Source organism: Paraburkholderia kirstenboschensis (genome assembly GCF_904848585.1).
Taxonomy (GTDB): domain Bacteria; phylum Pseudomonadota; class Gammaproteobacteria; order Burkholderiales; family Burkholderiaceae; genus Paraburkholderia; species Paraburkholderia kirstenboschensis.
Genome location: NZ_CAJHCR010000013.1, coordinates 172,547 through 213,474 on the forward strand (window position 1 = coordinate 172,547; position 40,928 = coordinate 213,474).

Here is a 40,928-nt window from a genome sequence, read left to right on the forward strand (position 1 = left end):
GCTTGCGTGAGGAGCCACACGACAAACGCAAGAAGCAACGGGCCCACGAAGCCAGCCGATATCTCTGCAAGCGTCTCGTCGTGGTCGCTCATGGTCTTGACGCGCAGACGCGCCGTGCGCGCGCTTCCCGACAGAGCAGATCCAAGCAGCGGCGGCTTGATTGCCGCCTTGTCGAGCTCGCGTTCCAACCGATTGGGCGCAGCCTTGAAGAACGGCGCGGCACGACCGCCTGCGCGGCAGACCTGAAACACATCGGAGAATACGTTGTCGCCAACGTGCAGGTGTTTCACTTCACTGCCTTTGGCATCTGAAAAGAGAGATCCAGTCCTCTTGGTACGATAGTTCTCGCATGAAATGAACAATTGGGCCGGGTCAACTCGCACGCCGCAACTGCTGAGCATGGTTTCCAGGTCTGATCGAGAAAAGTAGATGTCCGAGATAATTGCCGTTCTTCCCAATGCCGACAAGCGGTTGAAAGTCTCCACCATGCCGGTTATGGGACGCAGCAGGCGCTTTTCGAGCGCGACTTCGATAGCCTGCGCCGCAGACAGAAATCTGCGTGGCAAGTCCGCCGACGCCGCAATCTCCGCGTAAATGTTTTCTAGCGTCACTTCGCGCTCGATACTGGCCTTGCGTGCCCTCCACTCCGCCGATTGCCGAATCGTCATCCATTCGTCGGGCTTTACGACCGAACCAAATTTGCGTTGCAGCCGATACCCCGTCATGAGAAAGACGTCGGAGGGCCTTTGTAAAGGCCTTGTTATTAAGGTATCGAATGCATCAAAAGAGACGAGGCCGTCCCCGGTCCATATTCTCTGCGCATCCACGTCTTGCAGCGGAGGCATGCCCGCAAAAAATCGCTGAATGCCAGCGGACACGAATCGGCGGCCGATGACGCGTTCGAGAAGGAGGTCCGTCGCATTCATCGGTATCTTCCTGCTTTCAAAAAGAGGTTCGCTTTCGACGGCGCCGCGCTTGGCCGTTTGCTCTCCCGAAGCGCGGGCATGTCGCTCTGTGGGTCGGCGATTAGCCATCGACCATCATCATCTTCAACACCGCCGGTTACAGCGACTCGATCGCAGACTACGACGATCTCTGCGCCATACGACGGCTCGATCACCAATAGATTCCAGTCTCCGCAGGCTATATTTTCTTCATATCGTGTCAAAGTGGACGAGCCGAGCCGGACTTCGGTCCCATTCAGTGAATTTGCCCAGTTCACCTTTGTCGTGAGTTCACCATCTGCGAATTGATGCCAGGAGGAAAGCAATACCCTCGACACCACGTTGTGGCGGATGATGTCGGACGCCCTCAGCGCATGTATTCCTCCACAGCATATTGCTCGCACATCGGCGTCCCTCAATGCAAACGTCGTGCGTAGTTCGGACTTGAGACGATGATGTTCAACGGAAAGTAGTTCGGCCTCTTGAAAACCAAGCGCCACTTCTTTCGTCAGTAATTCATCTTTCATATTGATCCTCAAGGCGTAGAGGTGTTCACAGAGCCATGCAGCGGCCGGATTCTGTGATGAGACCGCAAACCGAGCCTTCGGCGCCCGGAGCCTTCGTGGATTTTCTTTCGCACCGTCGTGTTTACGAGGGTGGCACGCGTGCTTCGCGCTAACAGTCCGAACCCCATTTCTAACCGGCACGATTGCGAGCTAGCGGATTGCAGATATAACGAACCGCGTAGTCAGCGATAGGTGAATATGGAACCAGACAGAGACTGGACAGCATCAGTGTTCCGACCTTTTTCTTCAGGCTCCAGAATGGATTCGCCACAATTGCGTGCACATAAGCATGCGAATGTCGCAACATCCAGCGCCACCGGGTCGTCAACGGCGCCTGATAGACACTCGAGCAAAAATACGCTCTCTCAAGTGCGAAGTCGTGGAAGTCCCGTGGCAACTCCATTCCCAAGCGGTGCGATGCTATTTCTCGCAGAGTAGCCCACCGCGACGTGAATGCTTTGGGCGCCTTATCGATCTGCTCGGAATTGGCAAACGAAGCGCCTCGCGCCCCGCTATCTACCCGATACCCGCCGAGCGACTTTGGGATGCTTGATACTGGCCCAACGAGAGCCGCGCCATAAATCGCGTAGAAGTCTGCGCCATACCGGCTCTTGACCGTTTCAGGGACGGGAAAAATCTTTCGTAGCGCACTGACGCTATACGCGTTGCCAGATGCAGGAGGGGAAGGGTAGAGCCACCCGTCGAGGAGAGGCTTCAAACAGTCGCCGTCCGTTAAAGAGTGCGGTACATGTACTCCCGTACATTTGCTCGTCCTGTCGATTATATCCAGCCTGAACTGCACCTTCGCCGCGTTTTCTCTTTGGAAGCGCTGCATTACTTCAGTCACTGCACCGGGATAGAGGACATCATCGGAGTCCAGAAATAGAACATAGTCCGTCTTCAGCAGCTGCAGTGCCAGGTTGTAGGCGGAGACCTGCCCACCGTTGTCCTTGAAAATGGTCGCTATGCGTGCATCGTAGGTTTTCAAAATCGCGCGCGACCCGTCTGTCGATCCGTCGTCGATGACCATGACGTGCGTATTCGTGTAATCCTGCGCGAGCGCCGACTCGATTGCCTCTGCCAGATACTGTTCATAGTTGTAGTTGCAGATTACAACGTTCATTTCTTCCATGGTGATGTCCTGGCAAGAGCTGAAGGCGATCTTACGAACCCAATATGCGTTCAAACAAATCGGCGCCGGATGAGTGTTCTCGCAATGTTCTTAGGCGCGAGCAGCGTGGCGATGCTCCAACCGGCAATAAGGCAGCGGAAGCCGGGGCGCTCGAAGTTTCGGCGGAATGGAATGAACAACGCGTCGCGCAGCGCGCGGAACCGGCTGTCGCCAGGCAGCGGATGCTGTTCAGGTGTCAGCCGCAACGATGCAACCCGCAATTGAAGCAGATGAGGTGCGCAGAACAGGGTGCCGATCGGCGGTGGCGGCCGACCGGTCATTGTGCAGGCCTTGCAGGCGGCGTTGTGCCGCTTGAGCGCGCGTGTGATTTCGCGACCGTAGTTGCTCGTGCTTGCGCTCAGCACGCTATCGTTGCCGCCGTGCATGCGATAGAGCACCAAAGGAGCAGGAATCGTCTCGACATCGCCCATGTAGGGAGCCATGGCGATGCACGTCGAATCCGTGAATGAATCGCAATTGGCATCCAGTGGAAAGATTTTCCGGAGAAAGCTGCGTGCCCACGCGTTTCCCGATCCCGGCGGCGTGGGATACTCCGACGTCTCGTACGCCCAATAACGGATCGCCTCTGGCGAAAGTTTTGGAGGGATCTTCGGTATCACGTTTCGAATCTTCGGAATCACATCCCGTATGGGACGCCCCTGCGTGTCGACTCGCTCCATCAACACCTGTACTTTGGTGAGTCCCGTTCGCCACACAGAGGCGATCGAGCGCAGCGCCCCGGGCACCAGAACGTCGTCCGCATCGAGGAAGATGACGACGTCGCCCGAACTCCTGGCGAAGCCCACGTTGTTGGCTACCCGCTGACCACCGTTCTCCTGGAAGATGGCCGTGACCACTTCGCCAAACGAACGAATCACATCCGCAGAGTCGTCGGTAGAGCCGTCATCGACGACGATGATTTCGATATGCGGCCAATCCTGCGTCAGGGCGCTTTCAATCGCTTGCCGGAGAAAGCGGCCGTAGTTGTAGTTGGCGATGACGACCGAAAATAACAGGTCACAATGCTTCGGCGGACTTTCGCTGTATCGAACTCTCATCGACTACCTCCAGCTCACTTGGATTGATGCACCCATTTGGCGCAAAGCTGCTTAGCTACGGATTCCTCTCTAACCAGCCACCGGTCCAAACGCTAGATGAGTCGCCTCACGGAACCGGAACTCGTGCTCGCCGCCGTCGCGTACCGACTCGGTCCCAATCATCATTCACGTTATGCCCGGATGAAATGAATGCAGCCGGGCGCGTCCTAAAGTCTTGTACTAATGTCACAAATCGCTGAACGGTCGATAAATACTCCTACGAATAACGACACGAAACTGTTCCAGACGGGCCTACTCAACGGCCGAATGGGCATCGAGTAGGAGTTGTTGCGTGAACGAAATCCATTTCACGGTTCTTCGTCAAGATCGAGTCAGCCAAATGCTTTTCGTCGTTTCTACATTGGACGAGGCGGCATGTTTTCCTCTTGTTGACCGCGAACGCCTTGCGTTGAGTGGCCGGAAGCCAGTCACTTCATGAAGTGATTACTTCTCGAAGGGCGGCTCTTCGTACGAAAGCATTTACGAGCCCGAACGGCTCCGTGTCCTGGGCGCGCAAGTGATCACTTGCCTGTTCTCTGAGGCATACCGGAAACGGTGAGCCAGTGGAATGTGCGATCGCCTGATCCGTCGTGGCGGACTCTCGCGGTCTTATTAACGGATGCACCAGCTTGAGAACTGGCTCGCGAGATCTGTGCACGTATGACCGCTGCCCCTCGGAAACGGGACGGTATCGCCAGACACAAAGAAAACAAGCATCCGGCCATCCGGCGATTAAAACTTTCTCTGTTCCTTCGCATCGGGCGGTCAAGCGCGGATCGCAGCTCCAGTTGTTGCGCTCAAGTAACGAGCGACGATAACCGCGGTCCAGACATTCGAAGTGTTGAGAACTGCTTTGCACATTCGACGCGGTAACGAACAGGCGCTGCTGGCGCGCCGTTCGAACGTAATGAGGAAACACCGCGCAGACCTTCACCACCGGACGGTTCTACCTCGATAGTCGAGGAATTCGAGGCCGGGACGACCCTGCTTGGCCACTAGCACCTCGACGATCCCAGGTACGCTTTCTTCAATTGACAGTCGGCCCTCAGGTCCGCCGAGGTCCGTGCGTACCCATCCCGGCGCGATCAGCAGCATGGCGCGTTGCGTTTTGCCCTGGCGTGCGGCGAAGCTGCGCATGAACTGGTTCAGCGCCGCCTTGGTGCCACGATAGACTTCTCGCTGCCCGGACTCGTTGTCGGCGATGCTGCCTTGCCCGGACGACATGACTCCGATCAGACCATCGGCAGGAACCAGATCGGACAAGCGCTCAACAACCCGCATCGGACTGAGCGCGTTGGTGATCATCAGGTCGACGAAATCCACGGTCGAAACTTCTCCGATGGTCTGCGTCGGATCAGGGTTGGTCGTGCCAGCGTTGACGAACAGAATGTCGTACATCCGGTTCGACAGGCGAGCTCGCAGAGCATCGATCTCGTCGGGGCGGGTGATGTCCACCGTTTCGATCTCAACTCTCCGCGGATTGGCGTCGGCCAAAGCGTGCAGCAAGGTAGGGTGGCTGCCGCCGCGGACGGTGCCTATAACGTTCCACCCTTTTGTCAGGAACTCCGCGGCCATGGCGTAGCCGAGACCGCGCGAAGCGCCGATGATCAGAATGGTTTGGGTTCGAGCAAGGTTTTTTGCGTGGGACATGAGTTTTCTCTTTGCTGGGCGATGCGATGGCTTCATTCTGGAATCCACGCCCGATTTGCACCAGACGCCCGAGCCGCAAACCACGATTGCACGGAACGCCATGCCTGTCCGGCGATTTGGTATTCTGGATAAATGTCACGCGTCGACCTCAACCTACTTACGGCCCTGGACGCGCTGCTCAGCGAGCGAAGCGTCACAGCAGCGGCGCAGCGTCTGAATCTCAGCGTCTCCGCAATGAGCCGCACGCTTGCACGCCTGCGCACGGCCACCGGCGACCGGTTGCTGCTGCAGGCAGGCCGCTCGCTTGTCCTCACGCCCTATGCCGAACAGTTGCGCCAGCGCCTTGCCCCTTTGACACGTGAAGCCGAGGCGTTACTCAAGCCGCCGGAGTACCGGTTCGATGTGGCCGCTCTGGAGCACAGCTTCGTCGTGCGAGCGGGCGAAGGATTCGTCGATCTGGTCGGCGCCGCTCTGATGGACCGGATCAGTCGCGCAGCGCCCGGCGTGCAACTCCGTTTCGTGCCCAAGCCCGACTGGGATGCGCAGCCGCTGCGGGACGGGACAATCGACCTCGAGATCGGCACGGTCAGGACTTCCGCACCGGAAATGCTGACGCGCCTGCTTTTTCGTGATCGCTATGTAGGCGCATGCCGCTTCGACCACCCGCTTTTGAGCAACACCGGGTTGTCAGTCGAAAGCTGGGTCGAAGTCGGTCATGTACTTACTGCGCGTCCCGGAGAAGAATCGAATCCTGTCGATTTGGCCTTGGCAGATTGCGGCCAGAAACGGAGGGTGCCCATAGTCGTGCCGTCATTCACCAGCGCGATGCAGGTGGCTCGCCGCTCTGACCTGCTCGCAGTCATCCCGCATTCCTGCGTGGGCAACACGTTCGCGCCGGATCACGCTGCCGCAAACGGGTTGCAGTGGTTCGAACTGCCCGTGTCGACATCCGCTTTCAATGTGTCGGCGATCTGGCATCCGCGCCTTGATCACGACCCGGCTCATCGCTGGCTGCGCGCCGAGATTGTGAATGTATGCCTGGCCGCTTATCCACGGGATCCGATCAGCGGCATTTCATCGTCGAACCTGTAGCCCAAGCCTCGTGATGCGCTGGATTACCTGAAATGCGCTCCATTGACCACATGACCTGGTAAGCGGCCATCGATAGGCTGACGGGTTAGTTGGCGGCTCAGGGTCGTCTGCGGAAATCGGCTTTCAACCAGGAATTGCGGTGTTCGAGTCGACCTCGGATTTCCGCGTTCGGCCCGTTTCAGTCATTCGCGAGGACAGCGTCAACGGAGGCTGCCAGAGTCATAGCGGACGTTTGCTCACCGCCGTGCAGATGTCAAACTGGCGCGTGGCTAACGCAGTTCGCCCCGCAGCCAAACCGATACGCCTGTTCACGGTACCGTTCGTGTGATTGGGTCCGAGGCGCGTGTCGCGGGTTACAAGACTTCCGCGACATTCAATCGTGTGAAAGCGTAGGGCGCTTCATACGCATAAGCTCCGTCACCTCATGCCGATCATCCGCGGACGAAATCGGAACAGTCAGCCATTTCCCGTCGGGGTAGGCCCGGGCCTCATCGTAGAGCTTGACCAACCGCGGGCTCCAGAAATAACGCCGCACCTCAAACCTCTCTCGTTCGGCTCGCCCCAAGACCACCAGAACCGACAACAGCCGGTATGCCGGCAACAGCGTGCACAGGGCCTTGGTCTTCCTGTAGCGCAGTGACCAACCGCGTTTCTTGCCACCATATAGCCAGTCTGGCGCAAATACACCAGGATAGGAGGCCTCGATCCAGCTCCGCAGTTCGACCCAATGCTCAAACGCCTCCGGCCCCATCCAGTCGCGGATAGTGCGCTCGTCGGGCTGTGACGATTTGTCGGCGATTCTGTCACCGATCTCGGTGGACTGTTTCACGTTGCTTTCCTCTTCATCTTCATGGGTGGAATGCTTCTCGTGGTGCCTGCATTGGGAGTATCGAAAGTTCATCCAGGTCACGATTTCTGAGCCTTAGCCCACGAGGCCTGAATGGACGCCACAAGGAGAGAAAGCGATGCAGCCAGTAGAACGACGTCTTTAAGAAGGAATTGGCCAGGCAAGGCTGAGATCGCTGGAAACCCACCCGCCGTCGCTTCTGCTACCCCTGGCGTGCTCAGGAAGAAGGTCAGCGTGATGAAATAGGTCGCAGCCGACATCGCCGCACCCAACGCCGAGAAAATGGGCAGGAAGGCTCCGATAACCAGAGCTGCTGCAGTTGACAGTTCGAGTACGCCTATAACGTCGCTTGCCCCCTGAACTCCGAATAGAGAGTGCAACCAGTTCATGATCGGGCTGTTGATGATGAACGGAGCGATGCCGTTGGCTTCGTAGGCGGTGAATTTCATTGCACCGAACCAAAGAAAGACGATGACAAGCGCCCATCTGAGCAGAGCCAGACTCGAGAGCGATCCTGCGCTTTTTTCGGCGATTTGAAGACGGAACTGATCTGTGCGAATAGTCATTTTGGGTTTCCAGTTCAGATTGTTGGTCGGTCATTAGGAGCCTCCACTTTAGGCTTGCCCGATACCGGTTTCGAGACTGCACTTGCTCAATAAAATGCTCAAAAGGATCAAAAGAACGCGGGGCTGCCCGATATGCCGCAGGAGTCCTGAGGACATTTCGGCAGGAGAATATTCAAGTGAATAGTTTCCGATACTGGACGAAACCCGAGCGGTCGCCGACGCTGTCATAAAGCCGCATGCCGGTAGCGTTGGTTTGGTGTGTCAGCCAGTGCACGCGCGCCGCTCCGCGACGTTTCGCCTCCGCATAGACATGCTCGATCAGCGCGCGGCCGATGCCGCCGCCACGCACATCGGCCGCCACAAACAGGTCCTGAAGATAGCAATAGTCGTCTGTTGTCCAGGTGGATCGATGGTAGATCGAATGCACCAACCCGAAGCCGTGGCCGCCCATCATGGCAAGCGCCGCATGCATCGGCTCATTAGGGTCGAGGAAGCGCGCCCATGTCTCGAGCGTCACCGACTCGGGAATATCCACTTTGTAGAATTGCTGATAGCCTTTCCACAGAGGAAGCCAAATATCAAAGTCGTTCTTTTCAATGGCTTTGATCTCAACCGATAGCATAGATTTCTCCTGGAATTCCGATCGGGCGCATCGTTCGGGGCCGGCGTCGCGAGCCGGTTGCGTGCGTACTCCGCGCCTATTCGCCGATGGGCCTGACACCGTACTTTTGATAGTAAGTTTTCCTTATTTCGTCCTGACTTCGAGCAGGCTCGGCGAATACATGCGCCGGCGACAGCAGCGGAGTGATCGAAATGGTTTCGATCCTGACGACATGATCGACGGGGTACTCGAGGCCGTTCGTCGCGCGGACCCAGTCCGCGATCATCGAGTACTCGTCATCGCGTGGCGGCAGGATCGACGCATGGCCTTTGAATCGATAACCGCGCCTCTCAAAGATGTCGACTACGTTGATCTCGACGGCGGGATTGCGTTTCAGGTTTCGTACTGTCGCGGGCGAGGCGATATCGGCGAAGTAGAGAACGCCGCTCCTGACCGTCAAGGACGCCTTCGGCGAAAGATTCGGCGTTCCGTCCTCGTTGACTGTCGCGACGAAGGACAATATCGCCCGCTTGATGATCGCCTCGATGTCGGCGTTGATTTCGATCACGTATATCCTCGCTTGAAAAGAGTTTGAGCGGCTTTATGCATCGCTTTGCAGGACTTCCCGACGGCTTTGCTTCAGGCCGCAGTCACTGCCAACCCGCGCTGCACCGCCGGACGCGCGAGCCCACGCTCGAACCAGCGCTGGACATGCGAGAAGCGGTCGAATCCGACAAGCTCACGCGCTTCATAAAAACCGATCAGGTTGCGCACCCAGCCGAGCAGTGAGATATCGGCGATGCTGTAGTCAGCGCCCATTACCCACTCGCGGCCCGCGAGCCGTTGATCGAGGACACCCAGCAGCCGCGCCGATTCGGCGACGTAGCGGTCGCGCGGACGCTTGTCTTCATAGGCTTTGCCGGCGAATTTGTTGAAGAAGCCAACTTGGCCGAACATCGGTCCGACACCGCCCATCTGCCACATCAGCCACTGGATCGTTTCGTAGCGAGTGACGAGATCGGTGGAGAGGAGTTGCCCCGTCTTCTCGGCGAGATAGATCAAGATTGCTCCCGATTCGAACAACGCGAGCGGCCGTCCGCCGGGACCGTCCGGATCGAGGATCGCCGGAATCTTGCCATTCGGATTGAGGGCGATAAAAGCTGGATCATGGTGCTCGTTTGCCAGGATGTCGATGCGGTGCGCCTCATACGCAAGACCCGTTTCCTCCAGCATGATGCCGACCTTCACGCCGTTGGGCGTCGGTAACGAAAAGAGCTGGAGCCGATCAGGGTGCCGCGCCGGCCAGCGCGTGAAAATCGGGTGATCGAGTGTCATGCTTTTGCTCCTTGGGTAAGACAGCGGGGCCGAGCCGGGGCATGACCGGCTCTTCCGCCTCGTTTCCCAATTCCCTCACAGACGAGGGAATAAAGTTCAGATCGAGCCGGCCGGTGTAACCGGGGGAAAGTCCTTCTCGGGATCGAACACGTTATTGAAAAAATTCGTCAGCGAGTACATAGCCACCAGCGCGACAATCTCCATCACGTTTGCATCCGTGTAGCCGGCATCGCGGACGGCTTTCAGATCGGCGTCGCTGACTTGCCCGCGGGCCTCGATGACCTTGCGAGCGAACTGGACGGCGGCGTCGCGCTTCGGGTCGGCAGCATGTCCTTTGCGAGCGAGAATGATTTCATCGGCTGGCAGCTTCGCCATATGCTCGGCGGTAAAGCTGTGCACCGTCAGGCAGTAGTTGCAGCCGTTCACTTCGGAGACAGCGAGACCGATGCTGTCACGCGTCTTCACGTCGAGTGCTTTGCTCAGCGAACCGAGCAGCGTGGCCCATGCGTTGAACGCGATCGGGCTTTGCGCGAAGCTCGCCATCATATTCGGCGTGAAGCCGATATTTTTGGTGAACGCATCGAGCGTCGGCTTCGAATCGGCCGGAACCTGTTCCGGCGTTAAAGTAGTAGTCCTTGCCATAATAATCATCCTTAAGTTACGGGTTTTACAGATTGAGAACGGTCATTGGCAGACCATTCGTTGGTTTGCTTCGCACCCAGGCTATGGTCGAAGCCGGTTTGCCCTTTAACGAGCAGAAACCTTGTGCCTGTCTTTGACTTGAGGCGGCCTGGTCCTTTCGGTGTGGCCGCTGTCGCGTCGACGCGCCTATACCAGATCCAGCACCTCGGCCACGGGACGGCGCGGCTTCTGCGCCCAGTTTCCGGCTCGCTCCGCTCCTACGGACAACAGCAGGACAGGTACTTCGTCCCCGGCCAGTCCGAACTCGCGGTGCACGGCTTCGTCATCGAAGCCGATCATCGGCGTTGAGCCCAGGCCCATCGAGCGGGCCGCATATATCATGGCCGCCGCGCCGAAAGTGGCGGTGCGTACGGCCTCGTCCCGACGGCGCTGCGGATACGCCATATACAGGTTGCGCGCCGGGACTTCCCACTCCGGCACCATGCTTGCAGGCATAACGCCCGCTTCTACGAGCGGTGCCAGACGCTCCGGTATCACACTGGTTTCGACCAGTTGGCCACAGACGATGAATGTGACCGCCGCATCTTTGATCGCGGGCTGGTTCCAGGCAATCGGACTGAGCCGCGCCTTGGCTTCCGGCGTGCGTACGGCGATAAAGCGCCAGTTCTGCAAGTGGAACGATGTCGGCGCACTCGTGCCGATCCGGACCAGCTCGCGGATCTGTTCGTCGCTCAAGGGCGTGGCTGGGTCGTAGTACTTGGCCGCGCTGCGGCTCAGAATGCATTCGATGACGGGGTTAGTCACGACAATTTCGCTTTTCATAAGGATTCCTGTATGTAGACGGGTAAGTTCAGGCGTACGAGTGCTTCCGCTCCATGCGGAGCGCAAAGCACGTGTCATTCAAATTAGGAAATCAGATACCGGCTGGCCCAGGTCGAGATCATTGCAGCGGCATAGTCGGCGTCGGCTCGGCGCGTCAACAGGTGGTCGGCGTTGTCCATGGAAATGAAGCTCTTCGGATGCTTCGCAACCGCGAAAATTCGCGCGGCATTCTCGATGCCCACCGTCGCATCCAGTGGCGAATGCAACACCAGCAATGGAACGCGCAACCCGGCGATTCGCGACTCGAGGTTGTGACACGCCAGGTCGTCGACAAAACTCTTGCGCACCACGAACGGCCTGCCAGCCAGCAATACTTCCGCTTCCCCGTGCGTCTCGATGGTTTCAAGGCTTAGCGCGGCGAACTGATGCAACACATGGCGGGTATCGAATGGGGCGCCCAGCGTGGCGACCGCACGAATGCCCGACATCTGGCCCGCAGCCATCAGGACGGCTGCGCCACCGAGGCTATGGCCGACCAGAATCGATGGCGGCTTACCGTCTCGGGTCATCGCGTTGCCGGCCGCAATCAGGTCGCCCACGTCCGCGGCGAAAGTCGTGTCTGCAAAGCTTCCTCCGCTATTGCCCAATCCGGCGAAGTCGAAGCGCAACACGCCAATGCCGTGACCGGCCAGCGCACGTGCCACGCGACTGGCGGCGAGGCTGTCCTTGCCGCACGTAAAACAGTGGGCGAGTATGGCCCAGCCACGCGGCTGGCCGTCCGGCAATTCCAGTCTGCCGGCGAGCCGGTAGCCGTGCGGTCCGTCAAATTCGAAGGCTTGTGCGCTCATAAGTCGGTATCTCCCGTATCAGCGTGCGTTGCGTCGATGAGGCGTCAGGCGGTTAGGAGCCTCCACTTTAGGCCTCGTCGATGCCGCTTTCGAGACTGGATTCGCTCAATAAAGTGTCCAAAAGGATCAAGTCGGCGCGGATGATCCGTCTCTCGGTTCTCACCACGGCACGGTGCATCTCGCCTCGTCTGTTCTCTTGTCGTCGAAATCGAAGATTTACGTGCTGCGGGTATGCCAAACGCGTCGAGGGGCGCTCGCGGGAATGAGCGGTGGCGCCGCCCCTTTAGCGGCTCATTCGGGCCGCGCTCCAAAGCGAAGCGATGATTCGCGGCCGTTACTGGCCGCTGCGGGCGAGACGCCGCCATTGCCCCGGCGTCATGCCCATCCTCTCGGTGAACACACGCCGGAATGACGACACCGATTGATACCCGACCGACTCGGCCACGGCCTCGGTGGTCATCATCGGCTTCTTCAACTCGTTGGCAGCCAGGCTCATCCGTATATCGGTCAACAGGTCGATGGCCGAGCACCCGAGCGTGTCCTGAAAGTGCCGCATGAAGGTAGCGCGTGACATGCTGCATAAGTCGGCTAGCTCAGGCAGGTTCCAGGGCCGCGCCGGATCGGCGAACATGCCAGAAATGGCCGGCGCCAGTCGTGGATTGCCGGCCAGTGCCAACAGGCCTGCCGGGGCTTCTTCGGATTCGCTCGCCTCGCGCAATACCAGCGTGAAGAGCGCCGAGGAAAGGGCGTTGACGATCGCGTATCCACCGACTTTGTCGCCCATGGACTCCTCGCGCATCATGCCCACGAAACTGGCCAAGTGGTTTGGAGCAGTCCCCACATCCTTTTCGCCCCGACCTTCCATGGTCCGGACAACTACATTTGTGGGCAGGTAATTGCGAATCAGCCGATCATGAGGCGGCCCGATGAGAAATCGCCCGCACAGCATGTCCAGACGCTCGCCCTGGCCGCCATTCTCGCTGAACATCAATCCGGCGGAATCACGGCGTTCGCACGTAGGCCCGGGCGCATGTCCGCTGCCGTCGTGCAGCACGTGCGCCGACCCGTGAGGCAGCAGCACGATGTCGCCGGCTACCAGTTCCCGCGCCGTGTCTGTCTCGGGGTCCTCGATAATGGCCCGGCCCTTGAGCACGACGTGATAGGGAACCTCATGCGCACTGGACTGAGCCCAGGCCACGCGCCATGGCGCACCATACGCGCAACGGACTTCCAGCCGACCGGTGATGGTGATCATTTGCAGCAGGTGGCTCAGCCAATCGACTTGGGACATACGACTCCGTTAGGCCTCGGCATGGAAAAGAGCGTTTCAGTGGCCAGCGCTTTGCCCGCCATCGACGTGCAGGATTTCTCCAGTAATGAACGGCGCCGAATCGAGAAAGACGACGGCGTCGGCGATATCGCGTGTTTCACCCAGGCGTCCGATCGGGTTGAAAGCTCCCAGTGCTTCATGAATTTCAGGCGCGTGCATCGGCGTCGCTATGTTTCCGGGAGCGACGGCATTCACACGGATTCCCTTCGTCGCGTATTCGATCGCCAGCGACTTCGTGGCAGCGTTGATGCCGCCCTTCGTCAGCGCGGCCAGGACCGAGTAGACCCCGCCGATTGCGACCTGATCGATGCTGGCGGTGATACTCACGACATGACCACTCGAGTGCTTTTCAATCTCGCCGATCGCGAGCTGCGTGATGTAATAGAAACCCGCCATGTTCACGTTCATCACGGCGGCATAGTCTTCCGCGGTGTGCTCGGTAAAAGGCTTGCCGATGTAGACGCCGGCGTTGTTCACCAGCGTATCGATCCGGCCAAATCGCGCGACGCCCTCGGAGATGACGCGTCGCGCGGTTGCCGGGTCGCCGATGTCGCCGGCTACTGTAAGCAGGTTCGTGTCGTCCGACGGCTCGATCGAACGCGAGGTAGCGACGACGGCACAGTCGAGTTCTCGAAATGCCCGAACGATCGCGGCACCTATCCCGCGCGAGGCGCCGGTAACGACAACAACCTTTCGTGACGTGCTCATACTTTGGTACTTTCTAAAAGGATGGTTTCTCGGGAAATCCAGCTACTGCGGAAGCCAGGATCATGCGATGGCGATTGAGGGGCACTTGCGATCGGTATACACGCGGACGAAATATCGAATCGCCGCGACGTATCTGCTTACCGGACAGCACACAAACGGCATCCGCACACGCTACACAGATACTCCAGACCTGAGCCGCGCAATGACCCGAACAAGGGTCGCTCCAGCATACGCTGATCGTCGTCGACGACAGCTTTTCCACGATTGAGACGCGCAAGGACGAACGTTCCTTATAAGTTACCGGCTTGACGAATACTCAAGCGAGGCTCCGCACCAGGCTGACCATCGCGGGCTCGGTCGTTGCGACGAGCGAGCGGCGAAGTTCGTCTGCGCGAGCCTCATCGATAAACGCTGTGCCTTGCAAAGGCAGGTAATGGACTGTATTGAGACCTATGCAGCCGAGTACGGCGGTGAGATAGGGCGTGAGGAAATCCGGCTGATTGGCTCGCTCACCAGCAAACACGCCACCCGAAGCGATCGCGACGAATACGGGACGGTCCTGAAGCATTCCGACCTTACCGGCTGGTGTCGACTTCATCGTGCGGCCGACACGAAGGATCTGATCGATCCACGCCTTGAGAACGGACGGGACCGTGAAGTTGTTCATCGGCGTGCCGATGACAACGACATCGGCACGCTCCACTTCCTGAATGAGTTGCTCGGCGAGAAATACCGCGGTGGCGGAACGCCCTGCCGCGGCCAGCGACGCGGGCGTCGCGAGCGCGGTGGCATAGTCGGCGCCGGCGTGAGGTATCGGTTCACGTCCCAGATCGCGGCGGCTAATACGCGCGTCGGGGAGGATCGTGAGAAGCTTTTCGACGAGTGCCGACGATAGCTGTCGACTGTGCGACTCCCGTCGCGGACTGCAATCGATGTGCAGGATATTCATGCGAGTGTCTCCGGCAGCTTCGGAAAGGCAATAGCGGAATCGGGCACCTGTTCGGGCGTAAAGCGGCGGTCCGTGCCGCCGCGTGCGTCCCGTATATCACCGGTTCTACCAATCATTAGACGAGCGCCAGCACATCGGCCACGGGACGGCGCGGCTTCTGCGCCCAGTTTCCCGGACGCTCCGCGCCTATCGACAACAACATGACCGGCACTTCGTCCTCGGCCAGTCCGAACTCGCGGTGCACGGCTTCGGCATCGAAACCGATCATCGGCGTCGAACCCAGGTCCAGTGAGCGGGCCGCATAGATCATCGCCGAAGCGCCGAACGTGGCCGTGCGTACTGCCTCGTCGCGCCGGCGCTGAGGGTGCGCCATGTACAGGTCGCGTGCGGGGTTTTCCCATTCCGGCACCATCGCGGCAGGCATGACACCCGCTTCCACCAGCGGAGCGAGGCGCTCCGGTATGACGCTGGTATCGACCAGCTGGCCGCAGACGATGAAGGTAACCGCCGCATCTTTGATCGCGGGCTGGTTCCACGCAATCGGGCTCAGTCGCGCCTTCGCTTCGGGCGTGCGTACAGCGAGAAAACGCCAGTTTTGCAGGTGGAAGGATGTCGGCGCGGACGTGCCGATTCGCACGAGTTCGCGGATCTGGTCGTCGCTCAACGTCGCAGTAGTGTCGTAGTACTTGGCGGCGCTGCGGCTCAGGATACATTCGATGACTGCATTGGTCATGGTTAATCCTATGGGTGAATGGATAGTTCGAACTACGAATTGTTACCAGTTCGAATTGGTCGTTCGATCATGGCCTGGTATCTCCCTATTGAGCTCACGTTTCTACCTGCTATGGTGGGAATATTCTGTACCATCTATGGTACGAATAGAAGAACCAAGATTGCCCATTTTCGTGTGTACCAAGAACATGCATCCAGACCTGCAGATTCAGCTCGACCGGACAGCGAAGCTGTCCCTGGCAGAACAGATTCGTGCGAGCATTAGCAGGACCATAGAGGCCGGGCTGCTCGCACCCGGCACGCGACTGCCCTCGTGGCAGGACCTGGCGGCGCAGCTCGGCGTGGCGCGCGGTACGGTTCAAGCGGCATATGAACGGTTATGCGACGCCCAGATGATCGAAACATTCGGGGCAGGCGGCACCCGCGTCGCCCCACGGCCGCGCGTGGTGGCGACTCAAGCGCAAGCGCCGCAGCTCGGCGCCTTTATGAGGGCTTATGAGGAGATGAACGCCGGGCCGGCGATCTTCCAGCTCGGCATTCCGGCGTTTGAAGGTCTGCCGGAACAGCTTTTTGCACGCGCGCGTTCTTCCAATCTGCTGAAGACCGGATGCTTGTCATCCCTGCTGTATCCCGATCCCAGAGGCGAGTTCGAACTGCGCAGGGAGATCGCGGGCAATCTCTCCATCGCTAGAAACTTCCACTGCCACCCTGAGCAGGTGTTTATCACCTCGGGATACAGCTCCGGCTTAGGCCTGACACTGCGCGTGTTAGGTTTGGATGGTAAGAAAGTCTGGATGGAAGAACCCGGTTTCATGGTCACCCGAAAAGGGTTGGAGCTCGCTCGCCTGAATATCGTGCCGATACCGGTGGATGCGGACGGCCTTAACGTGGACTATGGCATCGAGAAAGCCGGGGACGCTGCGTTAGCCGTCTTGACGCCCGGTCAACAGGCCCCCTTGGGCTCGACCCTGTCGCTGAGGCGACGTCTTCAACTGCTTGAGTGGGCGGCCTCGAGCGATGCCTGGATCATTGAAGATGACTACCTCGGCGACCTACAACTGCAAGGCAGGCCGGCACCTGCCATGGCATCCCTCGGCGAGGGCAAGCGGGTCATCCACATCGGTTCCTTCAGCAAGACGATTAGCCCGGGTCTGCGCCTTGGATTCGTCGTGGTGCCAACCGAACTCGCCAACGCATTCGCCGAGGTAGCCGCAACGCTCGCCCCGGCACCATCGCCAGTCATTCAACTCGCCACAGCTCAATTCATGCGTGACGGCCACTATATCCGGCGCGTGCGCCGGCTCAAGCGTCTGTATTCCGCCCAGCGTGACGCGCTATGCGAGCAGTTGCGAATGCGTGACGCGGAGTGGGTCAATGCCGGCCTGGCAGTACTTCTCCGACTCCCAGACGGCGCGCCCGACGTGCGGATCGTTCGCGAAGCGATGGCCGTTGGCATGGCGCCATCGCCGCTGTCCGTGTGGTTCGCGACTCCGTCCTGGACCTTACCCGGCCTTTTGCTCGGGGTTGCCACGGCGCCTGAGCAGCACCTCGCCACGTCCTGTCAGCGACTGTTCGAGATCATTGACCGATATCGCTCGTGAGACGTGCACCTCGCGCGCCGCATGCTAGCTCGCTCGCATCAACACAGACTCTTTCTGATAGTGTCGCTTTGGGAACACCGTCTATCTCCAAGGCGGGATCCGCTATCCGGTTGAATCCGGACGTTCCGCTCCTGGCGTTGAATCCGCCATCTTCCCGAGCCGGTCGCATGAGACGGTAGTCGGCCATGAGGCAACATTCGACGTAGAGGAAGAGATCGCCGACAATCGCAACCTGCAAGTGACCACCGGCAATTCAGCAACACCATCGCCGTGCGCGGCATTAACTCATTAACTTAAACCAACCAGCCTCCACGATTCCCGGGGGCGGTTCAGTCGTTCGCATCGCCGTACAGCGGGTTTGCTTTCAATGTGCCGGACTTCAAGCGTGTCAAAGCGCTCGACCACTTGATGTAACCGTCAGCCCGACAAGACCCGCTTCAGCGTCTGACAGCAAGAGAGGCCCGAACAAGCGTTTCTTCCCGGCTTTATCCGGTGGCCCAAGCCACCAGGGTGTCGGCGAAGCCGCCGCTTGCACGCGCAGACGTACGCGCGCTTGTGGTCACCCGCGGCGCGGCGCTCCAGGCGATGCGCGCACCGCTCGCGATCAGCCTGTCAACCAGTGCGACGTCCTCTCTGCATTGAAGCGGGGGGAACCCGCCGGCGCGTCGGTACGCATCGGCGGACACACCGAGGTTCGCGCCATGCACATGGCGATGACCATCAGCATCGACGTAGGTTTTGCGGAAGTACTCGCGCACGCTGTGCGGATGCTCGCTCCAGTCATCGACCATGATCGAGCCGCAGACCGCGTCGGCCTTCTGCGCCAGTTGTGCGACCAGCCACCCCGCCGATACGTGGCTGTCGGCATCGGTGAATGCGAGCCAGCGGGCGCCTGCCGCCAGCAGCAGATTCGCGCCCGCTGCGCGCGCTAGGCCAACGTTGCGGGCTTTCACGGTCAGCGTATCGATACCGTGAGCCCTTGCGATCGCGGCAGAACCGTCCGTGCATGCGTCGAGCACGACCACGATGCGCACCGGCTCTCCGCCCAGTGCTTCGTGGCGCGACGCTTCGAGGATTGCCCCTAGGGAACGTGGCAGTAACGCCTCTTCGTTATGTGCCGGAACGACGACGCCGATCATTCGAGCCCCTCGTGTTGCGCGACCGAAAGCGGATCTCGCGACCAGACGTCGATCAACAGGTCGGCTTCTTCGTGATGCGCTACACGCCCAAGGCCGCAGCGAGCATCAAGTATCTTGTGCGCTGCCTCGGCGGAATGCCGCGCTTCGCTAAACGGGCGTCGCCAGTGACAGGCGAGCAACGTGCCGTCGGTCGTCAGCGACGCGGCGATTCGCACGGCGAGGGCTTCAAGATCGGGCGCATCGAGATAGTAAGCAAATTCGCTGATCAGGATCAGATCGAACGGCTCTACCTCGGTCGGCCAGTCAGCCGGGACGCAGCGCTGTTCGACGCGCACCTGGGCTGTCCAAGTCGCGACGGTTACAGCGCCGTTCGCCGGGCGATTAGCCAGGCGAGCGTGCGCAGCGGGAGCCAGGCGCTCACGTGTGAGCAGGACTGCGCGCTCGTGCAGATCCACAGCGAGCAGCTGATCGCAGCGGCTTGCCAGTTCGACGGTCAGTTCCCCGTTCGCGCAACCCGGCTCGAACGCATTTCGGTACCGCTCACGCGGCAACATAGCCAGTGACAGCGCGCGCTTGCGGCGCTCATACCAGCTTCCGCGCAGCTTCCACGGATCGTCGCTCTGCTTGTACAGTTCATCGAAATACGTCGCCATCGAGTTCATGCCAGCGGCCCTCCGGTTAGCGGTCAGAGCTGCCACGGCGCTCTTGCCGGAGCGGGTGCGTCGGCTGACGCGGGCGCGACGAGCAACTCGCCGAGCGCAGCCAGATCGCGCTCGGCGTGGCTCTGGCGAACAAAGACCGGCAGATCCGCCAATGCCCGAGCAAAGCGCGCATCGCGGCACAGCGGCCCCGCGCCCAGTGCGCGCGTCGCGTGAGCCATCACGGCGCCCGCCGCCTCTTCGACGGCGAGCCGTGCGCGCAACGCTTCACGCTGCGCGTTCGCCTGCGGGTTCGTGTCAATGTAGGCGGCGGTTTCGCGCAACACCGCCGCCGCCGACTGCAACGAGACATCGACGGCGCCGAGATGAGCGAGTCGATGAGCATCGGCACGCTGCGAACACGCTTCGCGCAGTACTCGGCCGATTTGGGCGGCCGCGCCGTACCAGCACGCGGCAACGCCAGCGCCGCCGTGCCAGAAGCCCGTGCGCCGCACATACGCATGGGACGCTCCTACTAGCGTCGCAGGTGTGCGGTCGAATGTGACGTCAGCGCTCGCAGTCGCCTGCATGCCGACCGCCTGCCACTTGGACGTGTCAATAGAAATGCCCGGCTGGTTCATCGCTATCGCGACCAGCACCGGCTGATCGTCGAGCCATGCGGTGAGTAACGCGTGACTCACGGATAGCGCACCGGAACACCACGCCTTAGTACCGCTGATCTCAAGCTGGCCGCTGCCGCCGCTGCCTATTCCGACGCGGCTGGCTTGCACCGGTGCGCCGGGCGGCTCGGCCGCCCACACGCCCCAGCAACTGCCCGCTGTAGGTGTGGGGCCCTGCAGTTCGGCCAGGATGGCGAGCGCATCAGTATGAGCCTCGAACAGTTTGACGAGACCGAGGTCGCATGCGGCAACTGCTGCCAGGGCGCGCCAGCGCTTCAATGTTTGCCCATGGCCTGGAAGCGGCAGTACAGGCGCTCGGTCGTAGCCACGCATGACCATCTCGCGCAGTGTGGCGCCAAGTGACGCGGGGTCGTTCGGATCGAATTCCGGATTGAAGCGCGTGGCCTCCAGAAAGTCTTCGAGCGAATTGCACGACTGTGAGCCGGTCTGTCCGCTGCGTTGCGCGTGACGCGCAGGGTACGAAGGACAAATATTATTCCGGTCGGACCCAACCCGCGTGCGCAGGCGCTCTTCGCGTACGTCGGGCGCGTGATCACGCGTATTGGGCATCATGACTCCTCGGTGATGGAATATTGCGTAAGTAACCTGTTGGAAATGTCGACAGCGTGGCATCCATTCTGTTGTCAGCAAATGCCGTGCCGCCAAACGAATAAGTTAACCTCGCGGTATGCGGAACCGCCTGCACGCGCGGTTGTATAGTTTTTTTCCGCAGCGCGCCTCGATAGGATGCAAGTCGACCTTAAGCCCAGTTCCTACGGCGCGGCGTTCTGCTCGCGATGGGCGTATTTGAGCGGACGAGCGCATTTCGCTCGTGTTCGAAAGTCGGGTTTTTGTAAGTGTGCGGATACCTGTCTGTTGCAGATACTTTGGGCCGTTATGCGCATCTGCAGGCGCCTGAACAGACGGTGGCCGAAGTTCAGGCCGCATTCAGCGCGGGTAGCAATCCCACGAGTGACTAGATCTCAACTTCGACGTTTCGAGGGCTCACGTGCAGATCAGGTTCAGCTTGGAGTTGCAACCGAGCGTCCTTAACTCAGCAATGAATGGCTGCTTCGGAGAATGAGGAGAGTCTGCTCAGGCTTGCGTATCGCCTATCGTCGGCTCGCGAATTTCAGCCTGCGCATTCCGATCGCATAAGGCAGCCCACGGGCCATGTACAGCCGTTGGCCCGCGCTTTCGTACGGACCTTTGAACGTCGGTTACGCCTCGGTACTGAACATTTAGATACGACACTATCTGCAAAGCGCTGGCCGAAGCGATGCTTACCACAGGCGTCCGTGGGCGCTTCATGGGTGACCGATGTTGGATAAGATCCAAAAATCGATGGCTCGCAGAGAGCCGGGTTCGGTTCGTTCGCAGATCGAAGTAGTTCTTACTGGTGCTTATCGACAAGCATGTTAGCCAACGGCGCGGTGTAAGGCTTCTGCCCCGAAGCTTACTCCGCGCTTCTCGCTCCGACGCGCAGACTGCTCCTTGCAGTGTGTCGGCAACGAGCCGAACATGGGCGCGCCCTTAGGCAAGCGTCCTGATCGAATTGCTGATACCACGTACGCAATCGATTACTGCGGGTGCCAACCGTGCCTCCGCTTCCGCCGGCGTCCACCGGCTCGTCGGCGCGACGACGTGAACCGCACCGACCGGTCGGCGCTCCCCGTCGAGCAAGGGCGCGGCGATCGTCATATCGCCGATGAACAGTTCCTCGCGGTTCGACGCATAGCCATTACGCCGTCCCTGCGCGAGCCGCGCCTCGATCTCTTCGAGATCCGTGATGGTGTGCTGCGTATGCGCGACGCGATCGCTGGCCTGCAGCAGCGTGCGTGACTCGTTCTCAGGTAGCGCCGCGAGATACGCCCGTCCCGACGCCGTGCAGTACATCGGAATTCGGCTGCCGATTGGCATATGAATCGGCACGAATTTCGTGCACACGAACCGCGCCACGTAGACCATGTCGACGCCATCCGGCTCGGTCAGATTGGTCGTCTCGCCCGTGACATTGGTGAGTTCGGACAGAAACGGATTGGCGACGTCGATCAGCGTGTCGGCAGCGAGATAGTTGAACCCGATCTGCATCACGCGTGGCGCCAGTTGATATCGCCTGGTACGCGGATGCTTTCTCACATAGCCGAGCTTTTCCAGCGTGTAGATCATGCGCTGCGCGGAGCTTTTGGTGATAGCCGTCGCCTCCGCAACTTCGGGAAGCGTCATTGACCTTCGCTGTGCGGTGAACGCGCGGAGCACGGCGATTCCCTTCTCCAGCGACTGATTGAACAGTGCGTCCGGCGTTTCTTCGAGCTGCGGGGGCGCTTCCGTCTCAGCGCCGACGTTCTTGCGGGTCATGGAATCACCTAATTGTTTCCGCCTGAAATCGACTCTATCATATCGCATATCGATACGCAAAGTACTCGCACCGATATTTTTGGTTCGAATACCATGTTTCACCTAACGGGCGCCGATCCTTTGATCGGCCGTCGTCAACTTGTGGAGAGACTCATGTTCCAGTTCGCCAAACGCTTCGCCGGTGTCTTTGCAACGGGTTTGCTGCTCGCCGGTGCGCCGGCCTTGTCGGTAGCCGCTACCACCTACGAGATTGGAGCGACGGCCACCGGTGTGCCGTTCACCTTTCTCGATGTGAAGAGCAATTCGATTCAGGGCCTTCTGGTGGATGCGATTACCGCGACGGGCAAGGCTGCGGGCTTCGACGTGAAAATCGAGCAGACCACGTTCTCCTCTCTGATTCCGTCATTGACCACGAAGAAGATCGACATCATTTCGGCGGCCATGCTGAAGACGCCGGCGCGCGAGCAGGTCGTCGATTTCTCCGACACTGTGTACTCCTATGGCGAAGGCCTGATCGTGCGCGCCGACAACAAAGCCCAGTACACCTCGATGGACGACCTCAAGGGCGAGGTCGTCGGCGCCCAGGTCGGCACCGCGTTCGTCGACGCGTTGAACAAGAAAGGCATCTTTAAAGAGGTCCGTACCTACGATTCAGTCGCCGACATCATGCGCGACGTCGCGCTCGGCCGCATCAAGGCGGGCTTCGGCGACCATCCGATCATTGCGTATCAGCTTCAACACAATCCGAATCCGCAATTGCGCCTCGTCAGCGGATATCAACCGTCGGTGAAAGGCCAATTGTGTTTCGTCGTGCGCAAGGGCGACACGGCCACGCTGGAGCAGTTGAATGCCGGCATCAAGAAGATCAAGGCCGACGGCACGCTGACGCAGATCGTCAAGAAGTGGCAGGTGGAATGACGCTGTCTTCAGAGTAAGGACTGCCCGCCATGTTCTTCCAGAACGCCGTCGAATTCTTGCCGATCCTGCTGAAAGGCGCGGTCGTCACGGTCGAGATCACTTTCTGCTCGTTCATTCTGAGCACCGCGCTCGGCCTGGTGCTCGCGCTGATGCGCGTGTCCGGCAACCGCATCGTGTCGAACGCCGCGGCCACTTTTATCAACGTGATTCGCGGACTGCCAATCATCGTTCAGCTGTTTTACATCTACTTCGTGCTGCCCGATCTCGGCGTCCAGTTGTCGGCGTTCCAGGCCGGCTTCATCGGACTTGGCATCGCATACTCGGTGTATCAGGCGGAGAACTTCCGCGCCGGCATCCAGGCGATCGATCACGGGCAGATCGAAGCAGCACAGTCCATCGGCATGCGCGGAGCAATGATCATGCGGCGCGTGGTGCTGCCGCAAGCGTTCAGGATCGCACTGCCGCCATACGGCAATACGCTCGTAATGATGCTCAAGGACTCGTCGCTCGCCTCGACGATCACCGTCGCGGAAATGACGCGTGCCGGGCAGCTCATCGCGTCATCGACGTTTCAGAACATGACGGTATTCACGCTGGTCGCGATCCTTTATCTGGGACTCAGCCTGCCGCTCGTCTTCGGATTGCGGCGGCTCGAACGCCGCCTCGGACAGAAGGGAAAACGATGATCAAAGTCGACTCGATTCACAAGCGATTCCACGATCAGCACGTGCTGAAGGGCGTCAGTCTGAACGTCGAACGCGGGCAGGTCGTGTGTCTGATCGGTCCATCGGGCTCGGGCAAGTCCACGCTTTTGCGCTGCATCAACGGACTGGAGCGCCATGACGCCGGCGCGATCACCGTCGAGGGCTGCGCCGTCGACGCGGGTTCGAAACAGATCCACGAACTGCGTGCGCAGGTCGGCATGGTGTTCCAGCGCTTCAATCTGTTCCCACATCGAACCGCGCTGGAAAACGTGTTTGAGGGTCCAGTGTTCGTCAAGAAGGAAGTGCGTGCACGGGCACGTGAGCGGGCGCGGCAGCTGCTCGACAAGGTCGGTCTCGCGCACCGGATGGACGCTTACCCGGCCGAAATGTCGGGCGGGCAGCAACAGCGTGTGGCGATTGCCCGCGCACTGGCCATGGAACCAAAAGCCATCCTCTTCGACGAGCCGACCTCGGCACTTGACCCGGAACTGGTCGGCGAAGTGCTCGGCGTCATGCGCCAGCTTGCCGACGACGGCATGACCATGATCGTCGTCACGCATGAAATGGGCTTTGCGCGCGAAGTGGCCGACCGTGTGTGTTTTCTTCACGACGGCACGATCCATGAGGAAGGGTCCGCCGCCGATCTGTTCGAACGTCCGCGCAATCCTCGCACACGCGAGTTTCTCGGCAAGATGCCCGCGCTTACCGAAGCACCCCGGATTTAAATACCATCATGAGCCTGGTTGAAGTTGCAAAGCCGTTGCCTCCCTCTCTCTGGGCGGCAACGGCGGAACCCGCCGTCGATACGCCGCCGCTCGATGGTTCCGTCACGGTGGACGTTGCGATAGTCGGCGCCGGTTACACGGGTTTGTCGACGGCCTTGCATCTGGCGGAGCAGGGCATACGGGTCTGTGTGATCGACGCCAACGAGCCCGGTTGGGGGGCGTCCGGCCGTAATGGCGGTCAGGTGATTCCTGGCCTGAAATATGATCCCGATGAACTCGTTCGACGCTACGGCCCACACGATGGCGATGCACTGGTGCAAATGGCGGGCGGCGCCGCAGATTCGGTTTTCGACCTGATCGAGCGCCACGGCATTCGGTGCAATGCGACGCGCGCCGGCTGGATTCAGCCCACCCATTCGAGCAAGCTGCTCGGCGTGCTCCACGCCCGGGCGCGGCAGTGGGAATCGCGCGGCGCGCCCGTTGAACTGCTCGACCGTACGCAGATAGCGAGGCGGCTCGGCACGGACGCATTCGTTGGCGGATGGGTCGATGGGCGCGCGGGCAGCGTGCATCCGTTGAGCTACGCACGCGGCCTCGCGCGTGCGGCGCAAACCGCAGGGGCGGCGATCCACAGCGGAACCCGTGCCGCGAGCGTCGAGCGTGGCCCGAAAGGATGGCGAATCCGTGCGGCGCATGGTTCGCTCATCGATTCGAAGCAGGTGCTGCTGGCAACCAACGGTTATACCGATGGCCTTTGGCCGCGCCTCGCCCAATCAGTGATCGCAGCGAATAGCTTCATCGTCGCAACGAGGCCGCTGCCCAAAGACGTTGGCGCAACGATTCTGCCCGGTGGCGAAGTGGCTTCCGATTCACGACGACTGTTGCTCTACTTTCGCAAGGATGCGGATGGGCGTCTGCTGATGGGCGGGCGCGGACCCTTTCGCGAGCCCCGCAGCGCCGCGGATTGGGTGCATCTCGAGCGTGCCGCCCAGTTGATGTTTCCACAGCTGAAAAACATCGAGTATGAATACCGATGGGCTGGTCGCATCGCCATCACACGCAATTTTTTGCCGCACGTGCACGTGCCGGCAGAAGGCATGACTATCGCGCTTGGTTACAACGGACGCGGCATTGCGATGGCGACGACGCTAGGAAAACATCTGGCCGCTCTAATCGGCGGGACGACACGCGGCTTACCGCTTCCACCCACGTCGATCGAGCCCGTTCCGTTTCACGCGTTGCAGCGGTTCTATATCAGTGCGGGAGTGGCGTGGTATGGACTGCTTGACGCGCTGTCATGAGGCTCCGATCGATAAACGGCGCGCTGACGCGCGTCGTTTAGTGACGATAGAACTGTTGGAACTGGCGGCCGATCGTCGCCTGCAGTAGTGCGCCGAGACGTAGAGTTGACCGCCTCTGGTCGTTTGCTAACTTCCGGGCTCGTCCAGGAATGCTAGTCGGCCCGCAGCATTTGCTGGGTCACGCGGACGACGGATCCGCTTAAAGCTGCGGCTCATCGATCTCCAGACACGTTCCACGGACTTCGCCTTCTGCCTAGTACGATTCGGCCACCGTGCCAGGAACGTCGGCCGAAACGCTGGGCGCGAAGTGGATGCGCTAGACCTTTCAGTTGGAAAGCTCTATAAAAAGAAAGTGCGTAATCACTCGGACATTCACCCGCCGATTCGCTCGTCACGGTCCGATCAACTACCAGTCAAATATGCATTCATCGTCCCCGGAAAGCGGTCTGGCCGGAGGACGCCACACGCCTGTTCATATGACCGCGCACGTAATGAAACAGTGTGGAGGGTGACGACCATGATGAACAACAGCAATGCGGGCAGATTGATTGCCATGCTGATAGCGGACCTTGTCTGGGTATCGTCCGCATCGGCTCAGGCGCTTCCTAAGCAAGGCAACATCGAAGCAACTTACACCGCGGCCGGCGCCGACGTGAGGAACATCAACGTCAGCGGCGACGACGCGGTCTATCTGTTTGAAGCGACGCTATTGATGGCAAGCAACAACAACTCACCCTTGATGAGGAACGTGACCGCGCGCTGCGTGGAGGCGGGTTTCAGCGCGGGTACCGCGACCGGTTACTGCGTGTATTCGGACAAGGACGGCGACAAGTTCATCGAGACTTTCACTTATCAAGGCGGCTCGACAACCGGCAAGGGAACGCTCGGCTCCGGCACCGGGAAATACAAGGGTATCGAAGGACACTTCAACTGGCAGCAGGTGCTCGCTTTGCCCTCCGACAAAGGAACGTACAACTACATTGGCAAGAAAACCGGCAGCTATCGAATCCCTTGACCGTTTCGACGGTTCACATCTTGGGCCGCGTCCGATGCAGTGATTGCACGCTTCTCGAGGCGGCTCAAGTTCTCAGCCTTGCCCGTCGCGCCGGCATCCCAATGCGGCTTCAGCGGAGGTTTGCAAACTGTACAAAATCCCTACACGTTCCAGGATGGACCGTGGCGGGACGTAAAGCCTCGTTGAACTTAGTGGGTCCCATTCAGGAATCCGGCGAGCCGTTTTTTCTACTCACGCGATACGCTGAGCACGATGACGTGATTTAAAGCAACCGGTACGCCAGTCGGGCGGCCGCTCTCGCGGTGCGCCTGTCCTGATCGAGCGTCGGGTTGTACTCCGCGATATCCGCCGCGCGCAGCTTGCCCGAAGCCCGCACGCGCAGCACCATCGCTTCGACCACCGATAGCGGTACGCCCAACGCGGCGGGCGCCGACACACCCGGCGCCGTGGCGGCCGGCAACACGTCGAGATCGATCGTCAGATAGACGTCGTCCGCCGCGTCGAGCAACTTCTGAAGCTCATTCAGGCGCTGCGGCAGTTGCGTTTCCTGCATATCGACGTCCAACACGTAGAGCACGCCGAGTCGCTCCGCATGCGCGAATAGCGAAGCGGTATTGCCGAGATCGCTGATGCCGAAGCACGCATAGTTGAATGGCACCCCTCGTTCCGCACAGTCGATCGCGATCTGATCGAACGGCGTGCCGGAATTCGCGGGACGCTTCTGGCGCAGATCGAAATGAGCGTCGAAGTTGATGATCAGCAAGTTGCGCAATGCGAATGGCGTAGCTGCGTTGTCGGCTTCACGCTGCTGATGCAGCCGCAAACCGCTATACGTACCCCACGCGACCTCATGACCGCCGCCGAACACCAACGGCCGCCCACCGCTCGCCAGCACTTCGCTAACCACGTGGGCCAGTTCCACCTGCGCGGCTTCGAGGTCGCCGTCGTCGCACACCACGTCGCCTGCGTCGGCAAGTGCCGCCATCGCCGATCTGGCCGGCAAGCCTGCCAGCGCACGGCGCAATTCCTTCGGAGCATGCGCTGCGCCAGTCCGACCTTGATTGCGGCGCACGCCTTCATCGGAGCCGAAGCCGACGATCACCGGCGCATCGCGCTGTACGTCCACAGCGTTACCGAATGGCGTCACCTGATTGAAAACACGCCGCGTGTCGCCGGGTTCGCCGTCATCGGAACGGCCCGCCCACACCTTGTCATCGAATGGGACTCTCATGCGCGCGACAACACCGCCTGCAGGAAGGCGCGTGTGCGCGGCTGTGATGGCGCAGAGAAAATCTCTGCGGGTGGCCCCGCTTCGACGATCACACCGCCGTCCATGACTACCACCACATTGGCCACTTCCTTCGCGAAGCCCATTTCGTGTGTGACGACCACCATCGTCATGCCTTCGCTCGCGAGCAGCTTCATCACTTGCAGTACTTCGCCGACCAGTTCGGGATCGAGGGCGGACGTCGGCTCGTCGAACAGCATCACCCGTGGCTGCATCGCCAGCGCGCGAGCAATCGCAACCCGTTGTTTCTGACCGCCCGACAGACTCGCCGGCATCACATGCGCCTTGTGCGCGAGCCCGACCTTCTCCAGCAACGCCATAGCAGCCGCTTCGGCCTGCGCCTTGCTGGCGCCACGCAACATGCGCGGCCCCACGGTGATGTTATGCAGCACCGACAGGTGCGGAAACAGATTGAACGACTGAAACACCATGCCGACTTCGGTGCGCAGAGCATTCAGCGAACGTTCTTTGAGCATCTCGCCGTGGTCGACTAACCGATGCCCGCAAATGTCGATCGTGCCGCCTTCTGCCTGTTCGAGTCCATTACAGCAGCGGAGAAAGGTACTCTTGCCCGACCCGCTCGGCCCGATCACCACCACGACCTGCTGCGGTTGAATATCGAAATCGATGCCGTTGAGCACGGTATGCGAGCCGAACGATTTCGTCAGGCCGCGAATGCTAACGATAGGCTCGTTGACTTTGGCCACGGTATTCATTGCACCATTCCTCCCACACGCAAGCGACGTTCGACGCGATGCAGCGCGTAATTGGTCGCCTGCGTCAATACCAGATATACCAGCGCGATAGCGAGATACACTTCGAGCGAACGATAGGACACGCTGATGATCTTCTGGCCTTCATGCATCAGATCGTCGATCGTGAGCAGCGACACCAGCGCCGAGTTCTTGATCAACGCGATGAATTCGTTGCCGAGCGGCGGGATCATCCGCACGATGGCCTGCGGCAGAATGATCGCGCGCATCGCCTGCCCCGACGACATGCCGATCGAACGCGCCGCTTCCATCTGCCCGCGATCGACCGACTGAATCGCGCCGCGCACGATCTCCGATACGTAAGCCGCCGAATACAGACCGAGCCCCAGCATGCCGCACAAAAACGCCGGCAGCAGAATGCCGAATTGCGGCAGGCCGAAGAACAGCAGGAAGAGTTGCACAAGCAACGGCGTGCCGCGGAAGAACGTCAGGTAAGCGGTGCAGAAGCCGTACACGACGCGCCGCCGCGGCGTCAGCCGGCCGATGCCGATCAACAGGCCAAGCGCGCAACTGAGCGCGAGCGACGCGGCGGTCACTTCGACCGTCACCAACGCGCCTTGCATGATGTCTGGCCAACCGGCAATCACCGGCGAGAAATCAAGTTCCATTTCGTGTCCAGCCGTTTATTGCGCACTCGCGCCGAACCACTTCTTGACGATCGCCGCATACGTGCCGTCAGCCTTGATCTTGGCGAGCGCGGTGTTGAACTCTGCCTTCAGCTGCGGCTCGTCTTTGCGCACGGCGATGCCGTAGGCTTCGGTCGTCAGCGTTTTGTCGAGTACACGGAAGCCGGTGCGCGTTTTCGCAACTTGATAGGCGGCCGGCTTACCCGTCACAGCAGCGTCGGCACGGCCGATGCCAACCAGGTCGAACATTTCCTGGTTCTTCTCGACCTCGACGCGATTGACCTGCGGGAAGTTATCGCGCAGGAAGTTCACGGACTTCGTGCCCACCTGGACTGAGACTTTTTTGCCGTTCAGATCGGTCACCGTCTTGATCGGTGAATCGCTTTTGACCAGCACGGCCAGCCCACCCGCGTAGTACGAATCGGTGAAGTCGACCACTTTCGCGCGCTCGTCCGTGATGTAGATGCCGGAGATCGCAGCGTCGAAACGATGCGCGATCAGACCTGGAATCAGCCCTTTGAAGTCAATGTCGGTCCATTGCACGCGTTTGCCCATCGCTTTCGCGAGCGCATTCATGAGGTCGACGTCGAAGCCGGTGCGCGCGCCGTTCTCGGTGAACTCCATCGGCGGGAAAGTGGCGTCGGTGGCGACGTTCAGCACATCCGGCGTTTGTGCTGACGCCGCGCCGGAGAATCCGCCAAGCGTCACGGCGAAGGTGACGCATGCGAGGGACAACAGTCGTTGCAGCTTCATGGGGTAGCTCCTTGTTGTTCTATCAAGTAATGCGGTTAATTTGAGACCCGAATTGAAGGATGAAATTGAAAAGCTTCGTCCCGTTAATCGACTTGCATATGCTCGGAAATGGCGCGGGCCGTACGTAGCGTCCCGTCGATTAATTGGCTTTCTCGTCCGATGGCGCGCGTTGATGGCGCCATCAACGTGATCGACGCGCTGCTGCCGGCGCTGCGTCCACTGTGATGAAAGATCGGGGCGCTGACTCCCCACACGCCCGGGTCGACTTCGCTGTCGCTAACGGCGTAGCCCTGGGCTCGAATATGTTGAAGTTCTGCTTCGATCGCGGCACGGCCGACGGGGTCGTTGTCAAACACGCTGTCGAGCACTTCGGCGCGCGCCCGGTCGGCCATGAATGCCAATAGGGATTTCGCCGAGGCGCCCGCCTTGAGCGGCACGGCGCGGCCTTTCTCGAACGAGCAGCGCAACGAATGCTGGCTGTCGACCATCTCAAGGCACATCACCTGATGCCTGACCGCGACCACCAGCCCAATGCTTTCCTGCGACGCGCGCGCGAGCTGCTGCATCTCATTGCGGCTCGCTTCGACGAGCAGCGAGTTCACATCGAAGCCAAGCGCGAGTTGCAAGCTGATCGGACCGGGCGCGTAGTACCCGGCGTTTTCGGCGACAAAACCCCAGCGCTTGAGCAGCGCGATCTGACGGTACAGTGTGCTTTGCGCAAGCCCGGTCACGGCTAGCAGATCTTTGACCGACATTGCCTTGCCATGACTGGCGAGCGCGGCCAGCACCAGCAACACCCGTTCGGCCCCTGTCACACCCTGTTCGACATTCACGATCACGCCACCCACGATCCATCAAGAGCGCAGAATGCCAGACCATTCTCGAATTTCAAAAATCATATTCCCGTTCAATGGGAATAAAAGGGCAGGGATTTCCCTTGGACGGGACATGGGCAGCACGGATAGTCCTGGCACTGGACTATCCGAGGCGTTGAAAAGGAAACGATATCCAGAATGGACCGGGTCATTGCCCCGAACCTTTTTCCACTCAAGTAACTATCAGACGCGCTCGAGTGCCCGGTTGTCGCGAACGGCCGAAGTAGCCGAGGATTTACGGGTGAGGCGTCGGCTGGCGCGGCACTTGTACCGTTGTTACCCGCCTTCAGCAGGTGAGGGGGCGAAAGGCAGCAGGGCGTCGCCAACGCTCCGCTCTAGTCAGCGGGAACGCTCCTGGCTATATAGGTCGACTATTTTCGCGGATTGGGGTCCTTCCTCATCCTGCGATGCGCCTGAAGCTGGCGTAGTAATCGTCGGTGTAATAGCAGTCGTCGGTGTGCCTGCGGGGTCCGCCACACACGATCCGGCGCTGCCCGCGATCCGTCGAGCCCGGGGTGCGAACCGTGTATGTGTGGTAGTAGCCGCGCGGATGCTTCGGCAGCAAAAGCGCACTGTTGCGAAACAATACGCCGTCGTCCCCAAACGGGAAGGGCCCGCCCGCTTTGATCAGTCGCAGTGTCTCGGCTGCTTCCCCTGGTAACTGTGCCTTGGTGACGGTACCCAGCGCGCCCGCCACTTGCGCGCCCGATGCGGTGAGTGGACCGCTCGCGCTCAGCCCTGGCTGAACCGGCGCCTGGCTCGCGGATGCGCCCGATGCCTCAGTGGCGTTTTGCGAACCCTCCTTGCCGCATCCGCCGAGGATCGCGCTCAAGGCGACGATGCAGGAGAAAGCCCACGCGCTCTTCACGAAACGATTCTCCTCTCGTTGACCAGGACTCGACGACTAGGATAGATGTAAAGGTATCGCTAATGGCGGAGCGAATCAACGTTCTGCCGGAAGTCAGCACCCGGTACACGACAACCATGCCGATGTACGTTTTTGGCTTGAATCCTGAGCGGTGGCTGTGTATCGGGAGTGTGAGTTCACTGATGCAGGGAGCTGCGAATCAACCATGAACTCCCATCTTTCGGGTTTGACCGCCTTCGTGTTCGCTGGCGGTGGCAGCCTCGGCGCGATCGAGGTTGGCATGCTGCGCGAACTGCTCGAACGCGGTGAGCATCCGGGCTGCGTGGTGGGCGCCTCGGCAGGCGCGATCAACGCAGCGTATTTCGCCGGACAACCGGACGGCGGTGGCGTAGCAATGCTCGAAGCGCTCTGGTGCAAGATCCGGCGGCAGGACATCATGCCTTTTTCCATGCTCGGGCTGCTCGCGATGATCCTGCGCAGTCGTGCTCACCTCGTCGAGGCGAACGCGTTACGTCAGCTGCTGGAGACTCATCTGTCGTATCAGCGGATCGAGCAGGCGACCTTGCCGCTCCACATCGCCGCGACCGATATGCTTACCGGCGGCGAAATCGTTCTTTCTACTGGTCCTGTGGTGAACGCTGTGCTGGCGAGCGCAGCTATTCCCGGCGTGTTCCCGCCGGTGCGTATTGACGGCGTGGATCTCATCGATGGCGGCGTCGCCAACAACACGCCGATCTCGGTGGCGGTCGCGCTTGGTGCAACGCGCATCATTGTGCTGCCAGCCGGCTTCGCGTGTGCGTTGCATGCGCCGCCGCGTAGCGTGATCGCGCAGGCTATGCATGCGCTGACGCTCGTCATCGCACGCCAACTCGTGCGCGACCTTGAGTTCTATTCAACGCGTGCGCAGATCTATGTCGTTCCGCCGTTGTGTCCACTCGATGTCTCGCCTTACGACTATACGCAGTGCGCGCAACTGATCGACCGGGCTGCGCAGAAGACGCGTGCATGGCTTAGCGATGGTGGCCTCGAGCGCGCTTTGATTCCCGGTGAGCTGCGCGAGCATGAGCACGCCGCGCGTTAACGGTGCGAGCAAAAAACGGCCAAGCCGCTTTGTGGCAAGTTCCAGTGACCCGACGAGTATGCCTGGCTGCAAACGGAGCCCACCGGGAGCGGCGGGCCTATCGGCTTGCAACGGCCTCAGGATCAGTGGGTTGCCAACCCCCGCCGAGCGCCTTGAATGCCGCGACCGCTGCGCGCGCCGATTCCGTTTGCGCCTGCACCCGCGCGTCTGAGGTGCGTAAGAGGTTGTCGTCCGCCTGCAGCACTTCGATCAGGCTGACTACACCCTTTTGATAAGCGGCAAACGAGGCCGCCCGCGCGCGGCCGAGCGAACTCACACCCTGCGCGAGAATGGCAGCCTGCTCCTCGCGCTTGACGAGTGCTGAGAAAGAATTCTCGACGTCCTCCGTTGCGTGCAATGCGGTAAGCCGATACGCGGCGAGCATCTCGGCTTCCTGCCCTTTGGCCACATTGATCTGCGCATTGATGCGGCCGAAATCGAATAGTCGCCAGCGCAGTCCCAGCACGCCGGCAGCCTGATTGGCGCCGCTACTGAACAGGTTGCCGCTGGCCACTGACGTGGCGCTCCCAATCAGTCCACTAAGCGACAGCTTCGGGTAATACTCAGCGATTGCCACGCCGATGCGCGCGTCGGATGCAGCAAGGCGACGCTCGGCCACGATCAGATCGGGCCGACGCCTGAGCAACTCACCAGGCGATCCGGTGCCCGCGATTCGAGGGGCGGCCGGGATATCGCCGCCCTCCAGCAATTCCGCCCGTTGCGTGCCGGGCTGTGAACCCAGCATCACGTCCAGCGCGTTCATCGCCGCATCGAGCCCTGCCTCAAGGACCGGGATGGACGCCTGAACCTGAGCCAGCGCACCTTCAGCCTGGCTCACCTGCAGGTCGGCCGCCAGGCCTTTCCCGTACAGAAGCTTGATTGTCGAAAGTAGATCCTGCTGCGTCTGCAACTGCTTGCGAGCCACCTGAAGACGAGCCTGTAATCCACGAATGGTGATGTAGATGTCTGCAGTCTGCGCTGCCACAGCCAGGCGCGTGGCCACCTCGCCGGCCTCTGAAGCCTGATAGTCGGCAAGCGCCGCTTCCCGTCCGCGACGCAGGCCGCCGAACACATCCAGCTCCCAGCTCGCGCTGAAATTGGCCTCATAGTCGTTGCCGTAGCGGTCGAAACCGGGCGTCGAATTGAGGACCCGTCCCAAGGGAGTCTCAACCGACTGATAGACCCGCGCAGCCTGGCCGCTGACATTGCCGGACGGCAGCAGCGCGGCGTTCGCCGCGCCGAGTCCCGCTCGCGCCTGCGTAACGCGCGCGGCGGCCTGTGCGAGGTCCAGGTTCTGTTCCAGCGCGAGCGTGACGAATCGCGTCAGTTGCGGATCGCCGAAGCCCGTCCACCACGTGGCAAGGTCGGCACTGGCCGCCGCCTGCCGGTGCTCGACTGCGGCCTGGCCCTGGAAGCTGTCTGGCATGGCGACATGCGGTCGCACATAGTCTGGACCGACAGCGCAGCCTGTCGAGAGGCTTGCGACTATGACCGCGGCAAGGAGATGTTTGGGTAGCATGAGCGTCTTCAAGAGGTCCTGTTGTGACTATAATACCAAACAGTCACTAGTTGTCCATTCCTGTATGCTATGCCCATGAAAAACACCACCGTTCCCTCCGTCCCCGCGCGCGGCCCGGCCGACCACGAGGTGCGGGACCAGATCGTTGCCGCGGCCACCGAGCACTTCAGCCGGTATGGCTACGATAAAACCACAGTCTCGGACCTCGCCAAGGCGATCGGGTTTTCCAAGGCCTACATCTACAAGTTCTTCGAATCCAAGCAGGCCATTGGCGAGATGATCTGCGGCAACTGCCTGCGCGAGATCGAAAGCGAGGTCAGGGCGGCCGTAGCGGACACCGATCTGCCGCCGGAGAAGCTGCGGCGGATGTTCAAGGTCTTTACCGATGCGAGCCTCCGTCTGTTTTTCCGGGACCGCAAGCTTTACGACATCGCCGCATCGGCTGCCACCGAAAACTGGCAGTCCGTGCAAGCTTATGAAGCACGTGTTCAGAAGCTGCTGCAGGAGGTTTTGCAGGAAGGTCGGCAAAGCGGTGACTTTGAGCGCAAGACGCCACTGGACGAAACCGCGACGGCGATCTATCTGGTGCTGCGCCCCTATCTCAACCCGCTGCTGCTTCAGTACAACCGCGATACCACCGACGTCGCGCCGGCGCAGTTGTCCAGCCTGGTACTTCGTAGCCTGTCGCCCTGAGCAAGATCAAGTTTGTGACGCTTGACGATATTGGTCACTAGAACCATAATGAAACCCGTCATCACTCATCGATGGGACTTTCATGTTCTCGCGTCGCCTCGCCACTTCCGCACTCGCCTGTGCGCTGCCGTTTGCGCTAGCGGCCTGCGGCGATAAAACACTGCCCGATCCGCGCACCGAGGCCCCACTGGTGCGCATGGCCGTCGTTCAACGCGCCGTCCCCGCGTCCCGTTCGCTTACGGGGACCGTCGCGGCACGCGTGCAGAGCGACCTGGGTTTCCGTGTTTCGGGCAAGGTGCTGGAACGGCTGGTGGATGCGGGCCAAACCGTCAAACGCGGTCAGCCACTGATGCGCCTCGACCCGATCGATCTCAAGCTTGCCGCGCAAGCCCGGCAGGAGGCGGTCACAGCCGCGCGAGCACGAGCGCAGCAGACCGCGCAGGATGAGGAGCGCTATCGCGACCTGCGCGGCACGGGTGCGATCTCGGCTTCGGCCTACGACCAGGCCAAGGCGGCCGCCGATGCCGCCAGGGCGCAGCTCAATGCGGCCGAAGCCGACGCCGACGTGGCGCGCAATGCGACGGGCTATGCCGCGCTGATGGCGAACGGCGACGGCGTTGTGATGGAAACATTGGCCGAACCCGGTCAGGTCGTCAGCGCCGGACAGCCTGTCGTGCGCCTCGCTCACGCTGGGCGTCGCGAGGCTGTCATCCAGCTACCCGAAACCCTGCGTCCCGCGATTGGCTCGGTCGCCCAGGCGACGCTTTTCGGCAGCAGCGGCAGCACCGTGCCGGCGACGCTACGTCAGCTCTCGAATACCGCGGATCCCCGCACCCGGACCTTTGAAGCGCGGTATGTGCTGCAAGGAGAACTGGCCGACGCCCCATTGGGTGCCACAGTGACGGTCCAGATTGCGGACGCGCCTTCTGCGGTGCAAGACGGTTTGCAGGTGCCGATTGGCGCGGTGCTCGACGCGGGCAAGGGCCCGGGCGTGTGGGTGATAAACGGCGAACCGGCCAAGGCTGCGTGGCGGCCGGTGACGGTCCTTCATCTGGACGACGACAGCGCTCGCGTCTCAGGTACGTTGAAGCAGGGCGACCGGGTCGTCGCGCTCGGCGCGCAGTTGCTGCGCGAAGGTGAGCCGGTCCGCGTGTCCGGCCAGACTGTCGCCATGGCGAGCGAAGGAGCACGTCCGTGAGCGAAGGCCGATTCAACCTGTCGGCGCTTGCCGTGCGCGAGCGCGCGATCACGCTGTTCCTGATTTGCCTGATCTCCCTGGCCGGACTCGTGTCCTTCTTCAAGCTGGGTCGCGCGGAAGACCCCGCCTTCACGGTCAAGGTGATGACCATCATCACCGCATGGCCGGGCGCCACCGCACAGGAAATGCACGACCAGGTCGCCGAGAAGATCGAAAAGCGCATGCAGGAACTGCGCTGGTACGACCGGACCGAAACCTATACGCGCCCCGGTTTGGCCTTCACGACGTTGACGCTGCTCGACAGCACGCCGCCGTCCGAAGTGCAGGAGGAGTTCTACCAGGCCCGGAAAAAAATCGGCGACGAAGCCGCCAACCTGCCGGCCGGCGTGATCGGGCCGATGGTCAACGACGAATATGCCGACGTCACCTTCGCCCTCTTCGCGCTGAAGGCCAAAGGCGAACCGCAGCGTCTGCTGGTGCGCGATGCGGAGACGCAGCGCCAACGGCTGCTGCATGTGCCGGGCGTGAAGAAGGTCAACATCATCGGCGAACAGGCTGAGCGGATCTACGTGCAGTTCTCGCATGACCGGCTGGCGACGCTCGGCGTCAGCCCGCAGGACGTATTCGCCGCGCTCAATGGCCAGAACGCGCTGACGCCCGCTGGCTCCGTGGAGACCAAAGGTCCGGAGGTATTCATTCGCCTGGACGGCGCCTTCGACAACCTGCAGAAGATCCGCGACACGCCGGTCGTCGTGCAGGGCCGCACGCTGAAGCTGTCGGACATCGCCACCGTCGAGCGCGGTTATGAGGATCCGGCAACGTTCATGATCCGCAACAACGGCGAACCCGCGCTGCTGCTGGGTGTCGTGATGCGCGACGGCTGGAACGGGCTCGACCTCGGCAAGGCGCTGGACAGCGAGGTCGGCGCAATCAACAACGGGCTGCCGCTGGGCATGAGCCTGACCAAGGTCACCGACCAGTCCGCGAACATCAGCTCGGCCGTCGACGAGTTCATGGTCAAGTTCTTCGCCGCGCTGCTCGTCGTCATGCTGGTGAGCTTCGTCAGCATGGGCTGGCGGGTCGGTCTCGTCGTTGCCGCGGCCGTGCCGCTGACGCTGGCCATCGTGTTCGTGGTGATGGCCGCAACCGGCAAGAACTTCGACCGCATCACGCTCGGCTCGCTGATTCTCGCGCTCGGCCTGCTCGTCGACGACGCGATCATCGCCATCGAGATGATGGTCGTGAAGATGGAGGAAGGCTACAGCCGCGTGGCCGCGTCGGCCTACGCGTGGAGCCACACGGCGGCGCCGATGCTGGCCGGCACGCTCGTGACCGCGGTCGGCTTCATGCCGAACGGCTTCGCGCGCTCCACCGCGGGCGAATACACCAGCAACATGTTCTGGATCGTGGGGATCGCGCTGATCGCATCGTGGGTCGTCGCGGTCGTTTTCACGCCGTATCTCGGCGTGAAGATGCTGCCGGACTTCCGGAAGTTCGAAGGCGGTCACGACGCAATCTACGACACGCCGCGCTACAACCGCTTCCGCCAGTTGCTGACGCGCGTGATCGCGCGCAAATGGCTTGTCGCCGGTTCGGTCGTCGGTCTCTTCGTTCTCGCGATTCTCGGCATGGCGATCGTCAAAAAGCAGTTCTTCCCCATCTCCGACCGTCCCGAAGTGCTGGTCGAGGTGCAGATGCCCTATGGCACGTCGATTTCACAGACGAGCGCTACTACAGAGAAAGTCGAAGCGTGGCTCGCGAAGCAAAAGGAAGCGAAGATCGTCACCGCCTATGTGGGGCAGGGTGCGCCGCGTTTCTATCTGGCGATGGGACCGGAACTACCCGATCCGTCGTTTGCAAAGATCGTGGTCCGCACGGACAGCCAGGACGAGCGCGATGCATTGAAGCAGCGGTTGCGTCAGGCCATCGCAGGCGGCCTCGCCCCGGAAGCGCGCGTGCGGGTCACACAACTCGTGTTCGGGCCGTATTCGCCGTTCCCGGTGGCCTATCGCGTCACAGGCCCCGATCCCGACAAGCTTCGTGGTATCGCCGCGGAAGTTCAGCGGGTGATGGACGGCAGTCCGATGATGCGCACGGTCAATGCCGACTGGGGCACGCGCTCGCCGACGCTGCACTTCACGTTGCAGCAGGACCGTCTGCAGGCGGTGGGACTGACGTCCAGCGCCGTCGCTCAACAGCTCCAGTTTCTGCTCACCGGCGTGCCCGTCACCGCTGTGCGCGAGGATATTCGTACCGTGCAGGTCTTTGCACGCTCGGCTGGCGATGTGCGGCTCGACCCCGCGCGGCTCGGCGACTTCACGCTGGCCGGCGCGAACGGGCAGCGCATCCCCCTGTCGCAGGTCGGCAAGGTCGATGTGCGGATGGAGCAGCCGATCATGCGCTGGCGCGATCGCGTGCCCACGGTCACGGTGCGCGGCGATATCGCCGATGGCCTGCAGCCGCCGGACGTCTCGACCGCGATCACGAAGCAGCTTCAGCCCATCATGGCCAGGCTGCCGGGCGGCTATCGAATCGAGGAAGCCGGCTCCATCGAAGAATCGGGCAAGGCGACGACCGCCATGCTGCCGCTGTTCCCGATCATGCTGGCGATCACTTTGATCATCATCATCTTTCAGGTGCGTTCGATCTCCGCCATGGTGATGGTGTTCATGACGAGTCCGCTGGGCCTGATCGGTGTCGTGCCGACGTTGGTCCTCTTCCGGCAGCCGTTCGGCATCAATGCGCTGGTCGGCCTCATCGCGCTGTCGGGCATCCTGATGCGCAATACGCTGATCCTGATCGGGCAGATCCACCAGAACGAGCAGGCGGGACTCGACCCGTTCCACGCGGTCGTCGAAGCCACCGTGCAGCGTGCGCGCCCGGTGATCCTCACTGCAATGGCCGCGATCCTCGCGTTCATTCCGCTGACCCATTCGGTGTTCTGGGGCACGCTCGCTTACACGCTGATCGGCGGAACGTTCGCGGGGACGGTACTGACGCTGGTGTTCCTGCCGGCCATGTATTCGATCTGGTTCAGGATCCGGCCAGGCAGCCCAGCGGGTTCGCACAAGGGCAGCCACGAGCACGCCTCTCCGCCCGAACTGACGCTGCAGGACGCGCTCGACGCGCGCGGTTAAAGCGCAATCAATTTACTGTATCGAAGGAAACTGCCATGCCCAACTCCAAAGTGGTCGTTGTGACCGGCGTGTCGTCTGGTATCGGACGCGCGACAGCAGAGAAGTTCGCGAAGCGCGGGTGCCGCGTATTCGGGACCGTGCGCAGCATTGCAAAGACGGCGCCATTGGCCGGCGTCGAGCTGGTGGAGATGGATGTGCGCGACGATGCTTCGGTTCGAACCGCGATTCATACGATTATCGAGCGCGCCGCGCGCATCGACGTGCTCGTCAACAATGCCGGCACGACGCTGATCGGAGCGGTGGAGGAAACGTCGGTTACCGAAGCCGCCGCGCTGTTCGACACCAACGTATTCAGCATTCTGCGTACGAGCCAGGCAGTGCTTCCGCACATGCGGGCGCAACGTGGTGGAAGGATCGTCAATATCAGTTCGGTGCTCGGCTTTTTGCCGGCGCCATACATGGGACTCTATGCGGCGTCCAAGCATGCCGTCGAAGGGTTGACCGAGACGCTTGATCACGAGATGCGCCAGTTCGGCATCCGCGCAACGCTCATCGAGCCGTCCTTTACCCGAACCAATCTCGATGTCAATGCGCCTCAGGCGGGTTTGAAAATCACCGCCTATGATCGCGAGCGTGCGCTTGCATCCAGCGCAGTCGTCAACAGTGTCCAAGGTGCGCCCGCGCCCGATGGCGTGGCAGACACAATTGTTGAAGCCGCGCTTGGCAACTGGCGAATGCGTTTCACGCCGGCGGGACAGGCGTCTCTTTTGAGGAGATTGCGGCGTTTCATGCCGGCAGCCCCCGTCGATGCAAATCTGAGGAAAACATTCGGGCTTGCGTGAATCCCGGCTCCGTGCGGTGATTCGCGCCGGCCCGTCACACTCGCATCGCCAGGAGCGTGCTAACCAGTGGCTCGCCTTCAGACCTCGATGGTCACGACGATTTCGGTGCCTTCCAACCGGCCCCGCCGCAGCATCGGAATATTGCCTGTCGAGGCCAGATTGAAATGTCGCAGGGCTGGCTAAATACAGATGTCGTAGTCTTGATGTCAGGTTTGAGTCTGTCTTTAACGGTTTGAATCCACGTAGTGTCGAAGGAC

At 60.8% G+C, this 40,928-nt stretch carries 41 protein-coding genes (1 of these 41 cut by a window edge); 12 read left to right on the forward strand and 29 right to left on the reverse strand.

Going from position 1 to position 40,928, the window contains the following annotated elements; translation table 11 throughout:
- The 5 genes from JMY24_RS27255 to JMY24_RS27275 form a co-directional block, all read right to left on the reverse strand.
- A protein-coding gene (locus tag JMY24_RS27255; protein WP_201703248.1) for an HAD family hydrolase crosses the window boundary here: on the reverse strand, positions 1–926 show its 5' end (the start). Its footprint begins 1,171 nt before the window's first position; 926 of the gene's 2,097 nt are visible here — the first part of the coding sequence; it begins with the start codon at positions 924–926; the stop codon falls past the left edge of the window.
- Complete coding sequence (locus JMY24_RS27260) at positions 923–1,471, reverse strand: hypothetical protein (protein ID WP_128597071.1); 549 nt, start codon at positions 1,469–1,471, stop codon at positions 923–925. Before JMY24_RS27260 ends, JMY24_RS27255 begins: the two co-directional genes overlap by 4 nt.
- A 169-nt stretch (positions 1,472–1,640) precedes the next feature.
- A complete protein-coding gene (locus tag JMY24_RS27265) occupies positions 1,641–2,642 on the reverse strand; it encodes a glycosyltransferase family A protein (protein ID WP_201703249.1) in 1,002 nt (333 codons plus the stop codon).
- Positions 2,643–2,692: 50 nt separating this feature from the next.
- Entirely contained in the window at positions 2,693–3,739 is a 1,047-nt protein-coding gene (locus JMY24_RS27270) for a glycosyltransferase family 2 protein (protein ID WP_201703251.1), read from the reverse strand.
- A gap of 969 nt (positions 3,740–4,708) precedes the next feature.
- Positions 4,709–5,428, reverse strand: coding sequence for an SDR family NAD(P)-dependent oxidoreductase (locus JMY24_RS27275; RefSeq protein WP_201703253.1), 720 nt, complete (start codon positions 5,426–5,428; stop codon positions 4,709–4,711).
- Positions 5,429–5,560: 132 nt separating this feature from the next.
- On the opposite strand from JMY24_RS27275, the gene JMY24_RS27280 reads away from it, so the two are divergent.
- Positions 5,561–6,520: a LysR family transcriptional regulator gene (locus JMY24_RS27280; protein WP_128597073.1), complete on the forward strand. Its 960-nt coding sequence runs from the start codon at positions 5,561–5,563 to the stop codon at positions 6,518–6,520.
- A gap of 373 nt (positions 6,521–6,893) precedes the next feature.
- Here the strand turns inward: JMY24_RS27280 and JMY24_RS27285 are convergent, their stop codons facing one another.
- The 13 genes from JMY24_RS27285 to JMY24_RS27345 form a co-directional block, all read right to left on the reverse strand.
- Positions 6,894–7,349 carry a DUF3788 domain-containing protein gene (locus JMY24_RS27285; protein ID WP_128597074.1) on the reverse strand — a complete coding sequence of 152 codons (456 nt, stop codon included), beginning with the start codon at positions 7,347–7,349 and terminating at the stop codon, positions 6,894–6,896.
- A 77-nt stretch (positions 7,350–7,426) separates the two neighbouring features.
- The gene (locus tag JMY24_RS27290) at positions 7,427–7,933 is read right to left on the reverse strand and encodes a YkgB family protein (RefSeq protein WP_128597075.1); all 507 of its coding nucleotides are present in this window, start codon (positions 7,931–7,933) and stop codon (positions 7,427–7,429) included.
- Between the two features lie 172 nt (positions 7,934–8,105).
- Positions 8,106–8,555, reverse strand: coding sequence for a GNAT family N-acetyltransferase (locus tag JMY24_RS27295; RefSeq protein ID WP_201703255.1), 450 nt, complete (start codon positions 8,553–8,555; stop codon positions 8,106–8,108).
- A 76-nt stretch (positions 8,556–8,631) separates the two neighbouring features.
- On the reverse strand, positions 8,632–9,102 hold the full coding sequence (locus tag JMY24_RS27300) for a pyridoxamine 5'-phosphate oxidase family protein (protein WP_128597076.1): 471 nt from the start codon (positions 9,100–9,102) through the stop codon (positions 8,632–8,634).
- 71 nt (positions 9,103–9,173) lie between these two features.
- Positions 9,174–9,869, reverse strand: a complete 696-nt coding sequence (locus JMY24_RS27305; protein ID WP_128597077.1) for a glutathione S-transferase N-terminal domain-containing protein — start codon at positions 9,867–9,869, stop codon at positions 9,174–9,176.
- 96 nt (positions 9,870–9,965) lie between these two features.
- Entirely contained in the window at positions 9,966–10,511 is a 546-nt protein-coding gene (locus JMY24_RS27310) for a carboxymuconolactone decarboxylase family protein (RefSeq protein WP_128597078.1), read from the reverse strand.
- Positions 10,512–10,697: 186 nt separating this feature from the next.
- Complete coding sequence (locus JMY24_RS27315; RefSeq protein WP_128597079.1) at positions 10,698–11,333, reverse strand: nitroreductase family protein; 636 nt, start codon at positions 11,331–11,333, stop codon at positions 10,698–10,700.
- Positions 11,334–11,416: 83 nt separating this feature from the next.
- Positions 11,417–12,181, reverse strand: coding sequence for an alpha/beta hydrolase family protein (locus JMY24_RS27320; protein ID WP_128597080.1), 765 nt, complete (start codon positions 12,179–12,181; stop codon positions 11,417–11,419).
- 334 nt (positions 12,182–12,515) lie between these two features.
- Positions 12,516–13,472, reverse strand: a complete 957-nt coding sequence (locus JMY24_RS27325) for an AraC family transcriptional regulator (RefSeq protein ID WP_128597081.1) — start codon at positions 13,470–13,472, stop codon at positions 12,516–12,518.
- Between the two features lie 36 nt (positions 13,473–13,508).
- Positions 13,509–14,219 carry an SDR family NAD(P)-dependent oxidoreductase gene (locus JMY24_RS27330; RefSeq protein WP_128597082.1) on the reverse strand — a complete coding sequence of 237 codons (711 nt, stop codon included), beginning with the start codon at positions 14,217–14,219 and terminating at the stop codon, positions 13,509–13,511.
- 13 nt (positions 14,220–14,232) lie between these two features.
- Complete coding sequence (locus tag JMY24_RS27335; RefSeq protein ID WP_128597083.1) at positions 14,233–14,496, reverse strand: DUF3331 domain-containing protein; 264 nt, start codon at positions 14,494–14,496, stop codon at positions 14,233–14,235.
- 39 nt (positions 14,497–14,535) lie between these two features.
- Positions 14,536–15,168 carry an FMN-dependent NADH-azoreductase gene (locus tag JMY24_RS27340; protein ID WP_128597084.1) on the reverse strand — a complete coding sequence of 211 codons (633 nt, stop codon included), beginning with the start codon at positions 15,166–15,168 and terminating at the stop codon, positions 14,536–14,538.
- A 115-nt stretch (positions 15,169–15,283) separates the two neighbouring features.
- On the reverse strand, positions 15,284–15,901 hold the full coding sequence (locus JMY24_RS27345) for a nitroreductase family protein (protein ID WP_128597085.1): 618 nt from the start codon (positions 15,899–15,901) through the stop codon (positions 15,284–15,286).
- Between the two features lie 187 nt (positions 15,902–16,088).
- Between JMY24_RS27345 and pdxR the strand changes: the two genes are divergently transcribed.
- Positions 16,089–17,501, forward strand: a complete 1,413-nt coding sequence (gene pdxR, locus JMY24_RS27350) for a MocR-like pyridoxine biosynthesis transcription factor PdxR (RefSeq protein ID WP_201703274.1) — start codon at positions 16,089–16,091, stop codon at positions 17,499–17,501.
- A 485-nt stretch (positions 17,502–17,986) separates the two neighbouring features.
- Here the strand turns inward: pdxR and JMY24_RS27355 are convergent, their stop codons facing one another.
- The 4 genes from JMY24_RS27355 to JMY24_RS27370 form a co-directional block, all read right to left on the reverse strand.
- A complete protein-coding gene (locus JMY24_RS27355; RefSeq protein WP_201703257.1) occupies positions 17,987–18,640 on the reverse strand; it encodes a glycosyltransferase family 2 protein in 654 nt (217 codons plus the stop codon).
- A complete protein-coding gene (locus JMY24_RS27360) occupies positions 18,637–19,302 on the reverse strand; it encodes an SAM-dependent methyltransferase (RefSeq protein WP_128597086.1) in 666 nt (221 codons plus the stop codon). Before JMY24_RS27360 ends, JMY24_RS27355 begins: the two co-directional genes overlap by 4 nt.
- A gap of 23 nt (positions 19,303–19,325) precedes the next feature.
- Positions 19,326–20,528, reverse strand: coding sequence for an acyl-CoA dehydrogenase family protein (locus JMY24_RS27365; protein WP_413231273.1), 1,203 nt, complete (start codon positions 20,526–20,528; stop codon positions 19,326–19,328).
- Positions 20,529–21,491: 963 nt separating this feature from the next.
- Positions 21,492–22,316: an IclR family transcriptional regulator gene (locus JMY24_RS27370; RefSeq protein ID WP_128597088.1), complete on the reverse strand. Its 825-nt coding sequence runs from the start codon at positions 22,314–22,316 to the stop codon at positions 21,492–21,494.
- Between the two features lie 153 nt (positions 22,317–22,469).
- Here JMY24_RS27370 and JMY24_RS27375 point away from each other — a divergent pair, with 153 nt between their 5' ends.
- From JMY24_RS27375 to JMY24_RS27395, 5 genes are all read left to right on the forward strand, one after another.
- Positions 22,470–23,234 carry a substrate-binding periplasmic protein gene (locus JMY24_RS27375; protein ID WP_128584781.1) on the forward strand — a complete coding sequence of 255 codons (765 nt, stop codon included), beginning with the start codon at positions 22,470–22,472 and terminating at the stop codon, positions 23,232–23,234.
- Positions 23,235–23,263: 29 nt separating this feature from the next.
- Positions 23,264–23,920, forward strand: coding sequence for an amino acid ABC transporter permease (locus JMY24_RS27380; RefSeq protein ID WP_128597089.1), 657 nt, complete (start codon positions 23,264–23,266; stop codon positions 23,918–23,920).
- The gene (locus JMY24_RS27385; protein ID WP_128597090.1) at positions 23,917–24,663 is read left to right on the forward strand and encodes an amino acid ABC transporter ATP-binding protein; all 747 of its coding nucleotides are present in this window, start codon (positions 23,917–23,919) and stop codon (positions 24,661–24,663) included. Before JMY24_RS27380 ends, JMY24_RS27385 begins: the two co-directional genes overlap by 4 nt.
- Positions 24,664–24,671: 8 nt before the next feature.
- Positions 24,672–25,964: an NAD(P)/FAD-dependent oxidoreductase gene (locus JMY24_RS27390; protein WP_201703259.1), complete on the forward strand. Its 1,293-nt coding sequence runs from the start codon at positions 24,672–24,674 to the stop codon at positions 25,962–25,964.
- A gap of 517 nt (positions 25,965–26,481) precedes the next feature.
- The gene (locus tag JMY24_RS27395) at positions 26,482–26,979 is read left to right on the forward strand and encodes a hypothetical protein (protein WP_236597530.1); all 498 of its coding nucleotides are present in this window, start codon (positions 26,482–26,484) and stop codon (positions 26,977–26,979) included.
- Between the two features lie 262 nt (positions 26,980–27,241).
- On the opposite strand, the gene hutG is transcribed toward JMY24_RS27395, so the two are convergent.
- From hutG to JMY24_RS27425, 6 genes are all read right to left on the reverse strand, one after another.
- A complete protein-coding gene (gene hutG, locus JMY24_RS27400; RefSeq protein WP_128596383.1) occupies positions 27,242–28,210 on the reverse strand; it encodes a formimidoylglutamase in 969 nt (322 codons plus the stop codon).
- On the reverse strand, positions 28,207–28,983 hold the full coding sequence (locus tag JMY24_RS27405; RefSeq protein WP_128584774.1) for an amino acid ABC transporter ATP-binding protein: 777 nt from the start codon (positions 28,981–28,983) through the stop codon (positions 28,207–28,209). Before JMY24_RS27405 ends, hutG begins: the two co-directional genes overlap by 4 nt.
- The gene (locus JMY24_RS27410) at positions 28,980–29,648 is read right to left on the reverse strand and encodes an amino acid ABC transporter permease (protein WP_128584773.1); all 669 of its coding nucleotides are present in this window, start codon (positions 29,646–29,648) and stop codon (positions 28,980–28,982) included. Before JMY24_RS27410 ends, JMY24_RS27405 begins: the two co-directional genes overlap by 4 nt.
- 15 nt (positions 29,649–29,663) lie before the next feature.
- A complete protein-coding gene (locus JMY24_RS27415; RefSeq protein ID WP_201703260.1) occupies positions 29,664–30,419 on the reverse strand; it encodes a transporter substrate-binding domain-containing protein in 756 nt (251 codons plus the stop codon).
- 83 nt (positions 30,420–30,502) lie between these two features.
- Positions 30,503–31,252 (reverse strand): IclR family transcriptional regulator, encoded by a 750-nt coding sequence (locus JMY24_RS27420; RefSeq protein WP_201703262.1) that lies wholly within the window; start codon positions 31,250–31,252, stop codon positions 30,503–30,505.
- Between the two features lie 439 nt (positions 31,253–31,691).
- Positions 31,692–32,162 carry a ribonuclease domain-containing protein gene (locus JMY24_RS27425; protein ID WP_128596382.1) on the reverse strand — a complete coding sequence of 157 codons (471 nt, stop codon included), beginning with the start codon at positions 32,160–32,162 and terminating at the stop codon, positions 31,692–31,694.
- 205 nt (positions 32,163–32,367) lie between these two features.
- Here JMY24_RS27425 and JMY24_RS27430 point away from each other — a divergent pair, with 205 nt between their 5' ends.
- Complete coding sequence (locus JMY24_RS27430; protein ID WP_128596381.1) at positions 32,368–33,243, forward strand: patatin-like phospholipase family protein; 876 nt, start codon at positions 32,368–32,370, stop codon at positions 33,241–33,243.
- A 97-nt stretch (positions 33,244–33,340) separates the two neighbouring features.
- Here the strand turns inward: JMY24_RS27430 and JMY24_RS27435 are convergent, their stop codons facing one another.
- A complete protein-coding gene (locus JMY24_RS27435) occupies positions 33,341–34,801 on the reverse strand; it encodes an efflux transporter outer membrane subunit (protein ID WP_201703264.1) in 1,461 nt (486 codons plus the stop codon).
- Between the two features lie 69 nt (positions 34,802–34,870).
- Between JMY24_RS27435 and JMY24_RS27440 the strand changes: the two genes are divergently transcribed.
- The 4 genes from JMY24_RS27440 to JMY24_RS27455 all read left to right on the forward strand — a co-directional run bounded on the left by JMY24_RS27440 (position 34,871) and on the right by JMY24_RS27455 (position 40,671).
- Positions 34,871–35,494: a TetR/AcrR family transcriptional regulator gene (locus JMY24_RS27440; RefSeq protein WP_413231271.1), complete on the forward strand. Its 624-nt coding sequence runs from the start codon at positions 34,871–34,873 to the stop codon at positions 35,492–35,494.
- Positions 35,495–35,576: 82 nt separating this feature from the next.
- Positions 35,577–36,692: an efflux RND transporter periplasmic adaptor subunit gene (locus tag JMY24_RS27445; RefSeq protein ID WP_201703266.1), complete on the forward strand. Its 1,116-nt coding sequence runs from the start codon at positions 35,577–35,579 to the stop codon at positions 36,690–36,692.
- Positions 36,689–39,829, forward strand: a complete 3,141-nt coding sequence (locus tag JMY24_RS27450; protein WP_128598679.1) for an efflux RND transporter permease subunit — start codon at positions 36,689–36,691, stop codon at positions 39,827–39,829. The genes JMY24_RS27445 and JMY24_RS27450 overlap by 4 nt, the downstream gene beginning before the upstream one ends.
- 35 nt (positions 39,830–39,864) lie before the next feature.
- On the forward strand, positions 39,865–40,671 hold the full coding sequence (locus JMY24_RS27455; protein ID WP_128598680.1) for an oxidoreductase: 807 nt from the start codon (positions 39,865–39,867) through the stop codon (positions 40,669–40,671).
- The last annotated feature ends 257 nt before the right edge of the window (positions 40,672–40,928 follow it).

Bases quoted from the DNA above. Each gene is read 5' to 3' on its own strand.
- JMY24_RS27275 (WP_201703253.1), bottom strand. From the start codon at position 5,428: ATGTCCCACGCAAAAAACCTTGCTCGAACCCAAACCATTCTGATCATC.
- JMY24_RS27310 (WP_128597078.1), bottom strand. From the start codon at position 10,511: ATGGCAAGGACTACTACTTTAACGCCGGAACAGGTTCCGGCCGATTCG.
- JMY24_RS27395 (WP_236597530.1), top strand. From the start codon at position 26,482: ATGATGAACAACAGCAATGCGGGCAGATTGATTGCCATGCTGATAGCG.
- JMY24_RS27405 (WP_128584774.1), bottom strand. From the start codon at position 28,983: ATGAATACCGTGGCCAAAGTCAACGAGCCTATCGTTAGCATTCGCGGC.
- JMY24_RS27320 (WP_128597080.1), bottom strand. From the start codon at position 12,181: ATGAGCGCACAAGCCTTCGAATTTGACGGACCGCACGGCTACCGGCTC.
- JMY24_RS27455 (WP_128598680.1), top strand. From the start codon at position 39,865: ATGCCCAACTCCAAAGTGGTCGTTGTGACCGGCGTGTCGTCTGGTATC.
- JMY24_RS27325 (WP_128597081.1), bottom strand. From the start codon at position 13,472: ATGTCCCAAGTCGATTGGCTGAGCCACCTGCTGCAAATGATCACCATC.
- JMY24_RS27280 (WP_128597073.1), top strand. From the start codon at position 5,561: ATGTCACGCGTCGACCTCAACCTACTTACGGCCCTGGACGCGCTGCTC.
- JMY24_RS27315 (WP_128597079.1), bottom strand. From the start codon at position 11,333: ATGAAAAGCGAAATTGTCGTGACTAACCCCGTCATCGAATGCATTCTG.
- JMY24_RS27345 (WP_128597085.1), bottom strand. From the start codon at position 15,901: ATGACCAATGCAGTCATCGAATGTATCCTGAGCCGCAGCGCCGCCAAG.
- JMY24_RS27390 (WP_201703259.1), top strand. From the start codon at position 24,672: ATGAGCCTGGTTGAAGTTGCAAAGCCGTTGCCTCCCTCTCTCTGGGCG.
- JMY24_RS27365 (WP_413231273.1), bottom strand. From the start codon at position 20,528: ATGCCCAATACGCGTGATCACGCGCCCGACGTACGCGAAGAGCGCCTG.
- JMY24_RS27295 (WP_201703255.1), bottom strand. From the start codon at position 8,555: ATGCTATCGGTTGAGATCAAAGCCATTGAAAAGAACGACTTTGATATT.
- JMY24_RS27260 (WP_128597071.1), bottom strand. From the start codon at position 1,471: ATGAAAGATGAATTACTGACGAAAGAAGTGGCGCTTGGTTTTCAAGAG.
- JMY24_RS27355 (WP_201703257.1), bottom strand. From the start codon at position 18,640: ATGATCGGCGTCGTCGTTCCGGCACATAACGAAGAGGCGTTACTGCCA.
- JMY24_RS27305 (WP_128597077.1), bottom strand. From the start codon at position 9,869: ATGACACTCGATCACCCGATTTTCACGCGCTGGCCGGCGCGGCACCCT.
- JMY24_RS27440 (WP_413231271.1), top strand. From the start codon at position 34,871: ATGCCCATGAAAAACACCACCGTTCCCTCCGTCCCCGCGCGCGGCCCG.
- JMY24_RS27385 (WP_128597090.1), top strand. From the start codon at position 23,917: ATGATCAAAGTCGACTCGATTCACAAGCGATTCCACGATCAGCACGTG.
- JMY24_RS27290 (WP_128597075.1), bottom strand. From the start codon at position 7,933: ATGACTATTCGCACAGATCAGTTCCGTCTTCAAATCGCCGAAAAAAGC.
- JMY24_RS27375 (WP_128584781.1), top strand. From the start codon at position 22,470: ATGTTCCAGTTCGCCAAACGCTTCGCCGGTGTCTTTGCAACGGGTTTG.
- hutG (WP_128596383.1), bottom strand. From the start codon at position 28,210: ATGAGAGTCCCATTCGATGACAAGGTGTGGGCGGGCCGTTCCGATGAC.
- JMY24_RS27445 (WP_201703266.1), top strand. From the start codon at position 35,577: ATGTTCTCGCGTCGCCTCGCCACTTCCGCACTCGCCTGTGCGCTGCCG.
- pdxR (WP_201703274.1), top strand. From the start codon at position 16,089: ATGCATCCAGACCTGCAGATTCAGCTCGACCGGACAGCGAAGCTGTCC.
- JMY24_RS27265 (WP_201703249.1), bottom strand. From the start codon at position 2,642: ATGGAAGAAATGAACGTTGTAATCTGCAACTACAACTATGAACAGTAT.
- JMY24_RS27380 (WP_128597089.1), top strand. From the start codon at position 23,264: ATGTTCTTCCAGAACGCCGTCGAATTCTTGCCGATCCTGCTGAAAGGC.
- JMY24_RS27360 (WP_128597086.1), bottom strand. From the start codon at position 19,302: ATGAACTCGATGGCGACGTATTTCGATGAACTGTACAAGCAGAGCGAC.
- JMY24_RS27370 (WP_128597088.1), bottom strand. From the start codon at position 22,316: ATGACCCGCAAGAACGTCGGCGCTGAGACGGAAGCGCCCCCGCAGCTC.
- JMY24_RS27270 (WP_201703251.1), bottom strand. From the start codon at position 3,739: ATGAGAGTTCGATACAGCGAAAGTCCGCCGAAGCATTGTGACCTGTTA.
- JMY24_RS27330 (WP_128597082.1), bottom strand. From the start codon at position 14,219: ATGAGCACGTCACGAAAGGTTGTTGTCGTTACCGGCGCCTCGCGCGGG.
- JMY24_RS27435 (WP_201703264.1), bottom strand. From the start codon at position 34,801: ATGCTACCCAAACATCTCCTTGCCGCGGTCATAGTCGCAAGCCTCTCG.
- JMY24_RS27410 (WP_128584773.1), bottom strand. From the start codon at position 29,648: ATGGAACTTGATTTCTCGCCGGTGATTGCCGGTTGGCCAGACATCATG.
- JMY24_RS27430 (WP_128596381.1), top strand. From the start codon at position 32,368: ATGAACTCCCATCTTTCGGGTTTGACCGCCTTCGTGTTCGCTGGCGGT.
- JMY24_RS27340 (WP_128597084.1), bottom strand. From the start codon at position 15,168: ATGAATATCCTGCACATCGATTGCAGTCCGCGACGGGAGTCGCACAGT.
- JMY24_RS27415 (WP_201703260.1), bottom strand. From the start codon at position 30,419: ATGAAGCTGCAACGACTGTTGTCCCTCGCATGCGTCACCTTCGCCGTG.